The sequence below is a fragment of the Amycolatopsis sp. NPDC051716 genome (genome assembly GCF_040681595.1).
In the GTDB taxonomy this organism is placed as follows: Bacteria; Actinomycetota; Actinomycetes; order Mycobacteriales; family Pseudonocardiaceae; genus Amycolatopsis.
The window spans coordinates 49,705-106,385 of record NZ_JBFAZA010000030.1 but is presented as its reverse complement, the minus strand read 5'-3'; the positions used below and the strand labels follow the sequence as shown (position 1 = coordinate 106,385).

Annotated in this window: 53 protein-coding genes and 1 pseudogene (1 of these 54 running past the window's edge); 17 read left to right on the top strand and 37 right to left on the bottom strand. The window is 71.7% G+C overall.

The genetic code is table 11. From position 1 onward, the window contains the following. Window positions 1-520, bottom strand: partial view of a helix-turn-helix transcriptional regulator gene (locus AB0M30_RS33730; RefSeq protein WP_364592267.1) — the 5' portion only. 335 nt of this gene lie to the left of the window's left edge; only the first 520 of its 855 coding nucleotides appear in the window; its start codon is at window positions 518-520; the stop codon falls past the left edge of the window. A gap of 280 nt (window positions 521-800) precedes the next feature. Here AB0M30_RS33730 and AB0M30_RS33725 point away from each other — a divergent pair, with 280 nt between their 5' ends. Next, on the top strand, window positions 801-2,321 hold the full coding sequence (locus tag AB0M30_RS33725; protein WP_364592264.1) for a hypothetical protein: 1,521 nt from the start codon (window positions 801-803) through the stop codon (window positions 2,319-2,321). A gap of 3 nt (window positions 2,322-2,324) precedes the next feature. Here the strand turns inward: AB0M30_RS33725 and AB0M30_RS33720 are convergent, their stop codons facing one another. Continuing rightward, entirely contained in the window at window positions 2,325-4,427 is a 2,103-nt protein-coding gene (locus AB0M30_RS33720) for a tetratricopeptide repeat protein (RefSeq protein WP_364592261.1), read from the bottom strand. Window positions 4,428-4,798: 371 nt separating this feature from the next. On the opposite strand from AB0M30_RS33720, the gene AB0M30_RS33715 reads away from it, so the two are divergent. The 3 genes and pseudogenes from AB0M30_RS33715 to AB0M30_RS33705 all read left to right on the top strand — a co-directional run. Next, complete coding sequence (locus AB0M30_RS33715) at window positions 4,799-5,185, top strand: hypothetical protein (RefSeq protein WP_364592258.1); 387 nt, start codon at window positions 4,799-4,801, stop codon at window positions 5,183-5,185. A 333-nt stretch (window positions 5,186-5,518) separates the two neighbouring features. Then, window positions 5,519-6,166, top strand: coding sequence for a helix-turn-helix domain-containing protein (locus AB0M30_RS33710; RefSeq protein WP_364592255.1), 648 nt, complete (start codon window positions 5,519-5,521; stop codon window positions 6,164-6,166). A 71-nt stretch (window positions 6,167-6,237) separates the two neighbouring features. Beyond that, a pseudogene (locus tag AB0M30_RS33705) lies at window positions 6,238-6,436 on the top strand (molecular chaperone HtpG); the annotation flags it as partial. Between the two features lie 572 nt (window positions 6,437-7,008). Here AB0M30_RS33705 and AB0M30_RS33700 read toward each other — a convergent pair. From AB0M30_RS33700 to AB0M30_RS33670, 7 genes are all read right to left on the bottom strand, one after another. Further along, window positions 7,009-7,269, bottom strand: coding sequence for a hypothetical protein (locus tag AB0M30_RS33700; protein WP_364592252.1), 261 nt, complete (start codon window positions 7,267-7,269; stop codon window positions 7,009-7,011). A 237-nt stretch (window positions 7,270-7,506) separates the two neighbouring features. Continuing rightward, window positions 7,507-8,760 carry an MFS transporter gene (locus tag AB0M30_RS33695; protein ID WP_364592249.1) on the bottom strand — a complete coding sequence of 418 codons (1,254 nt, stop codon included), beginning with the start codon at window positions 8,758-8,760 and terminating at the stop codon, window positions 7,507-7,509. Continuing rightward, window positions 8,757-9,389 carry a DUF5825 family protein gene (locus AB0M30_RS33690; protein ID WP_364592246.1) on the bottom strand — a complete coding sequence of 211 codons (633 nt, stop codon included), beginning with the start codon at window positions 9,387-9,389 and terminating at the stop codon, window positions 8,757-8,759. The genes AB0M30_RS33695 and AB0M30_RS33690 overlap by 4 nt, the downstream gene beginning before the upstream one ends. A gap of 11 nt (window positions 9,390-9,400) precedes the next feature. Beyond that, window positions 9,401-11,248 (bottom strand): RiPP maturation radical SAM C-methyltransferase, encoded by a 1,848-nt coding sequence (locus AB0M30_RS33685; protein WP_364592243.1) that lies wholly within the window; start codon window positions 11,246-11,248, stop codon window positions 9,401-9,403. 59 nt (window positions 11,249-11,307) lie between these two features. Further along, entirely contained in the window at window positions 11,308-11,532 is a 225-nt protein-coding gene (locus AB0M30_RS33680) for a hypothetical protein (RefSeq protein ID WP_364592240.1), read from the bottom strand. 117 nt (window positions 11,533-11,649) lie between these two features. Then, on the bottom strand, window positions 11,650-12,096 hold the full coding sequence (locus AB0M30_RS33675; RefSeq protein WP_364592238.1) for a hypothetical protein: 447 nt from the start codon (window positions 12,094-12,096) through the stop codon (window positions 11,650-11,652). 11 nt (window positions 12,097-12,107) lie between these two features. Continuing rightward, on the bottom strand, window positions 12,108-12,509 hold the full coding sequence (locus AB0M30_RS33670) for a hypothetical protein (protein ID WP_364592235.1): 402 nt from the start codon (window positions 12,507-12,509) through the stop codon (window positions 12,108-12,110). 187 nt (window positions 12,510-12,696) lie between these two features. On the opposite strand from AB0M30_RS33670, the gene AB0M30_RS33665 reads away from it, so the two are divergent. Continuing rightward, complete coding sequence (locus AB0M30_RS33665) at window positions 12,697-13,899, top strand: histidine kinase dimerization/phosphoacceptor domain-containing protein (RefSeq protein WP_364592232.1); 1,203 nt, start codon at window positions 12,697-12,699, stop codon at window positions 13,897-13,899. On the opposite strand, the gene AB0M30_RS33660 is transcribed toward AB0M30_RS33665, so the two are convergent. Then, complete coding sequence (locus AB0M30_RS33660; protein WP_364592229.1) at window positions 13,841-14,446, bottom strand: helix-turn-helix domain-containing protein; 606 nt, start codon at window positions 14,444-14,446, stop codon at window positions 13,841-13,843. The genes AB0M30_RS33665 and AB0M30_RS33660 overlap by 59 nt on opposite strands. Before the next feature lie 62 nt (window positions 14,447-14,508). On the opposite strand from AB0M30_RS33660, the gene AB0M30_RS33655 reads away from it, so the two are divergent. Together AB0M30_RS33655 and AB0M30_RS33650 are read left to right on the top strand one after the other, a co-directional pair. Beyond that, window positions 14,509-16,269, top strand: coding sequence for an acyclic terpene utilization AtuA family protein (locus AB0M30_RS33655; RefSeq protein WP_364592226.1), 1,761 nt, complete (start codon window positions 14,509-14,511; stop codon window positions 16,267-16,269). 14 nt (window positions 16,270-16,283) lie between these two features. Beyond that, complete coding sequence (locus AB0M30_RS33650) at window positions 16,284-17,828, top strand: CoA transferase (protein WP_364592223.1); 1,545 nt, start codon at window positions 16,284-16,286, stop codon at window positions 17,826-17,828. Window positions 17,829-17,836: 8 nt separating this feature from the next. Here the strand turns inward: AB0M30_RS33650 and AB0M30_RS33645 are convergent, their stop codons facing one another. Next, a complete protein-coding gene (locus AB0M30_RS33645) occupies window positions 17,837-18,760 on the bottom strand; it encodes an NADP-dependent oxidoreductase (RefSeq protein WP_364592220.1) in 924 nt (307 codons plus the stop codon). A gap of 142 nt (window positions 18,761-18,902) precedes the next feature. On the opposite strand from AB0M30_RS33645, the gene AB0M30_RS33640 reads away from it, so the two are divergent. Then, window positions 18,903-20,024, top strand: a complete 1,122-nt coding sequence (locus tag AB0M30_RS33640; RefSeq protein ID WP_364592217.1) for an epoxide hydrolase family protein — start codon at window positions 18,903-18,905, stop codon at window positions 20,022-20,024. An 11-nt stretch (window positions 20,025-20,035) separates the two neighbouring features. Here AB0M30_RS33640 and AB0M30_RS33635 read toward each other — a convergent pair whose 3' ends face one another. Together AB0M30_RS33635 and AB0M30_RS33630 are read right to left on the bottom strand one after the other, a co-directional pair. Beyond that, complete coding sequence (locus tag AB0M30_RS33635; protein WP_364592214.1) at window positions 20,036-20,842, bottom strand: helix-turn-helix transcriptional regulator; 807 nt, start codon at window positions 20,840-20,842, stop codon at window positions 20,036-20,038. Then, window positions 20,835-21,404 (bottom strand): carboxymuconolactone decarboxylase family protein, encoded by a 570-nt coding sequence (locus AB0M30_RS33630; protein ID WP_364592211.1) that lies wholly within the window; start codon window positions 21,402-21,404, stop codon window positions 20,835-20,837. Before AB0M30_RS33630 ends, AB0M30_RS33635 begins: the two co-directional genes overlap by 8 nt. A gap of 92 nt (window positions 21,405-21,496) precedes the next feature. Between AB0M30_RS33630 and AB0M30_RS33625 the strand changes: the two genes are divergently transcribed. Next, entirely contained in the window at window positions 21,497-22,399 is a 903-nt protein-coding gene (locus tag AB0M30_RS33625) for an alpha/beta hydrolase (protein ID WP_364592208.1), read from the top strand. Here the strand turns inward: AB0M30_RS33625 and AB0M30_RS33620 are convergent. The 6 genes from AB0M30_RS33620 to AB0M30_RS33595 form a co-directional block, all read right to left on the bottom strand. Continuing rightward, the gene (locus AB0M30_RS33620; RefSeq protein ID WP_364592205.1) at window positions 22,383-22,544 is read right to left on the bottom strand and encodes a hypothetical protein; all 162 of its coding nucleotides are present in this window, start codon (window positions 22,542-22,544) and stop codon (window positions 22,383-22,385) included. The two genes, AB0M30_RS33625 and AB0M30_RS33620, sit on opposite strands and share 17 nt — an antisense overlap. A gap of 60 nt (window positions 22,545-22,604) precedes the next feature. Further along, a complete protein-coding gene (locus AB0M30_RS33615) occupies window positions 22,605-23,300 on the bottom strand; it encodes an alpha/beta hydrolase (protein ID WP_364592202.1) in 696 nt (231 codons plus the stop codon). Between the two features lie 77 nt (window positions 23,301-23,377). After that, a complete protein-coding gene (locus AB0M30_RS33610; RefSeq protein WP_364592199.1) occupies window positions 23,378-24,169 on the bottom strand; it encodes a helix-turn-helix domain-containing protein in 792 nt (263 codons plus the stop codon). A 154-nt stretch (window positions 24,170-24,323) separates the two neighbouring features. Beyond that, a complete protein-coding gene (locus tag AB0M30_RS33605; RefSeq protein ID WP_364592196.1) occupies window positions 24,324-25,454 on the bottom strand; it encodes an epoxide hydrolase family protein in 1,131 nt (376 codons plus the stop codon). Further along, window positions 25,444-26,067, bottom strand: a complete 624-nt coding sequence (locus AB0M30_RS33600) for a TetR family transcriptional regulator (protein WP_364592193.1) — start codon at window positions 26,065-26,067, stop codon at window positions 25,444-25,446. The genes AB0M30_RS33605 and AB0M30_RS33600 overlap by 11 nt, the downstream gene beginning before the upstream one ends. Continuing rightward, the gene (locus AB0M30_RS33595) at window positions 26,012-26,962 is read right to left on the bottom strand and encodes an SDR family NAD(P)-dependent oxidoreductase (RefSeq protein ID WP_364592190.1); all 951 of its coding nucleotides are present in this window, start codon (window positions 26,960-26,962) and stop codon (window positions 26,012-26,014) included. The genes AB0M30_RS33600 and AB0M30_RS33595 overlap by 56 nt, the downstream gene beginning before the upstream one ends. 100 nt (window positions 26,963-27,062) lie before the next feature. Here AB0M30_RS33595 and AB0M30_RS33590 point away from each other — a divergent pair, with 100 nt between their 5' ends. After that, the gene (locus AB0M30_RS33590) at window positions 27,063-27,923 is read left to right on the top strand and encodes a helix-turn-helix transcriptional regulator (protein ID WP_364592187.1); all 861 of its coding nucleotides are present in this window, start codon (window positions 27,063-27,065) and stop codon (window positions 27,921-27,923) included. Here AB0M30_RS33590 and AB0M30_RS33585 read toward each other — a convergent pair. Next, on the bottom strand, window positions 27,904-29,115 hold the full coding sequence (locus AB0M30_RS33585; protein ID WP_364592184.1) for an MFS transporter: 1,212 nt from the start codon (window positions 29,113-29,115) through the stop codon (window positions 27,904-27,906). The two genes, AB0M30_RS33590 and AB0M30_RS33585, sit on opposite strands and share 20 nt — an antisense overlap. 362 nt (window positions 29,116-29,477) lie before the next feature. Here AB0M30_RS33585 and AB0M30_RS33580 point away from each other — a divergent pair, with 362 nt between their 5' ends. Then, the gene (locus tag AB0M30_RS33580; RefSeq protein ID WP_103344135.1) at window positions 29,478-29,690 is read left to right on the top strand and encodes a hypothetical protein; all 213 of its coding nucleotides are present in this window, start codon (window positions 29,478-29,480) and stop codon (window positions 29,688-29,690) included. Between the two features lie 356 nt (window positions 29,691-30,046). Here AB0M30_RS33580 and AB0M30_RS33575 read toward each other — a convergent pair whose 3' ends face one another. Continuing rightward, window positions 30,047-31,558 carry a family 43 glycosylhydrolase gene (locus AB0M30_RS33575; RefSeq protein WP_364592181.1) on the bottom strand — a complete coding sequence of 504 codons (1,512 nt, stop codon included), beginning with the start codon at window positions 31,556-31,558 and terminating at the stop codon, window positions 30,047-30,049. A gap of 313 nt (window positions 31,559-31,871) precedes the next feature. Between AB0M30_RS33575 and AB0M30_RS33570 the strand changes: the two genes are divergently transcribed. The 4 genes from AB0M30_RS33570 to AB0M30_RS33555 all read left to right on the top strand — a co-directional run bounded on the left by AB0M30_RS33570 (window position 31,872) and on the right by AB0M30_RS33555 (window position 35,112). Next, window positions 31,872-32,795: an alpha/beta fold hydrolase gene (locus AB0M30_RS33570; protein WP_364592178.1), complete on the top strand. Its 924-nt coding sequence runs from the start codon at window positions 31,872-31,874 to the stop codon at window positions 32,793-32,795. A gap of 104 nt (window positions 32,796-32,899) precedes the next feature. Beyond that, window positions 32,900-33,697 (top strand): GAF and ANTAR domain-containing protein, encoded by a 798-nt coding sequence (locus tag AB0M30_RS33565; RefSeq protein ID WP_364592175.1) that lies wholly within the window; start codon window positions 32,900-32,902, stop codon window positions 33,695-33,697. Window positions 33,698-33,752: 55 nt separating this feature from the next. Then, entirely contained in the window at window positions 33,753-34,574 is an 822-nt protein-coding gene (locus tag AB0M30_RS33560) for a SigB/SigF/SigG family RNA polymerase sigma factor (protein WP_364592172.1), read from the top strand. 109 nt (window positions 34,575-34,683) lie between these two features. Next, the gene (locus AB0M30_RS33555; RefSeq protein WP_364592169.1) at window positions 34,684-35,112 is read left to right on the top strand and encodes an ATP-binding protein; all 429 of its coding nucleotides are present in this window, start codon (window positions 34,684-34,686) and stop codon (window positions 35,110-35,112) included. Here AB0M30_RS33555 and AB0M30_RS33550 read toward each other — a convergent pair. Further along, entirely contained in the window at window positions 35,078-35,998 is a 921-nt protein-coding gene (locus AB0M30_RS33550) for a LysR family transcriptional regulator ArgP (protein ID WP_364592334.1), read from the bottom strand. The two genes, AB0M30_RS33555 and AB0M30_RS33550, sit on opposite strands and share 35 nt — an antisense overlap. A gap of 51 nt (window positions 35,999-36,049) precedes the next feature. After that, entirely contained in the window at window positions 36,050-36,589 is a 540-nt protein-coding gene (locus tag AB0M30_RS33545; protein ID WP_364592166.1) for an ABATE domain-containing protein, read from the bottom strand. A 77-nt stretch (window positions 36,590-36,666) separates the two neighbouring features. On the opposite strand from AB0M30_RS33545, the gene AB0M30_RS33540 reads away from it, so the two are divergent. After that, entirely contained in the window at window positions 36,667-37,836 is a 1,170-nt protein-coding gene (locus AB0M30_RS33540) for an MFS transporter (protein ID WP_364592163.1), read from the top strand. Window positions 37,837-38,377: 541 nt separating this feature from the next. Here the strand turns inward: AB0M30_RS33540 and AB0M30_RS33535 are convergent. Continuing rightward, window positions 38,378-39,268, bottom strand: coding sequence for a LysR family transcriptional regulator (locus AB0M30_RS33535; RefSeq protein WP_364592160.1), 891 nt, complete (start codon window positions 39,266-39,268; stop codon window positions 38,378-38,380). An 83-nt stretch (window positions 39,269-39,351) separates the two neighbouring features. Here AB0M30_RS33535 and AB0M30_RS33530 point away from each other — a divergent pair, with 83 nt between their 5' ends. After that, the gene (locus AB0M30_RS33530; protein ID WP_364592157.1) at window positions 39,352-40,200 is read left to right on the top strand and encodes an EamA family transporter; all 849 of its coding nucleotides are present in this window, start codon (window positions 39,352-39,354) and stop codon (window positions 40,198-40,200) included. A gap of 233 nt (window positions 40,201-40,433) precedes the next feature. Here the strand turns inward: AB0M30_RS33530 and AB0M30_RS33525 are convergent, their stop codons facing one another. The 13 genes from AB0M30_RS33525 to mraZ all read right to left on the bottom strand — a co-directional run bounded on the left by AB0M30_RS33525 (window position 40,434) and on the right by mraZ (window position 56,224). After that, window positions 40,434-41,264 (bottom strand): NAD(P)H-binding protein, encoded by an 831-nt coding sequence (locus AB0M30_RS33525; RefSeq protein ID WP_364592154.1) that lies wholly within the window; start codon window positions 41,262-41,264, stop codon window positions 40,434-40,436. Between the two features lie 78 nt (window positions 41,265-41,342). Beyond that, a complete protein-coding gene (locus tag AB0M30_RS33520) occupies window positions 41,343-42,179 on the bottom strand; it encodes an FtsQ-type POTRA domain-containing protein (RefSeq protein ID WP_364592151.1) in 837 nt (278 codons plus the stop codon). 4 nt (window positions 42,180-42,183) lie between these two features. Beyond that, a complete protein-coding gene (murC, locus tag AB0M30_RS33515) occupies window positions 42,184-43,581 on the bottom strand; it encodes a UDP-N-acetylmuramate--L-alanine ligase (RefSeq protein WP_364592148.1) in 1,398 nt (465 codons plus the stop codon). Next, a complete protein-coding gene (gene murG / locus AB0M30_RS33510) occupies window positions 43,574-44,698 on the bottom strand; it encodes an undecaprenyldiphospho-muramoylpentapeptide beta-N-acetylglucosaminyltransferase (RefSeq protein WP_364592145.1) in 1,125 nt (374 codons plus the stop codon). Before murG ends, murC begins: the two co-directional genes overlap by 8 nt. Further along, window positions 44,695-46,206, bottom strand: a complete 1,512-nt coding sequence (gene ftsW / locus AB0M30_RS33505; protein WP_364592142.1) for a putative lipid II flippase FtsW — start codon at window positions 46,204-46,206, stop codon at window positions 44,695-44,697. Before ftsW ends, murG begins: the two co-directional genes overlap by 4 nt. Then, a complete protein-coding gene (gene murD / locus AB0M30_RS33500) occupies window positions 46,193-47,599 on the bottom strand; it encodes a UDP-N-acetylmuramoyl-L-alanine--D-glutamate ligase (protein ID WP_364592139.1) in 1,407 nt (468 codons plus the stop codon). Before murD ends, ftsW begins: the two co-directional genes overlap by 14 nt. A 2-nt stretch (window positions 47,600-47,601) precedes the next feature. Next, window positions 47,602-48,684, bottom strand: a complete 1,083-nt coding sequence (gene mraY, locus AB0M30_RS33495) for a phospho-N-acetylmuramoyl-pentapeptide-transferase (RefSeq protein ID WP_013228040.1) — start codon at window positions 48,682-48,684, stop codon at window positions 47,602-47,604. Beyond that, a complete protein-coding gene (murF, locus tag AB0M30_RS33490) occupies window positions 48,681-50,183 on the bottom strand; it encodes a UDP-N-acetylmuramoyl-tripeptide--D-alanyl-D-alanine ligase (RefSeq protein ID WP_364592136.1) in 1,503 nt (500 codons plus the stop codon). The genes mraY and murF overlap by 4 nt, the downstream gene beginning before the upstream one ends. After that, window positions 50,180-51,724 (bottom strand): UDP-N-acetylmuramoyl-L-alanyl-D-glutamate--2,6-diaminopimelate ligase, encoded by a 1,545-nt coding sequence (locus tag AB0M30_RS33485; protein ID WP_364592331.1) that lies wholly within the window; start codon window positions 51,722-51,724, stop codon window positions 50,180-50,182. The genes murF and AB0M30_RS33485 overlap by 4 nt, the downstream gene beginning before the upstream one ends. Before the next feature lie 243 nt (window positions 51,725-51,967). Continuing rightward, window positions 51,968-53,893, bottom strand: coding sequence for a penicillin-binding protein 2 (locus AB0M30_RS33480; protein WP_364592133.1), 1,926 nt, complete (start codon window positions 53,891-53,893; stop codon window positions 51,968-51,970). Further along, the gene (locus tag AB0M30_RS33475; protein WP_364592130.1) at window positions 53,893-54,624 is read right to left on the bottom strand and encodes a hypothetical protein; all 732 of its coding nucleotides are present in this window, start codon (window positions 54,622-54,624) and stop codon (window positions 53,893-53,895) included. The genes AB0M30_RS33480 and AB0M30_RS33475 overlap by 1 nt, the downstream gene beginning before the upstream one ends. Next, a complete protein-coding gene (gene rsmH / locus AB0M30_RS33470) occupies window positions 54,621-55,574 on the bottom strand; it encodes a 16S rRNA (cytosine(1402)-N(4))-methyltransferase RsmH (protein WP_364592127.1) in 954 nt (317 codons plus the stop codon). Before rsmH ends, AB0M30_RS33475 begins: the two co-directional genes overlap by 4 nt. A gap of 218 nt (window positions 55,575-55,792) precedes the next feature. After that, a complete protein-coding gene (gene mraZ, locus AB0M30_RS33465) occupies window positions 55,793-56,224 on the bottom strand; it encodes a division/cell wall cluster transcriptional repressor MraZ (RefSeq protein WP_014467434.1) in 432 nt (143 codons plus the stop codon). Window positions 56,225-56,681 lie beyond the last annotated feature (457 nt).

Below are 56,681 nucleotides of genomic sequence, written 5' to 3'. Positions count from 1 at the left end.
CATCGAGCACGAACGTGGCCGACGGACCGTTCTCGGCGACGATGCCCGCCTGGCGCGTCAGTCGCATCTTGACGGCGCGCTCGACAAGGTCGGGGTCAGACGCCCCGAAATCCTTCAGAACCGCCCGAGCGTAGTCAGCGGTCTGCAGCGCGCCAGGCACGATCAAGGACTGGAAGTGCCGGATGCCGACCGCCTCCGCTTCGCTGGCGACGAAGTTGACGAGTTTGGCGTTGAAGCTGTCGCGGTAGTCGTCCCACCACGCCTTCCGGCGCGCAGCCTTGGCCATCTCGACCAGCTCCGCCACCCGCGCCGGATCGGTCACGCCGTAGAGCTGGAGCAGCGCGCGCAGGTCGGTGGAGGACACGCCGACGGCGCCGGTCTCGATCCTGATCACCTTCGACGTCGACCAGTCGAGTTCCTCGGCCACGCCTCGCTGTGTTAGCCCGGCCTGGCTCCTCGCCTGACGGAGCTCCCCTCTCAACCGTCTTTGCTGGCCGAGCGGGGTCTGCTCGGGAGCCATCGCACCGTCCTCACTCCTCGCCATGTTTCGATGAGCGAGGTACCATCTGCGACGTGGCGCTCTGCCACTGACTAAATTGATACCGTACATACTGGCCGGTATCAACGGCGGTTAGGCAGGATCGGCGGCCACGAGAGTGACAGAACGTAGGCGTGGGTCGCCCTCGCCAGGTGAAACGCCACCCGAACGCACAAGAGCACCCGACCTCCGGTTCGGCTTTCCCGTCCGCAGCTCGGCGGCGGCCAACCGGCTGCTGCGGGTGATCGAGGAGCTGGGTACGGTGACCGTCGACATCACGTTCTTCTTCGAACCCGGCTCGCGCTTCGGCGACAAGGTCGTGGCCGATCTGACCGGCCAGGGTGCCCGCGTGATCAGCTGGGAGCAGGCCCTCGAAGCCGAGTTCGACGTGATCCTCGCCGCCCACGCCAGTGCGCGGTTCGCCGAGTTGCACGCGCCGGTGGTCGTCCTGCCGCACGGCGCCGGGAACTACCGGCTGGTGGAGTACACCACCGGAGACCGCACTTCGCCCACCGGGCTGGCCCGGAGCCAGCTGCTCGGACCGGACGGCAAGCCCACCGTCGCTCGGGTCCTCGTCTCCCATCCCGCCCTGCTGGACTGGCTTCGCGAGACGTGCCCGGAAGTCGCCGGCCTGGCCGTGGTGGTGGGCGACCCGGTGCTCGACCGGACGCGCGCGAACCGTCACCGGCGTGAGGAGTTCCGCCGGGCGCTCGGCCTGTCCTGCGGCCAACGCTTGGTGGTCGTTTCCTCCACGTGGGGCAAGCACTCGCTCTGGGCGCGGCACCCCGACCTGACCCGCCGGCTGCTCGAGTCGCTCCCGATGGACGAGTACCGCGTCGCGCAGGTGCTGCACCCGAACATCTGGCAGGCGGAGAGCTCGCTCGGGATCCGGAACTGCCTCGGCTACGAGCTCGACAGCGGGTTGCTGCTGATTCCGCACCAGAGCAGCTGGGAGGCCGTCCTCCTCGCGGCCGACGTCGTGATCGGCGACCATGGCTCGGTGTCCGTCTACGGCGCCGCACTCGAGATCCCCTTTCTCCTCGGCGCGGACGGCCGGGCCGAGCTGACCTCGTGGTCACCGACCGCCGAGCTGTGCGCGACGGCCGTCCGGCTGGATCCGGCCGCGCCGCTGGAGCCGCAGCTCGTCCGGGCGATCACACACCACGACCCGGCCGTGCTGCGGCCGGCGCTGCACCGGATGTTCGCCAACGACGGTGAAGCCCGGAACACCATTTGCGACAAGCTCTACGAAGCCATGGGCCGGCCGCACCCCAGCACCAAGCCCCGCCAGCGGCCCCTCGCCCGGCCGCAGCCCATTCGCGAGCAATCCGTCACGGCCTTCGCGGTCGCGGCCGACCTGATCGAGGCCGGGCCCGCCAGCGGAACCGTCGCCATCCGGCGGTATCCGGGCCCCGTGACCGACCTGTCCGGCCGGGACGGCCTGATCCCCGTGATCACCGCCTCCGAAGTGGATCCCGAGCGGCGCAGCGATGCCGAGATCGTGGTCAACGACGAAGTCCTGACCGATCCCCACGCCTGGTTCGACGAGGTCCGGCCGATCTCCCTGGGCGCCAAGCTCGTCGCTGCCCGGTCCCCCGACGGGTGCGTCCTGCTTTTCGACGACGACACCGTCCTGGGCACAGCGGACGGAGATGTCCTGACCACGGCGATCGCCACCTACGCGTGGAAGCGCGCCATGCGGCCGTGGCCCGAGACGCTCCTCCTGCGCACCGACGTCGGCGGACACCTTAGCCAGCGGACGTTGACACCACGCCGAGGGTGACCGTCACTCGGGCCGCGGACCGCCGTCCAGCCAGTCCCTGACCGCCGCGCCTCGCGGGCTGCCCGCCTCCTCGTAGAGCCGGGCCAGCCGGCCCGCCGAGGCGCGGAAGCGTTCTACATCCTTGTCGCGATCGGCTATCCAGACCAGCACCTCCAGCGCCTGTGCCTCCTTGACCGGCTGTCCACGGCGCCGGGTGATTTCGACCGCCTCGTCGAGCACATGGATCGCATCGCGGTCGCGGCGCAGTTCGCCGTAGGCACGGCCGAGGGCGATCCGCACTCGCGCCGCGGTGAGCTCGTCACCGATCTCGCCCGCGGCGGCCAGCGCGCCGGTCAGCTCCTCAAGCCCGGCATCAGTACGTCCGGCCCGGACCAGGACGTCGCCGAGCTGATAGCTCTGCAACGCCACCCCACGCGCGCTGCCGATCGTCCGATTGAGGTCCCGCGCCCGCCGCAGCATCCGCTCGGCCTCGGCGTACCGGCCTTGCTCCCTGTGCAGCAGACCGAACGACTCGGCGAGCACCGCTTCGGACCGGGCGTCATCCGCCGCGATCTCCGACGCCGATTCCAGCAGTTCGGCCGCCGCGGCGAAATCGCCCTGCTCGATGTGCGCTCTCGCACCCTGGTTGCACATGCGTACCTCGGCCTGACGATTACCGCACCGTTGCGCGGCCGCCCTGCCCAGCTGGTGCGCGGCCAGCCAATCCGCATAATTCTTGTGGCTGTGGTAAAGAGCCCACAGCGCCTCGCAAAGCTGCCACACGGTCTCATACCATTCGGCCTGCCAGGCGGTGCGCACGACGGTGAGAAGATTCGTCCGCTCGCGTTCGAGCCACCGCATGGCCGACGCGGAATCGAAGGGGACGGACCAGCGCTCCACGGGCAACCGCGCCAGCCGCCAACGGCCGTCTCCCAGCACCTGGTGATCCGCTGCCGCCGCTCCCAGCAGGTACCAGTCGACAAAACCGCGCGTCGCACGTTCCCGGTCAGCCGCGGTGTCGTCCCGCTCCGCCATTTTCTTGGCGTGCAACCGGACGAGCTCGTGGAGCCGGAAACGGTCGTCTCCGAGTTCTTCGAGCAGAGAAGAACCGACGAGCGTGCCGAGCAATTCGTCGGCTTCAGCCGGTGCCAGGGCGGACACAGCAGCCGCGGCGCACAGCTCAAATTCGATGCCCGGAAGGAGACCGAGCCTGCGATAAACGAGCCGGGCAGGTTCGACTAAATCTTCGTACGCGGCATCAAAAACCCGGCCCACAGCACCGTCTCCCTCCACCGACAGCCGCCCCAGCCGATCGTCGGACAGGTAACGCACCAAGCGGGTCACCGTCCAGCTCCGTCGTTCGGCGAGCCGCGCCCCGGCAATGCACAGGGCGATCGGCAAGCCACCACAGAGTTCCGCGAGGGCGTTGATGGCCTTTTCGTCGGCCGGGTCCGGTTCCTCCGGCAGAATGGTACGGACCAGTGAAGTGCCGTCGGCGACGGTCAACGGCGAGAGGTCGACGAAGTCCGCGCCGTCCATCACCAGACCACCCAGCCGGCGTCTGCTGGTCACCAGGACCGCGCTGTCCGGCGAGCTGGGAACCACCGGCCGGACCTGTGCCGCAGCATCCGAATTGTCCAGCATCACCAGCACTTTGCAGCCGCGCGTACGACTGCGGAACAACGCGGCGCGTTCGGCGTACGCACGCGGGATGAACTCTTCACGCACTCCCAGTGCACGCAGGAAAGAAGCCAGGACCTCGGTCATTTCCACCCCGCCGGGCCTGCGATATGCCGCCAGATCGGCGTACAGCTGACCGCCCGGGAACAGCTCGCGGTTCTGGTGTGCCCACTCGAGGGCGATCGCACTCTTGCCCACCCCGGCCAGCCCGCTGAACACCACGATCGGCGCCCGGCTTCGGCCTCCCGCGGACCGGAGCCGCTCGGTCAGGAGAGCCAGCTCGCGCACGCGGTTGACGAAGACGGGTGGCGGCGGGGGCAATTGACGGGGTATGTCAGGGCAACGCACGGCGCTATCGACATCGTCGGCCGTGAACCGCGTGGTGCCGGAACTGCCGCCGAAACTGCCGGTGGTCGGCGCGGTGTCCCGTCTACCGTAAGCGCTCATCAGCTCGCTCCCCGACCGGACGATCCGACACCGCCGAATACGGTGCTGACATCCACCGACCATCGCACCCCTCGTAAGTATCCCATCCCAGAGCAGCTACCGAAGCCACTGACGAGGAAGTAGTCACCCCTTGGGTGCATGGCCACTATGCCAGTCAACTCGGCATAGTGGCCAAGCCTCGGACGACTACCCGACTTTCGCATTGACACGTCCTCACGTTGGTCGGCTCAGTACACAGCGCTGTTACATGCACGTGCCGACGCACCTGCATTGGCACGAGCGTGCGCATGCACCTTATGCGCACTGGGATGACATCTCATCTCGGGCTTGTCGCAAAAGTAGGACGGCAATCCCCAACGGGTGACGCCAAAGTGGGAATTTCCACCGCGCTAATCGCCGCCCGCCCGCTGGCCGGACAGTCAGCGGATGGTGCGGGATCCGGGGTTGCCCCGGCGGGACGTCGCCGCGCAGCTCACTCAGCTCGAATCGACGGTGACCGTGATGGTCACCCGGTTGGTGGGCGCAGTCTGGCCGGCAAGAGCCTTATCCGCGCGGTGGTGCTGACGGCGGCGGATGAAGGCGCGCTGGCCTCAGTTGCGCCGGAGATCGAGGGGTTCAACGCCAACTGCGCGCAGTTGTGGGCGACGACGGCTTCCGTCGGACAGTCGAAGCCATCGGCAATCTGGCGAGCCAAGAGTATGAGCGGCGAGGCCACCGATGAGCCGGAAGCCCGCGTTCCCACTCGGGAGATCCAGTAAGTCCGCATGCCGCGCGTGCGCCGACCCGACTCCGGGTTGTCCCACAGCCAGCCTATTCCGCGGTCCACCGCCGCGGACGCCATCTGCGCGAGCGCGGAGCACGATCGGCGAACCGCCGGGTCGAGGTAGGCCTTTGGACACCGCCAGTACACCGGGATAACGCTATCGGTGCGGTCATACGGCAACGGCAGTTCCGGCACCGAAACCGCGCCTAGTGCGGTGTCCAGAAACGTTCACCGGGTTGGTGAGCGACACGCCGGGTGGGTGCGTGATTCCGGAAGCGGTGCGGAGCAGGGTTGATCGTGTCAGGTCGAGGTGAAAGCGGGGTGTGCCATGTGTCGATCTGTCAGAGGGCGCCGCCTCAGCGAAGCCAAGAGCCAGTACCTGTTGCGGCTGGTGAGGCGGGGTAAGCACGGGTCGATCCGGGTTCGTCGAGCGTTGGTCGTCATGACCTTGGCCTCCGGCACCACGGTGCCGGCGATCGCCTGCCTGGTGGCCGCGGACGAGGACACCGTGCGGGACGTGATCCACGCGTTCAACGACGAGGAACTGGCCTGCCTGGCCCCTCACTGGGCGGGCGTCGTCCCCGCTGGATCACCGACGCTGACATCACGGTCATCATCTCGACGGCCACGACCCGCCCGTGCAAGCACATGCTGCCGTTCACGCACTGGAGCATCCGCAAACTCGCCCGCTACCTCGCCGGCCGCTACGGACGCACGGACCCGCGATGGGCGCCGGCCCGCATCGTGCGCATCGGACGGGGACGGTTGCGGCAGGTCCTGCACGCCTACACATCACGTTTCAGCGACCCGCACTGGAAGGAGTCTCACGACCCCGACCTCGACGCGAAGCTGGACCGGATCGAGGAAGTCACCGACCGATTCCGGACCGGTGTTTCGCCTTCGACCCGTTCGGGCCATTGTCGCGGACGCGCTGTCGCAGCTCGACCACCCGGCGCTCGTCCCGCTAGTGCGGTGACCAGTAATGATCACCGGTTTGGTGACACGCCGGGCAGTGCGTGTGACTTGGACGGTGGGCTGGCGCGGGTCAAGCGGATCCTTGAGCTGAACCCGACGCACCCGTTGGTCACCGGCCTACGGAAGGCGTACGAGGGCGTAAGGACGACGCGTCGCTGACCGAGAGTCGAGCTGATCCACGGGATGGCCCTTGCTGGCCGAGGGCAGCGAGCTGAAGGACCCGCCGCGCTTCACCCGCCTGCTGGCCGACCGTCTCGCGCACACCTTGTAGCGCGGGCCTGGAGATAACGTTGCTGAGGCAGGCTCATCGTGAGGCGGGACACGTGTTCGTATCGACCACCGTCCGAGAAGTGGTTGACCGGCATCTGTATCGCGACCAACAACGCGGCCCTGAACCGACCCCACGCGTTGATCGACAGTTCCGGCGGCACGACTGAGGCGGATGGACTCGACAGTCAGCATCCGGCCGGCGGACGCCTTGGGTGTGAATAGCCGACGACGCACGGTCAGGACGTCACGTCGCCCGGTGGTCGGCTGCGGCGGTGACGTCGCCGACCAAGCGGCGGCTCAGCCACCTGGCCTCCGACAGCCGGGCGCTGCCGTCGGTCGCCGTTACGACCAGTCGCCGAAGCGCAAAGGCGAAGGGGGGATGGTCGGTGGTCCAATGAACGCCTCCACTGAGCAGGCGCTCAGAAGCCCGACTAGTGTCGCCATCAAGCGCTTCATGCACCTCTTCGTGCCGACCTGCCGCGCGGCGAGACAAATCGTCAGTGCTGGGGCAGCGGCAGCCGCCGTGAGGTCGCCGCCAACGCTGAGTGGAATGGAAAAGAATGCCCTTCGCCCTCAAGCCTCGGCGATGCCCAGGTCGACCAGCTTCCGGTGGTTCACCAAGTTTCCCGTGAAGTCCGGCCCGTCGCGGCCGACGACGAGGACAGTGGAATCGAACGGACTGCGGGCCGCCCGTTTGAGCCGGCGCCGCATGGACCGCGACAGGATCGAGAGATCCGCGGCCGTCAATCGTTCCTTGCGGACCACGAACTGTGTCTCCGGATCGCGCCGGACGAGCTCTCCCGGCAAAGAGAACATCGACGCGGATTCGAACACCGCCTCGGTGATGTCCAGCGCGTACTCGCCTTCCGCGTAGAACTTCCGCTCAACCTCAGCGAAGCCTCGCGGTCTTCATCGGACACCAACTCGCCGCCCTGACCTGAGATGCCCGCGAGCGTGTGCTGCCCGTCGACGAACCGCAGGTGCTGGAACTCTCGGTCTTCGTAGGACTCCTTCACGACTCGGAACGGTGTCCCGTCCGCGACCGCACCGGCCGGGTCGCCGTCTCGGCGGTCAAGGGGCCGGGTGTTCGCGGGCGGACCAGGCCGCCGGCACGATCGCGATGAGGATTCCGGCGACGGCGATGGTCAGGGTCGCGCGCGTCCCCACTGACTCGGCGAAGACGCCCGCCGCCAGTGCGCCGAGGGGCATCGTTCCCCACACAAGCACGCGCATGGTCGTGTGGACGCGGCCGCGCAGGGCGTCCGGTGTCAGGTGCTGGCGGCGGGTCATCACGATCACGTTGTAGGTCGTGCCGCCGGCGGCGTGGATGACGATTCCCGTGGCCGCCAGGGCCAGGCCGATCGGGCCCGGTTGGGCGAGCGGGAGCAGCAGGTGGGGCGGCCACGTCAGCAGCGGCACCAGCCAGTTGGCGCGAGCCACGCCGAGGCGGCGGGTCCAGCGGCCGGTCGTCGCGGCGCCGATGACGCTGCCCACGCCGGACAGGGCCAGCAGGACGCCCGCGCCCGCCGCGTCCAGGTGCAGGTCGTGCGTGAAGAACAGGACTTCCATGGACATGATGCCCGCGGTGAAGAACGCGGCGATGGAACTCGCGACGGCCAGCGGGCGGAGCTGGGGGTGGCCGACGATGTAGTGCAGCCCCTCGGCGATCTCGGTGCGGAGCCGCACCTTCCGCGGCCGCGGTGGTATCGGCGGCACCTCGGCCCGGACGCGCGAAAGGAGCGCGGCCGAAGCCAGGTAGCCCGCTCCGGTGAGCGCCAGCCCGGAGGCGGCACCGATCACGCGAGTGAGCACGCCACCGATGCCGGGCCCGGCGGCCGCGGCGACCGACAGGGTGACCTGCAGGCGCGCGTAGCCGGTTTCCAGGTTCTCCAGCCCGATCACCACCGGCAGGTACGCCTGGTAGGCGGCGTCGAAGAACACGGTCGCGACGCCGACGAGAACCACCGTGATGAGCAGCTGCCCGAAGTCCAGCACACCGGTCCAGCCCGCGACCGGGACACCGAAGAACAGCAGGGCCCGGACGAGGTCGGCGCCGACGAGGACCGCGCGGCGGCGGCGGGTCCGGTCGATCCAGGCACCGGCGGGCAGGCCGATGACCAGCAACGCCACGGTCTCCGCCGCGGTGAGCAGTCCCATCTGCAGTGGAGTGGCGCCGAGGGTGGTGGCGGCGAGCAGGGGCACCAGCGCGGTCGCGGCGGCCGTGCCCAGCTGGGAGGCGGCGTCCGCGCTCCACAAGAGCCGGAACGCGCGATGCCCGCGCAGCCCGGCCGCCGAGGTGGCCGCGTCCGGCGAGGCGTCGGTCATAGGCTCGGCTTCGCCGGCGGGACCGCCCGGCCGGGTGGTGGACGCCGATCCGCGTGGTAGGGCAGGACAACGGCGTACCGGTCGTCCAGCCGCAGGGCGAGCTGGTGCGCTGCCAGCTGGTCGAGGAGATCCGCCGCGGCTCCGCCGGCCGGCGGCCGGACCGTGCCGGCCAGGGTCCGGAACGTGTCGACCCAACCGGCTTCGACGTGGACGCGGTTGATCGGCCCGCCCGGGCGGGTGTCGTGGATGAGGACGAACCCCGGGCCGTACCGGTAGGTGCACAGGCCCACGTCGTGGGCCGCACGCCAACGGCGAGCGAGTTCTCCGTCGTCCCGTGGTGGCGGCAGGTGACACAACGCGCGTTCGGGAATGGTGCCCGGCAACGGCTCCCGCAAGGTCCAGTCCACCGGAACGAACGCCGCCGCGGCGGCCGCGAGCAAGCGCACCATCGTCGCGTCGCGGTGCGCGGATCCGCCGAAGGCGAACGGCTCCGGCAGCCGCAGCCGCTGCGCGCGCCCGGCCAGTTCGGCCACGACACCCAGTGCGGCGCCGGGATCGGCGTCGATGCGGCCGAGGTCGAGTTCGACCGTTTCGGGCCACGCCGGGTGCGGAGCGGACAGAGTACGCATGGGGCTCCTTCTCAGGCGGACGGCGTGAGCACCGGCAACGGCAAGCGGGTTCTCCGCGCCGTGGCCGGCGAGGTGGCCAGGGTGATCCACAAATTGCCGTCGGTGAACACCAGACCGGCCTCCGCGAGCCGGCCAAGCCAGTCGCCGAAGTCGTCCGGGTCCCATTCGTGGTCCTGTTCGGCGAGTACCCGGAGGGGGGCGCGGCCGGTTTCCAGTGCTCGCCAGGCCGCGATTTCCCGCGGGTGCTCGAGCACGTGGTCGGCCGGCGCCCAGCCGTGGCGCCGGTCCCGGATCACCACGACGTCGCCGATGGTCCGGACGATCAGCGCACTCCCCGCATAGCCCGCGGTCCACGCGTCCAGCGCGTCGACCAGCGGCTTGACCTCCTCGGCCGTGAGCCCCTGGTCCGGGGTGTCGAAGGAGTAGACGAGCTCGGCGAGCCGCTCGGGGTCGTCGATGTCGTGGACGAGGCGCGACCCCGCCGCCGGGCGACGCTCGGTGAAGCCCTGCCGCGGGTCGTCGAAGTTCGGCGAAAACCGTTGCAGCGCAATACGTGCCGCGCCACTGGGCGGCTGCAGGTGCACCAGGGCGGGCAACTGGGCCACGACCGCGGCGTAGTCCGCCACGCGTTCGCCCGGAAACCCGTACAACCAGTTCCAGGTGATGTTGAGCCCGGCCGAGGCACCGTCGCGCAGCATCCGCACGTTGTGGGCCCCGCGCACGCCCTTGCGCATCCGGTGCAGTACGTCGTCGACCAGGCTCTCGATGCCGGGCTGGACGTCCCACACGCCCGCGCCCCGCAGCGCGGCCACGTCCTCGATCTGCGCGTTGGCCTTGATTTCGTAGTGGATCCGCAGGTCGTGGCCGGCGTCGGCCAGCTCCGGCAGTGCCGACCGGTAGTACTCGTTCGGCAGGATGTTGTCGATCGTGGTGACGTCGAGGATCCGGTGCCGGCGAACGAGTCCGAGAACTTCATCCACAAAGGATTCGGCCGGCTTGGCCCGGTAGGCCATCGCGGTGCCGTTGAGGCCGCAGAAGACGCAGTGGTGTTTCGCGCCCCACCAGCAGCCGCGGGAGGACTCGACGACCAGCTCCGGTTCGACGCGGGCCGCGACGGAAGCGGGAACGGCGGCGAACCAGTCGTCGTAGTCCGGTGTCGTGATCGACGCCGGGGAGACCGGCCGGGACGGGCACGGGCTGACCCGGGTGGCGCCGTCGTCGTCACGCCGGCACAGCTGCGGCACGTCGTCGAGGCCGTCGCGGCTTCCGGTCGCATCGCATTCGGCGAGGGCTCGAAGCAGTTTCGGGAAAGTCACGTCCGCCTCGCCGCGCAGGACGTAGTCGACGAACGGGTACTCCCGGTGCAGCGCCACGCCCATCGGGCCGTCGGTCGAGTAGCCGCCGACCAGGATCCGCACGCCGGGTCGCCGGTCCTTGATCCGCCGGGCCACCGCGAGGCTCGCGATGGTCTGGCTGAAGGTCGCGCTGAAGCCGACCAGTTCCGGCTCGTGGGCCAGAATGGCGTCGGCGGCCTGATCGGTGAATTCGTCCGCGAGCTCACGAGCCGCCGCCGCGATGCGGAAGGGCAGGCCGGCGCGACCGGCCAGATCCCGCATGCCCGCATAGCCGAAACCGGGTCCGTTGAGCGCGCCCGCGAAGATCCATTCGCCGAGCGAATGGTGGAACCCGGTGTCCGCCAATTCCGCGTAGTCGCCCACGGTCAGACCGGCCCGCAGCATCATCTCGGCGAAGGCGAGACTGCCGTGGTAGGAAACCGGGACCGGAAGCCCCTCCCGTTCGCACGCCGCGCGCAGGACGCCGAGTGCGAGGGAGGGGCGGTGCAGCGAGTGCCACGGCATCGACACCAGGCAAGTGCGGGGAACCTGCCCGCGGGACATCGAAACGCCTGCTCCGCCGTTCAGTGCGGTTTCGCAGCGGTCGAACCGGGGCCGGCCTTTCCGGCTTCGTTGTACATGGTCACGCCGCGGCCGGTGCCGCCGTGTTCGTCACGCTCGGCAAGGGGCGTCACGGTGAGCGCGGACGCCGCAGCGAAGCCCACCCGAACGCCGCAGCCGGCCCCGGAACGGTCGTCGGATTCCGCAAGATTCGTCACCGTGAGTGCGGCAGCGGACGTGGATTTCATCTTTCCCCCTCGTTTCGATACGAATTCCGAAAATTGGTGACGCGCCGGTGAAGTCGTCCGCCCGCCAGCCCGCAGCTACAGGGTAATTCCCGCAGGCCTCGTCAGTAAAGCGCTTCCTCATCCGGGGATCTCCGAAGATCCGCCATTTCCCGGGTTTCGTGCCGGGACCGCGGACCTCCGCCGTCCCGAAACCATGCTGACGACACCGGCTACCGCGGCGAGGAGCAGCGCGGCGGCCATGACGACGGTCCCGGCCACGGTGCCGTCGTTGGGTGAGACCAGGTTGGGGGTCAGCTGGCCGGCGAGCGTTCCGACGCCGGCGATCCAGAACGCGATGACCACGGCGAAGATCGGGTGCCACCACCAGCGGGACGTGGCCAGCATCAGCAACCCGGCCCCGGCGATGAACAGGATGCCGGGCGGGAACGGGATCCCGGACGACTGCTGGGCCGCCGAGAACCTGGCCGGGTCGGCGGCCCACTGGACGAGCAGCCCGGCGATGCCGCCGAGCAGCCCGGCGAACGAAACGAGGGTGCTGCGGCCGAGCCGGCGGAAACGGGACACGGTGTGCTCCTTCACGAACGGGATCCGGGGGTCCGGCGGGAAACGACGACCGCGGCCACCGCGAAGCCCGCGGCCGCGGCGAAACCGAGCATCTGCAGCCACGCGGCGGCGAAGTCCAGCACCTGGCCCGGCGTGGTCAGCCGGTGCACGAACTCCGGCGACACGAGTGCGCCGAAGACGAACAACGCGCTCATGAGGAGCACGAGCAGCGGGGTGAACCGCCACGGCACCAGGGCGACCAGCACCACGAACGCGGGGTAGATGACCGGTCCGGGGCCGTCGTAGCCGGTGGCTTCGTCGGCGATCGCGGCCAGGACCAGTGCCACGCAGGTGGCGATCAGGAACGTCCGGTGCCGGCCGGTGGCCCGCCCGATCGCGGTCCGGGCCGGCGGCGGGTTTGTGCGCGTTGTCACGGGATGTCCTCCTGCCGGGGTGGCCGAAGCGGGCATCGCCTCGGTGCTTCCAGCGTGGGGCTTGGACCCGGTGACCACATCGGACGCAAAGCGGCGTTGCCGCCGGACGGGCTACGTCAGCTGACGTAGCCCGGGTGTCGCTTCGAAGCCGACGACAGGCGCCCGGCCGGTCGCCATGCTGACGGGCATGCCCATGGCCTTCGGCGCGCGGATCTTCCGGCTGGACGTCGTGTCCGCCGGGCTGTTCGCGGCCGCCGTGGTCGCCGGCACGATGGCCGTCCCATCGCCGGCGACCGCCCCGGCCATCCCGCTGGACGCGCTCGGCGTGACGCTCCTGGTCGCCGCCGCGGCGGTGACGATGGGCCTGCGCCGCAGCATGCCGCCGGTGGCGTTGACCGGCGCCGTGGTACTGGTCAACGGCTATCTGCTGGCCGGCTATCCGTACGGGCCGGTGCTGCTGTGCCTGGTGATCGCGGTGTTCGAGACCGCCCGGCAGCGGACGCCGCTCCGCTCGGCGGCGGTGTGCGCGCCGGCCGCCGTGCTGTCGTCGGTGACCATCCTCGTCCGGGTGCTCAGCGACCGGCACGATCCCGGCCTGCTGGCGCTGGCCTGGTCGAGCTGGATCGTGCTGCCGTGGTCGCTGGGGGCGCTGGTCCACGTGCGGGACGCGGCCCGGCGGCGGGCTCGCCACGACCTCATCACGCGCACGGCACTCGAGGAACGGATCCGGCTGGCCGGGGAGGTGCACGACATCGCCGGGCACGGGTTCGCCCTGATCACCATGCAGGCCGGGCTGGCGTTGCTCGCTTTCGACGAGCAACCGGACCAGGCACGCCGCTCGCTGGAAGCCGTCCGCGACACCAGTGCGGGCGCGCTGGCCGACCTGCGCGGGATGCTGGCGGCGTTCCACCCGCGCGAAAGCGGCCTGACCGGGCTCGCCGCGCTGATCGACCGCGTCCGGACCGGGGGTCTCCCGGTGGACGTCGCCGTCGAGGAGCCCGTTCCCGGGCCGCTGGGCGCGCGGGCCGCCGACACCGTGCTCAGCCGGCTCGCGGGTGAGCAGCCGGAGAACCTCCGCCGGTCGTCCTACGCCCAGTGCATGAGCCTGGGCCGGAACGCGGGCATCTACCAGTTCGCCAACAGGTCCGACGTCGCGGTGTGGCTGCACATCGACGACGGCTGGGGCGCCAGGATCAAGGAATTCGTCTGCAAGGGCATCCCCGGGCACCTGGCCAAGGAGGCGCACAAACCCGGTTCGTTCAAGCTGCACCGCCTTCCGGGAGGTGCCGCCAAGCGGCGGCAGCTGCTGCGTGCCGAGGCGACCCGGCCGGCTAGGCCGGCGGGTCAGCGTCAGCGGAGTTCGGACCAGCCGGAATCAAAGGTCCACTGAGGACATCGAGGCAGGCGTCGACGCGGCGGCGCAACAACTCGCCTGACGCCGGCGCGCCCGGACCTTCCGCCGGCAGCCGGAGGAGCTCGATGATGCCGCCCAGGACGAAATCCGCGAGCGTCGCCGGGTTCGGGAGGTGGTCGACGAGCCGGATGCACGCCGGGTGGAGGAGGTCGCGGTAGGCGTTCGCCGTCTGCTGCGACGCCGCGCTGGGGTAGAGGTTGCGGTAGAGCTCCGCGTGCCGGGCCGAGAATTCGCACAGGCGGTGGATCACCGCCCGCGGGTCTTCCCCGTCGCCGGGGGTGAGCTCCCGGAACGAGGCCGCCACGGCCTGCGCGACGGCGTCGTCGCGGTCGCGGAAGTGCTGGTAGAAGACCTGCCTGCTCACGCCGGCGAGCGCGGCGATGTCGCTGACCGAGATCCGCTCGACCCGGCGTTGTTCGATCAGCTCGAACGCGGCCCGCCGGAGCCGGTCGCGCACGCGCGCGGCCCGGGGATCGGCGCTGTCGGTGCGGGCGGGCGCCCGCAGACCCTCGTTCGTTGACACTTGTCAACGATAGCAGTAGCGTCGATTTCAGCGACAGGTGTCAACGAAGCGAGGTGGCCGCCATGGCGCGTCCGGTCCGGATCGCGAACTTCTCCGGCGCGATGGGTGACAGGTTCTCCGCGTTCGAAGAGGCCGTCCAAGGCGATCCGGTGGACGTCGTGATCGGCGACTCGATGGCCGAGATCACCATGTCGATGGTCGTCGCCGGCTTCCACGGCAACCGCGAAGCCCGGCGCGAGTTCTTCTCGGAGTTCTTTCTCCGCCAGCTGCGTCCCCAGCTTCCCGCCATCGCCGAAAAAGGGATCAAGGTCGTCACCAACGCCGGGATCTACCACCCGGCCGGTCTCGCCGAAGCGATCCGCACCGAGGTCGCGGCGCTGGGCCTGTCCCTCAAAGTCGCGTACGTGACCGGCGACGACCTCACCGGCACCGCGAAGGACCTGATCGCCGACGGACAGCTGAACCACCTCGAAACCGGCGCGCCACTGGAGATCGACGACCTGCTGGCGGTCAACGCCTACCTCGGCGGCTGGGGCATCAAGGCCGCGCTCGGCGAAGGCGCCGACATCGTCATCACCGGCCGGGTCGCGGACGCCTCCCTCGTCACCGGTCCCGCCGCGTGGTGGCACGGCTGGCAGCGCGGGGATCTGGACCGCATCGCCGGCGCGACCGCCGCCGCGCACATCATCGAATGCGGACCGCAGGCCACCGGCGGCAACTTCGCCGGCTTCACCGGCATCGCCGACAACACCCTGCCCGGCTTCCCCATCGCCGAGGTCGACGAAGACGGCACCTTCGTGATGACCAAACGCGCCGGCGACGGCGGCGCGGTCACCGTCGACACCGTGACCGCGCAGCTGATGTACGAGATCCAGGGCCCGCGCTACCTCAACCCGGACGTCACCTGGCACACCGACTCCATCACGCTCGCCCAGGACGGCCCGGACCGCGTGCGCGTCACCGGCGCCCGCGGCAGCGCCGCCTCCGAGACGACCAAGGTCGGCGTCAACTTCCAGCGCGGCTACCGCGGCGCGACCTGGCTCTTCCCCACCGGCCTGGACGTCGACGTCAAGATCGGCGTCCTCAAGGCCCAGGCCGACCGCGCTCGCCAGGACCACCCCGTGGACGAGCTGCACTTCTTCGTCTGCGGGCAGCCGGTCCCCGATCCGGAGGACCAGTGGCAGGCCACCGTCGCCGTCCAGGTCACGGCCGCCGCCGCGGAGCAGAAGACAGTTTCGGGATTCCTCAACCAGTTCTGCTCCTACGGCCTCGGCAGCATCCCCGGCTTCTACATCGACATGACCCAGATGTACTCCATGGGCGGCCAGCCCCGGATCGACTACTGGCCCGGGCTCGTCCGCCAGGCCGACCTGCGCCACCAGGTCCACCTGCCCGACGGCCGGGTCCTCGACATCGCTCCCCCGCCGGACACCGTCGTCTTCACCGGCCAGCCCGAAACCCCGGCGAGCCGCGCGGCTCCCTCCGGTCCCACCGCGACTGTCCCCTTCGGACAGCTCGTCTACGCGCGCACCGGCGACAAGGGGGCAAACGCCAACCTCGGCGTGTGGGCCCGGGACGAAGCCGCCTGGCCATGGCTCGCGGGGTTCCTCACCGCCGACCGGCTCCGCGAGCTGCTCGGCTGCCCGGACGCCGTCGGGATCGAACGCTACGAACAGCCGAACCTGCACGGCATCTCGTTCGTGCTGCGCGGCTACTTCCCGCCCAGCGGCTCGGCGAACCTCGCGCTCGACCAGATCGGCAAGTCCCTGGGCGAGTTCCTCCGCGCCCGCCACGTCGACGTCCCGACCGCCCTGCTGCACTGACCGGAGAGTCCACAGTGGAAACCACCGACCCGCGGGCCCTGCGCGAAGCCATGCTCGAAGCCGTCGGAAAGCGCGCGACCGACGACGAGTTCGATCCGCACGCCGAGCTCCGCGCCCTCCTCGCCCCGCTCGGCTTCACCCCCGAAGACAGCGGCGGCACCATCACCTTCCACAAGCGCGACCCGCTGATGCCCAGCAGCATCCGCATCGGCGGCGCCGCCGCCGTCGCGCTGGCCCAGCAGTCGGTGATCGCCGCGAAGCTGTGGCGGATGCGCACCGGCCTCGGCCAGGACATCACCGTCGACCTCGGCCAGGCCATCCGCCGCCTCGCCCCGGCGTCGGAGATGAAGTGGGAGACCCTCAACGGCTACCCCGCCGACATGCCCGACCGCAGCGTCTTCGCCTACTTCGGGTTCTACCCCACCCGCGACGGCCGCCACGTCATCCCGCCGAACATCTACCCCGGCCTCAAGTCGAAGATGCTCGAAGTCCTCGACTGCGCCGACAACCCCGAAGCCCTCGGCCGCGCCATCGCCCGGCACACCGCCGACGAGCTCGAAGCGCTCGGCGAAGAGCACGGGATCGTGTTCGCCAAGGTCCGCAGCGTCGAGGAGTTCGTCGCCGAGCCGGTGTTCGAGCACCTCGCCTCCCGGCCCCTGATCGAAATCGAAAAGGTCGCCGACACCCCGCCCGAACCACTGCCGGAATGGGGCACCCACCCCCTGTCCGGAATCCGCGCGCTCGGCATGGGCCACGTCATCGCCGGCGCCGGCATCGGCCGCTCCCTGGCCTCACTCGGCGCGGACGTGCTCAACGTCTGGCGCGTCGCCGAGTTCGAGCAGGACCCCCTCATCGCCACGGCCAACGTGGGCATGCGTTCCACCCGCCTCAACGTCCGCGGGCCCGACGGCCGGGACACCCTGCGTGCACTGTTGCGCGAGGCGGACATCTTCTTCGCCAACCGCCGCCCCGGCCTGCTCACCGAACTCGGCGTCGACGCCGAACAGGCGTTCGCGGTGCGGCCCGGCCTCATCCACGTCACCGCCAGCTGCCACGGCGAAACCGGCCCCTGGGCCCGCCGCGTCGGCTTCGACCAGGTCGCCGGCACGGTCACCGGCATGGTCGCCGCCGAAGGCAGCCTCGACGCCCCGAAGCTGCCCCCGACATCGATCATCAACGACTACCTCGTCGCCTGGCTCGGCGCGACCGGCGCCATGGCCGCGCTGGCCCGCCGCGCCACCGAGGGCGGCAGCTACCGGGTCCACGTGTCCCTGACGCGGGCCGCGATGTGGGCGGTCACCCTCGGCTTCTTCGACTGGGACTACGTCCACCAGGCCGTCGGCAGCGGCGGCGACCACGAACTGCTCGACCCACAGCTGTTCACCTCGCTCACGCCGTTGGGCATCTACCAGGGCGTCACCGAGAACATCACGCTGTCACGCACGCCGCACCACTACTCGAACGTGCTCTCCCCGCGCGGCGCCGACCAGCCGGTCTGGCTCCCGCGGCCGCAGAAGCCGGACGTCGCCGCGTTGGCCAAGATCCTGGGCCGCGGCTGAAAAGCTTGTCAGGTCACCTTGATGACGACTTTGCCCGAGGCGTGCCCGTTCTCGACGGTGGCGAGGGCGGCCGGGGCGTCCGACAGCGGGTGAACCGCCGTGACCGGAGGCGCGAGGACTCCGTCGAGCGCCAGCCGGGCGGCGCGCTCCAGGTTGTCGCGGTCGAGGCGGCGCTCGACGAACCGGCCGCCGATGTCGGGCACGGACTGATCGCCCACGGCGATGACATCGCGGGGGTTGCGCGCCAGCGGGGCGACCGTCCGCAGCGAGGGACCGCCGACCAGGTCGACGATCCCGTCGAAGCCGCCGGGAGCCAGCTCACGGGCCGCGGCGGCGACGTCCTCGGCGGTGTAGTCGACGAACCGCACCCCGGCGCTCTCGGCCGGCTCGCGTTTCGCGGCGCTGCCGGTGCCGACCACGTGCAGCTCGCGCGCCGCGGCCAGCCGGGCGACCGCGAGGCCGACCCCACCCCCGACGCCGTTCACCAGGATCGTGGCGCCGGCCGGCAGGCCGAGCTGGTCGAGCGCGTCCACCGCGGTCGTCCCGGCCACCGGCAGCGTCGCCGCCACGGTGGCGGACAGACCCGCCGGGATGCGCGCGGTGTTCGGCGCGGACAGCACCGTCGTCTCGGCGTAGGTGCCGCCGCCGGTGAGCGCGAAGCCGAAGACCGCGTCCCCCACCTCGAGCCCGTCGACGTCCTCGCCCAGCGCGAGAACGGTGCCCGCGGCCTCCATACCGAGCACGCGGGGAAACGGACGCCCGCCGTCGAGCCCGGGGACCAGACCCGCGCGCACGAGGTGGTCGAGGGGGTTCACCCCGGCGACGTCGACCCGGATCAGCACCTCACCGCGACCGGGAGCGGGATCGGGGCGGTCGAAGAACTCCTGCACTTCGGGCCCGCCGTGCCTGCCGAAACCCCATGCCTGTCCCATTTTCCGTGCCTTCCCGGTGACCGGCCCGGCCGTTCCGGGCGCTGCCGCCATCCTGACCGCTGACACCGGTGTCAGGGGCAATCGGCTGAGGCGCGGGTCACACCCGCGAAGTAATGTTCCCGGCGAGGAAAGGAGGCTCCCTGTGACCGCCGAGCCGTTCGAGGTCAGCGTCACCGAAGCCGAGATCGCGGATCTGCGGGCCCGCCTGCGCCGGACGCGGTGGCCCGAGCCCGAGCCGGTGGACGACTGGTCCCAGGGGCTGCCGCTGGCCTACGCGCAGGAGCTTTGCCGCGACTGGGCCGAGGACTACGACTTCGGGTTCGCCGGACGGCTGAACGCCTTCCCGCAGTACCGCGACACCGTCGACGGGCTCGGCCTTCACTTCCTGCACGTCCGGTCGCCGGAGCCGGACGCCTTCCCGCTGGTGCTCACGCACGGGTGGCCCGGTTCGGTGCTCGAATTCCTGGACGTCCTCGGCCCGCTGACCGACCCGCGCGCGCACGGCGGGGACCCGGCGGACGCGTTCCACGTGGTCGCGCCGTCGCTGCCCGGGTACGGCTGGAGCGACAAGCCGTCGACCACCGGGTGGGGCGTCACCCGCATCGCGCGTGCCTGGGACACGTTGATGGTTTCGCTGGGGTACCCGCGGTACGGCGCGCAGGGCGGCGACTGGGGTTCGGCGGTGTCCGGCGCGCTGGGCGAGGTGGCGCCCGAGCGGGTCGCCGGCGTGCACCTGAACCTGGGGTCCGTGGCGGCGGGCACGTTCGACGACCCGACACCCGCGGAGCGGGCGAACCTCGAGGCCGAGCTGGAGTTCCGGCGGACCGGCCGGGGGTACTCGGCGATCCAGGCGACCCGGCCGCAGACGCTCGGCTACGGCCTCACCGACTCCCCGGCCGGCCAGGCCGCCTGGATCGCCGAGAAGTTCTGGGCCTGGACCGACCACGAGGGCCACCCCGGGGACGTGTTGCCGCGGCAGAAGCTCCTCGACGAGATCTCGGTCTACTGGTTCACCGCGTCGGCCACGTCGTCGGCGCGCCTGTACTGGGAGAGCTTCGCCCACTTCCGGGACAAGGTCACCGCGCCGTCCGGGCTGTCGGTCTACCCGCGCGACATCACGCGCCCGTCGCGGCGGGAGGCCGAGCTGCGGTTCACCGACCTGCGCTGGTTCGAGGAACTGCCGCGCGGTGGCCACTTCGCCGCACTGGAGCAGCCGGCGTCGCTGGTCGAGCAGGTGCGCGGGTTCTTCCGCCTCGTCCGCTGACCATCCGTTCGTCACCCGCCGGGCGGCCCGGCCAGCTCCCGGGCGTGCTCCCGGGTTTCGTCGTTCATCGGGAAGAAGCATTCGATGCGCAGCTCCTGCAGGGTCACGTCCTGGGGTGTGCCCAGCGTCGTCACCGTGGAGAAGTAGTCGAACCGCCGGCCACCGCGCTCGTACCGGATCGGCACGATCGGGAGGACGGGCGACGTCGCGTCCAGCACCCGCAGGTGCGCCGGCACGTCCGGGTAGTCGAGCACTTCGCCGAGGATCCGCTGGGCCCGCTCGTCCAGGACGCCCCCGATCGCCTCGCGCCGGGCCCGCCGCACCAGCGCTTCGGCCACCTCCGGCCAGTTCGTCACGTGGGGTCGCACGCCGTCCGGGTGGAACATCCGGCGAAGCACGTTCGCCGCCCCCGGTGGCCCCGCCGGCCGCCCGTCCTGGAGGAAGGCGAAGAACCGGCGGGCGGCGGAGTTGGTGTGCCGGATGTCCCAGCCGCGGTCCATCACCAGCGCCGGGAACGGTTCCTGCTGGGCGAGAATGGTCTCCAGGGCGTCCCGCACCGCGGCCAGGGCCGGTGCGTCCAATGCGGACTCCGGGTACTCCGGGGCGAAGCCGGCGCTGAGCAGCAAGGTGTTGCGTTCGCGCAGCGGGACGTCGAGGACCTCCGCGAGCTTCAGCACCATGGCGCGGCTCGGGTTGGCCCGCCCCGTTTCGACGAAGCTCAGGTGGCGGATCGACACGGCGGCCTCGGCGGCCAGCGCGAGCTGGCTCAGCCGCCGGGTACCGCGCCACTGTTTCAGCAGGAGACCGACGTCAGGCACCCGCCGAGTATCCCGTCTTCCAGGCGTGCGGCGCCACCGCGTCCTCCAGCGGCGGCCGGGCGAGGTTGGCCGTGTAGTTCGTCATCGCCGAGATCGCCACGCCGGTGATCACCTCGAAGACCTGTTCTCCGGTGAAGCCCGCCGCCTTGAACGCCGCCACCTCCGCGGCGTCGACGTGCCCCTTCCGCTCGATCAGCGACCGGGTGAAGGCCGACAACGCCGCCATCCGCTCGTCCGCGGGCCGCTCGCCCCGCCGGATCGCCTCGACCACGGCGGGTTCGACGCCGTCCTGCAGCGACTCCAGCGTGTGGAACGCCACCGCCCACTCACTGCGGTTCGCGACGGCGTTGGACAGCAGCAGGACCTGCCGTTCGTCCGGGCCGAACGTGCCGCCGCCCCGGAAGTGGCCGAAGGCGGCGAAGAAGGTGTTGATCAGCGCCGGCGAGCCGGCCATGAGGCCGGCCGCGGCGGGCACGAACCCGAAAGCGCCTTCAAGCACCCTGAGCGGCTCCTTCGCGGCGTCGGCGGCGGTGTCTGCGGTGTGGAGCTGGTAACTGGTCATGGTCCCGAGTTTGCCGGGCCGGGTGCGGCGAACCAATTCCCTCGGAGGTAAACATCGCCGCGCGTCCCGCGCGGGCGTGCGACAATCGGCCGATGGGATTCAGTTCGGCCGGGCGGGCCAGGACGTCCACTTTGGACATAGCTTACGAGCAGGCGGGGCCGGCCGGCGGTCCGCCGGTCATCCTGCTCCATGGCTTTCCCTACGACGTGCGGTCGTTCGACGAAGTCGCGCCCCGGCTGGCGGCTCGGGGTGCCTTCGTCCTCGCCCCTTACCTCCGGGGCTTCGGCGGGACGACGTTCTGCGAGGAATCGACGATGCGGTCGGGACAGCAGGCCGCGCTGGGGCACGACCTCGTCGGGTTCATGGACGCGCTCGAGATCGGCTCCGCGGTCCTCGCCGGCTACGACTGGGGAGGCCGGGCCGCCTGCGTCACGGCCGCTCTGCACCCGGAGCGGGTCACCGGGCTGGTCACCGTGGACGGCTACAACCTCCAGGACATCGCCGCCGCGAACGACCCCACGAGGCCGGACTGGGAGCAGGCTTTCTGGTACCAGTTCTACTTCCATTCGGAGCGCGGCCGCCGCGGGCTCGACCGGAACCGCGAGGAACTCTGCTCATTGTTGTGGCGCAGCTGGTCGCCGACGTGGGCAGGGGCCGGGGCCGCCTTCGCGGCGAGCGCGGCGAGTTTGCACAATCCCGACTTCGTCGACGTCGTCATCCACTCGTACCGGCACCGCTACGGCCTGGCCGACGGCGATCCCCGCTACCAGCGGACGGAAAACCTCCTCGCGAAGCAGCCGCCGATCACCGTGCCGGCCGTGCTGCTGGAAACGGGCGCCGACGGTCTGCCGGGCCCGAGCCCTGCGGGCGACCGGGCGTTCTTCACCGGGCCGTATGAACACCGGCTCCTGCGGGACGTCGGGCACAACCCGCCCCAAGAGGCGCCGGAGGAGTTCGCGGACGCGGTGGAGGCACTCCTCAGCGCAACGCTCTGAAGAAAGCCCGCATGTCTTCCGCGACGAGCCCGGACCCGCCGTAGAGCCGCATCGACGAGCCGACGGTGCCGGTGAACCTGGTCCTGCGCCCCGGGTCGTTCGTGCGGATGCTCGACCTGCTGCCGTGCTCGCGCCCGGCGAGCACGGCGGACCACCGGCCGCTCGCGGTCTTCAGGCGTCGGCCTCACCGACCCGGCAGTAGCCCTCAGCCCGCCGCGCGGAGGATCGTTTCGGCCACCACCTCCGGGTGCACCAGCGGAACGGCGTGCGTGGAGTCGACTTCGACGACGGTGGAGCCGGCTCGCTCGGCCATCCACCGCTGGGCTTCGGTTGGAATGGATTTGTCCTTTGTGGACACCACGGCCCACGACGGCAGTGCGTGCCAGCTGGCGGCGTCCGCGAAGCTGCCTTCCAGGGTGTCCGGGTCGAACGGCTTCTGGGCCGTGGCAAGAATCTTCCGGTCCCGTGCACTGGCGTCGCCGGCGTAGACCTCGCCGAACTTGTCCGGCCGGAGGTAGATCTCCGCGCCGCCGGGGTACTCGCGCACGACGAGGTTGTCCGGAATGAGCAGGCTGCCCGGGAACTTCCCATTGAGCGCGCCCGCCGTCTCCCCCGCGTCCTGCTGGAACGCCGTGACGAACACGAGCGATCGGACGGCTTCGGTCAAGGCAGCGGGAGCCGAGATCACCGACCCGGCGTAGGAGTGGGCGGCGACCACGAGCGGGCCGGTGAGCGTGCCCAGGAACTGCCCGAGGTAGGCGACATCACCATCGAAGTCGCGCATCGGCAACGAAGGCGCGATGACGGTGTGCCCGGCGTCCTGCAGGTGCACGGAGACGCGGCGCCACACCGAGGCATCGGTCAGGGCGCCGTGGACGAGAACGAAGGTCGGCTGATTCATGCCCTCAGTTTCGGCTCCGCCCCGAGCCGCGGACAGTGGCAGTCCTGCCGACTATCGAAACGATCCCGCCAACGGGCTCAGACGCCGTCGAAGGTGAACGCTCTCCGGTGTTCGCGGGGCGAAACGTTCGTCGCGCGCCGGAACTGCACCCGCAGGTTGGTCGCCGTGCCGAAGCCGACGCGGTGCGCGATGTCCTCTATGGACAGATCCGAGCTCTCCAGGAGTTCCTTGGCCCGCAAGATGCGCTGGTCACGCAGCCAGGTCAACGGCGGCACCCCGGCCTTCTCACGGAAGCGCCGGTGGAACGTCCGCTCCGACATGGCGAACCGGGCGGCCACGTCCTTCACCGACAGGGTCTGCCCCAGCGACACGAGCATCCACTGCTGGGCCCGCGCGATGACGTCGTCTCCGGGAGGGACGACCGCCTTCTCCACGAACTGCCGCTGTCCGTCCGCCGGGCGCGGCGCCATCACGATGCGCCGCGCGATGTGCCGCGCTGCCGCCGGCCCGAGGTCGGCGTTCAGCAGGTGCAGGCACAGGTCCACGCCGGCGGTCACGCCGCCGGAGGTGAGCACCGACGCGGTCCCCGCCACGAGCACCGACTGGTCGACGGTCAGCGCGGGAAACCGCTCGGCGAGGTCCGCGCACAGCGACCAGTGGGTGGTCACGGTCAGCCCGTCGAGAACACCGGCCCGCGCCAAGGCGAACGCCCCGGAGCAGATGGACACCAGCCGGACGCCCCGCCGGTGCGCACCGGCCAGCGCCCGCAGCAACGACCCGGGCAGCTCACGCTCCACGGCGTCGGCGTAGCCCGGCACGACGATCGTGTCCGCCCGGCGCAGCAGCTCCAGCCCGCCGTCCGGAAGCACCGTGGTGCCCCCGCCACCGGCACGGGACCGCCGCCCACGGACACCGTCACGAGGTCGTACGCCTCCGGCGCCTCCCGGCCGAACACGTGCACCGGGATCGCGTAGTCGAGGGGCAGGACGTGCTCGAGCAGGACGACGACCATCCGGTGCCGGGTCACCGCAGGGCCCGGAAGAAGTCGGTGACGTCGCGGGCGAGCAGTTCGGGTTCTTCGTGGGCGGCGAAGTGGCCGCCGCGGGGCATCGTCGTGTACCTCGTGACGTGGTACGTCCGCTCCGCCCAGCTGCGCGGCGGCTGGGTCAGGTCGGCCGGGAACAGCGCGACGGCGGTCGGCACCTCGACCCGCTCGACCCGGCGGGTCAGGTTCTCCCCGTACTCGTAGTACGGCCGGAACGACGTCGAGATGGTGTTGGTGAACCAGTAGAGCGACGCCTGCGTCAGCAGGAAGTCGTCGCTGAACCGCGAAGACAGGTCACCGCCGCAGTCGCTCCACGCGCGGTACTTCTCGACGATCCAGGCGAGCAGCCCGGCCGGCGAGTCGGTCAAGCCGTAGGCCAGGGTGACCGGCCGGGTGCTCTGCTGGTGCTGGTAGGCGCCTTCCCGCGCCGACCAGGTCGCCACCGAGTCGAGGTAGGCCCGCTCCGGCCCGGTGAGGGTCTCGGCGTCGTAGGCGACCGGACCGGCGACGGCCATCAAGTGGATCCCGGCCAGCGCCTCGGGATGGGCTTCGGCCAGCCGGGAGGTGATGCCCGCGCCCAGGTCCCCGCCGTGCGCCGCGTACCGGGAGAAGCCCAGTTCCTCACTCATGAGCAGGTGCCACAGTTCATGGGTCTGCACGGGGTCCGCGAGCGAAGGACGTTGCGGGGAGAAGGCGAAGCCGGGCAGCGACGGGACGATGACGGTGAAGGAGTCCGCCGCCGAACCACCGTGCGCGGACGGCGTGGCCAGCCGCTGGGCGAGCTCGGTCAGCTCCAGGAACGAGCTGGGCCACCCGTTGGTCAGCACGATCGGCAAGGCGTCCGGGGCCTCGCCGTCGAACCGCAGGTAGTGCACCGGCGTCCCGGCGACGTCCGCGAACCGGTGGGGCAGGGCGTTGATGGCGGCTTCCTGCGCACGCCAGTCGTAGCCGGTGGCCCAGTGATCGACCAGCCGCCGCAGCTCGCCGGGATCGGTGCCCGCCGACCAGCCGGGCACCGGCCACGGAGCCGGCCAGCGCGTGGCGGCCAGCCGGGTCCGCAGCTCGCCGAGTTCGGCGTCGGTGACCGCGAGCACGGGCCTATCGGACATGGTGTTCTCCTCGCGTTGGCGGAAAGCCGTCCGGGCCGGGCAGCTCGACAGCCGGATCGATGGCCGCCCGGGCCGCCGCCCGGGACCGCGGTCCGGTCGCCAGCAGTGCGTGCATGATCAATCCTTCGAGCAGCGCGTCCAGGCGTGCGGCGGCGTCCGCGCCGACGAACCGGGCCAGCACCTCCTGGCTGCTCCTCGTCCACGCCTCGGCCAGCACGCGGAGCCCGGGGTCGCGCAGGGCCGCCAGGTGCAGCTCGAATCCGAGCACCGCGCTGCGCTGCCGGGCCGGGCTCGCGTGGACGAGGTCGGCCAGCACCTCGACGAACTCCTCACGGGTTCCGACGTCGTCGAAGAGCCTCTCGAACACCGCGGTCTGCAGCTCGACGAAGCGCGCAAACGCCTGCGCCTGCAGTTCGGCCAAGCCGGCGAAGTGGTAGGTGACCGAACCGAGCGGCACGTCGGCCCGGGCGGCGACGTGCCGGTGCGTCATCCCGGCGATCCCGCGCTCCACCAGGACGTCCAGCGCGGCGTCGAGAATGCGGATCCGGCGGTCGGGATCATGCCGGCGGGGTCGCCGGCCGGCGGTCCGGTCCCGCTCTCCGCGGAGTGCCATAAGAACAAATGTACACACCGCCGTCGGCAGCCGCACCGGGAGACCGAGGCGCGACGAGTTCGGCGGTCACGTCCCAGAGCCGGCCGGCCAGCTCCTCGTCGAGGCCGTTCTTGCCCGCCCGGCCGAGGGTCGGATCGCCGCGAAGGCCACCGAGACCGCCGGGCCCGACGTAGGCGTTACCGGGAACGTCCCGCGTCGCGGCATAAAGCAGCGACAATGCACCCCGCTCGGGCGAATTGGTGAGGAACGGGACCCGGTTGACGATGTCCGACCGCGAGTGGGCGGCCAGGCCGGTGCGGGCGATCCCCGGGCTGGCGAGCACCGAGCGGACCGCGCTGCCCTGGGCGTCCAGGCGGCGCTGCAGCTCCAGGGAGTGCAGCACGACGGCGAGCTTCGACGCCCGGTAAGCGGCCATCCCGTTATACGGGCGGGTGCGCCAGTCCAGGTCGGCCAGGTCGAGCCGGCCCTGGCGGTGCAGCTGGCTCGTGACGTGCACGACCCGGTCGGTGACGTGCCCGAGCAGCAGGTTCGTCAGCACGAACGGGCCGAAGTAGTTGGTCGCGGTCTGCCGGTCGAAGCCGTCCGCCGTCCGCGCGGCGGGGACGTCCATGACGCCGGCGTTGTTGATCAGCACGTCGAGCTCACCCGACCAGGCGGCGGCGAAGGCCCGCACCGAACCGAGGTCGGCCACGTCCAGCGGCCGGACGTCGAAGCGGCCGGGCAGCCCGGCGACGGCCCGCCGGCCCTGCTCGAGGTCGCGCACGCCGAGCACGACCCGGGCGCCGGCCCGCGCCAGAGCGCGGGCGGTGATCAGGCCGAGTCCGCGGCCGGCGCCGGTGATCATCACGGTCCGGCCGGTGAGGTCCGGGATTTCGTTCTCTGTCCAGTTGGTCATGCAGCCAGTGAACGGACCGCGGCCCGGACCAGGAAGGACGCGCTCAGCCACTGACCGGCAGGTCGTGGTTGAGCGGCACCGGGATCGCGACAATGAGGTCATGGACCGCACGTTCGACGCCGCCACGCTCGGCGCCTTCCTGCGCACCCGGCGGGCGGCGTTGCAACCGGAAGACGTCGGGCTCCGGCGCGGGCCACGCCGGCGCGCGCCGGGCCTGCGGCGGGAAGAGGTCGCGGAGCTGTGCAGCATGTCCGCGGACTACTTCGCCCGCCTGGAACGCGGCGACGGGCCGCAGCCTTCCGAGCCGATGCTCGCGGCCGTCGCCCGGGGCCTGCGGCTCACCCCCGACGAACGTGATCACCTGTTCCTCCTGGCCGGCTACCGCACGGCGCGCCGCGACCTGCGGGCCGGGCACGTGAGCCCCGGGCTGATGCGCGTCATGGACCGCATCGCCGACACCCCGGCCCAGATCATGGGTCCGCTGGGCGAGACGCTGCTGCAGACCCCGTCCGCGGTCGCGCTGCTGGGCGAGCAGACGCGGTACACCGGCCACGCCCGCAGCGCGCCGTTCCGCTGGTTCACCGATCCGGACGCCCGCGAGCGGTACCACCCCGGCGATCACGCCGGGAACAGCCGCGTCAACGTCGCCCAGCTGCGCGCGGCGGTCACCCGCGACGGCCCCGGTTCGCCCGCCGCGGACCTCGTCGCGGCCCTGCGCGCCACCAGCGCCGAATTCGACCGGTTGTGGGAACGCCACGAAGTGGGCCTCCGGCTCAGCGGGACCAAGCGGTTCGTCCACCCCGAGATCGGCCGGCTCGACCTCTACTGCCAGCTCCTGCTCGAGCCCGACGAGGGCCAGTCACTGCTCATCTTCACCGCCACCCCGGGTACCGCGGACCAGGAAAAGCTCGCGCTGCTCACGGTGCTCGGCACCGAAGAGTTCACCGTCGGAACCGAATGACGCCGGCCGGGAGATCGGCCTGACCGCGCCCCACGGCCGCGAGCGCGGTGGCCGCCACCAGGAGGGAGCCCGCGGCCGCCCCCACCACGACGGGCACCGGGCCGAGGCTCGCGCTCAGCGTTCCCGCCACCGCGCTGCCGGCCGGGAAGCCGAGCGCGGAGATCGCCGTCCGGGCTCCCATGACGCTGCCGCGGACCGCCGCCGGGGTCATGCGCTGGACCAAGGTGCGCTCGACCGCGAAGTACGGTCCCCAGCACGCGCCCGCCACCGCGACCAGCACGACGGCCGGGACGAGCGCCGCGGTGGCGGTCAGCAACGCGAAGGGCACCGTGCCGGCCAGGACGATGGCCGGCAAGCGCCACTTCGGCCGCAGGCGGGTCACGAGCGGCACGCCGGCGACCACGCCCGCCAAGCCGCCGGCACCGGCCGCGCCCACCAGCAGCCCGTAGCCGACCGGACCGGCGTGCAGGACCTCCCTGCTCAACACCGGGTACAGGACCTCGGTCATCCCGCCGAGGAAGAGGAACCCGCACGTGGCCACCGAAGTCCAAAACACGACCGGCAGCCGCAGGATGGCGCCGAACCCGGGCCGCGTGCCGTCGGCGGGCGCCGGCGCGATGACCGGCAGGGCGAAGCACAGCGCGCTCATCACGAAGAAGCTCGCCGCGTCGGCGACGAGCGCCACCGGCGCCGTGGCCGACGCGACGAGCGCTCCGGCCAGCGGCGGCCCGAGGACCGCGGCGGCCTCCCAGTTGGTGGCCAGGGCCGTGTTCGCGGCGTCCAGTTCGGACACCGGAACCAGCCGGGGCACGACAGCGCTCTCGGCGACTTCGGTCAGCACCGACACCACGGCGGCACCGGCCGAAACGACACAAAGGACAGTCACGCTGAGCCCGCCGAGCGACCACAGCACCGGAACGAGTCCGATGAGGACACCGCGGACAGCGTTGTCCCACCCGAGCAACAGCCGCGGTGGCACCCGGTCCAGCAGGCGCCCGGCGACGGGTCCGGCCACGATCCGGGGAAGGCCCTGGCACAGCACGACCAGCCCCAGTTCCGCGGGACCCGCGATGTCCAGCACCAGCCAGGAGATCGCCACCACCGTGACGACGTCTCCGGTGCGGGAGATCAGCAAGCCGAGCCAGAACCGGCGGAACGGCGGATTTCCTTTCAGCACAACGAAAGCACGCACCCCGAAACTCCCCTGGTTGCCGGATGCCGTGTCGGAGGAACACCTTAGCAATCCGGACCGGGTCGATTAAAGCGCCGATTTTCGCGAATCGTCGGCCGCTAGTCTCGCCTCGGCGGCCCGGCGTGCCCGCGCCGAGGCCGCCGTTCTCCTGCGGGGGCGCGCGGCGGCGCGGGCGTGGTGTACAGTGAGTGGTGTCCGAGAGTATTTAGTGCGCAAGTGGTCGAACCCGCGCCTTCCTCGGCCCTCAATCCAGCCGATCACCGAGCCACTTCGGCGGCTGAAACCGGCGGGACACACCCCCGGTGACCAGCGCACCCGCTCCGGTGGCGCCCACGAAAGGATCCCCGATCACCACTTCCACGATGGACAGCTCGCTGTTCAGCCACCCCCTCGACGAAGAGCCCCGGCCCGAAGCGCTCACCGCGCCCCAGGAGAGCCGGTACGGCAGCCTGTTCCTCCAGCCGGTGTACACGCCGTCGGCGGCCTTCGAACCCTCGCCGGGTGCGAACGGACGGCCGGAAGCGGAGAACGCACGGGCACACGACCCGTCCGGACGCCGCGCCCGCCGCCGCTGACCCCGGCCGGCCGTGGCGGGGTGTTCCCGACCCCCAAGACGGCCGGCATGACGCGAACCAGGCGACGCCGGGAGGGAAACCGGTGCCGCAGCTTGCTCGCGCACGGTTCCTGACTCGCCGCCCGGCGTCGACGGGCACGTCGGCGAGCCATCGGAGTCGGTCAGCGGCGGCGCACTCGCGACCGGCACCGCGTCCCGACCGCGGCCGACCGTGCCGCGATGCGCCCGCGCAGTCGGACAAGGTCATGCCGCTCGGCGTCGGGAGCGGGACCGGCACGCAGTGGCGGTGCATCCGGTGCCCTCGCACCGGCCGTCGGGCCGCGAAAACGGTTCCGCGACCCGGCCCCGCGCCGGGTGTCAGCCGGTCTGCGCCAGGCTGAAGTCGTCGACGTTCACCCAGTTGCCCGCGTTCGCGTCGGAGAACACCCCCACCTGGATCGACCCGTTGGTCACCGCAATGCCGGAGACGCTCACCTTCGTCCAGCTGCCGAGCGACTGGCTGATCGACGCGCTCAGCTCACTCCCGCCGAAGTTCTTCGCGAATACCGTCGCCTTCTTCTGCCCGCCGCTGCTCTTCACCCACGCCGACAGCGTGTACGTGCCGTTCGGTAGCGAGATGTTCTGGTACCTGCTGGCGTTATAGGCCGACGACGAACTCTGCGCGAACGCCCACCGTCCGGTGTGGCCGCCCAGCTTGTTGCTGTTCACCGCACCGCCGGTGGTGGTCCAGCCCGCGAGGTCGTTCTGGGCCACCCGGTCGGCCTCGGCGCTCGGGTTCAGCACGTAGTTGTTGCCGCGCCCGGCCGACCAGGTTCCCGATGAAGCGTCGACGGTCCACTGGTTCAGCGAGTGGAACACCGGCGTCGACCCGTTGAAGGTGACCGGCACCCAGTCGTTGTACCCGATGCCGTTGCCGGCGAAGTCGCTCCAGCGATCACCGCCGAACACCACGAACGAACCCTGCGAACCGGTCACCGTGAACGCCAGACCGGTCTGCGTCACGTGCGAGAAGTCCGCGTCCGTCCCCTGCAGGACGAATTCCGCCGAGTACGGGCCCATGATGTTCTTCGCGCTGATGCAGTACGTGTGGGAGGCGTTCCAGCCGTGCAGGTCGGAGGAACAGAAGTAGTACGTCCCGCCGTACTTGAACATGATGTTGCCCTCGCGCCCACCCGCCGAACTGTTGTAGACGTTCTTGGCCGGGTCGACCTGGAGGAAATCCGAAGCCCGCAACGTCGAGACGTACAGGTGCGACCGGCCGCTCTTGTTGCTGTAGATCAGGTACGCCTTGCCGTCGTCGTCGGTGAAGACCGACTGGTCGCCGGACATGCCGGTGGAGACACCGCTGATGCTCGACTGCGTGCCCGCCCGGGTGAACCGGCCGTTCGGCGTGCTGCTCGTGGCGAACACCAGCCCACTGTCCAGCTGCGAGACCAGCACGAACTTGCCGGTGTTCGGGTTACGCGCCACGCCGATCCGGCCCACCCAGCCACCGCCGAGGTCGGCGCCGGTCAGCGCGTTGCCTTCGAACTTCCAGTTCGCCAGGTCGGTCGACGAATAAATGGTGATCGCGCTCAGCGACGTGTCACTGTTCTTCCCGCCCGCCGGGTTGCCGGCGTAGCTGACCGCGCCGTTGTACTTGGCCCCGTACCAGTAATACGTACTGCCGACCTTCAGGACACCGCCGCCCTGGGAGTAGATCGGGGTGCCCGAGGTGTCCTTCCAGAACACGTCGTTCTGGATCGAGACGGCCGCGGCGGTGCGCGGGGTGGCCGCGTCGGCACCGGCCGCGCCGCCGACGGACGTCAGCGCGACGGAGAGGGGCAGCAGGATCGAAGCGAGCGTTCGCCGGAAGTTCTTTTTCAGCACTTCATGACCTCCGCGATGAGGAGCACTGGGCGATTCATCCGTGGCAGGTACGCGCACCCGGCCGCCTGGAGCAGGACTCGACAGGACCGGTGACTTTGGGAGCGCTCCCAGCGTAACACGCGGTCGCCGCGCCGGAAACCTTTCGTTCACACCGAAGCCACCCCTTCGCCGGAGTGGGTCACTCATCGAGTAAGCGCTTTCCCGAGCCGGCCGCTCCCGCCGCCGAGACCCGGAGTTGACAGCGCGGACCGACTTGCCCCAGGCTTATTGGCATCCTGTCAGTAGCCCTGGAGTACCCGATCCGGGAGGCCGCGTGCCGGACGAAGGCCCGATCTCGCTGCGCCACCGGCTCGCCGGGCTGACCCGCTCGGTCCGGCCGCCCACCGGCGACGGCGTGCCCTGGCAACCCGACCTGCCCGCCGGGCGCATGCTGGCCCTGCCCGGGCGAGGCAGCGTGTTCGTACGCGACAACCTGCACGACGGCTCGCTCCGGGGCCACCCGGTCCTGCTGCTCCACGGCTGGACGCTCTCGCTGGACACCACCTTCTACGGCCTGATGCCGAGCTTGGCGCGCCGCTACCCGTTCGCGGGATTCGATCAACGCGGCCACGGCCGCACGCTCCTCGACGCCCGCCGCTTCACCATCCCGGAGCTGGCCGCGGACGCCCTGGCCGTGCTCGACGAGCTGGGGATCGAGAAGGCCATCGTCTGCGGGTTCTCCCTCGGCGGCCCGGTCGGCCTGCACCTGGCCGTCGCCCGCCCGGACCGCGTTGCCGGACTGGTGCTGTCGGCCGCCGCGCTCAGCTACACCCAAACCCGGCGTGACCGGCTCTTCTGGCGCGCCATCGCCGTGAGCGGACGGCTACCCGGCTTCGGCGCCGGGACATCGGCCGCCGCCCGCTACTTCGGAGCCAACCGGCGCGTTCCGGAGTTCGAGGCCCGGTGGCCGTGGCTCCGGCGTGAACTCGCGCGAGCCCCGCTGTCCCAGCACCTGGCCACCGGACGGGCGGTGGCCGGCTACGACCTGCGCGGCCGGCTCGCCCCGCTCCGGGCGATCCCCGCCACGGTCGTCGTCACCGAAGGCGACGCGGTCTGCCCGCCGCGCCTGCAACTCCAGCTCGCCGGGCAGCTCGGCGCGCACTCGATCCCGGTCCCGTTCGACCACGACTTCCCGGTCGCCCGGCCGGCGGCCTTCGGCGAGGCGATGCTCCGGGCCGTCGACGACATGCAGGCCTGAGCGCGCCCGCAGCACTCGTAGCGGCCGGACCACCCGGGGGGTTACGTTGGTCGCGCGATGGTTGAGAAGGCAGCCGTCTTCCGCGGCAACTCGGGGAGACCGGCATGAGCAGTGACCAGGACTGGCAGCGCGACAAGGAAGAGTTCGTCGCCGACCGCGAGCCCCATCAGGCCGCGCCCGGGCCCTTGGCCGAGCAGTTCGCCCAGCTGACCCGCACCCTGCTCGTCGCGCCGGCCGTGGAAGACGTGCTGGAACGCGTCCTCGAAGCGACAACAGTGATGGTCCCGGCCGCCGACCTCGCCAGCTTCACCCTGCTCGACGCCGACGGCCACTTCCACACCCCCGCGGAAACCGACGAAGTCGCCATCGAACTCGACCGGCGGCAATACCGGTTCCGGGAAGGCCCCTGCGTCGAAGCCGCCGACCCCGGCGGCCCCGCCGTCGCGATCGCCCCCGACCTCACCACCGAACCACGCTGGCCCCAATGGGCCCCGGCCGCCACCCAGCTCGGCATGGGCTCCGTCGTCTCCACCGCCCTGATCAGCGGACCACCCCGCGGCGAGTCCCGCGGCGCCCTCAACGTCTACTCCCGCTCCCGGCACGGCCTCGACGCCGCCGACCGCGACGTCCTGCTGCTGCTCGCCACCCACGCCTCCCTCGCCCTGGCCGCCACCGACGCCGTCACCCGCTCGGAACTCCAGGCCGCCCACCTGCGCAAAGCCATCGACAGCCGCGACGTGATCGGCCAGGCCAAGGGCATCATCATGGCGCGGCGAGGCGTCTCCGCGGACGCCGCCTTCGACATCCTGCGGCGCACTTCCCAGGACCTCAACGTCAAGCTCGCCGACCTCGCCCGCACGCTCGCCGGGCGGCACACCGAGATCGACCTCCCCACCCGCTGACGACCAGGAACAAGCCCGTTCGTGTAATTCACACGATCAGGGGTACCCATCAGTTATGACTGTCTGTGCTCCCGACCACGCGCCGGCGAAAGACGCGCTGACCGTCCCGACGCCGCGACGGTCCGACGAATACGCCCACTGCGTTCCCCTCTTCGACGAGCGCAGCCGCCTCGACGTCGAAGACCCCCGTCGGGCCGCTCTCCGTGAGCGGCTGATCACCGAGCACCTCCCCCTCGCCGAGCACATCGCGCGGCGGTTCAGCGGCCGCGGCGAACCCTTCGAAGACCTGCTGCAGGTCGCGCGGACCGGGTTGATCCGCGCGGTCGACCGGTACGACGCCGGCCGCGGCAGCGACTTCGTGTCCTTCGCCGTGCCGACCATCATGGGCGAGGTGCGCCGGCACTTCCGCGACGTCGGCTGGTCGATGCGCGTGCCCAGGACGCTGAAGGACCTGAAGCAGAAGCTCGCGAAGGCGAGCGACGTCCTGGCCCACGAACTGGGCCGCGCCCCCACCCCCAGCGAACTCGCCCGCCACCTCGACATGGACGTCGACACCGTCCGCGAAGGCCTCCTCGCCGCCCAGGCCTACCGCGCCACTTCCCTCGACACCCCCGCGCGAGACGGCGAGGAGGACTTCGCCGCCGCCGCCCGGCTCGCCGAGGACGACACCGGCTTCGAACGGTTCGAAAACCACATCGCCCTGCGCGCGGCCATGGCCACCCTGGAACCCCGGGAACGCGCCATCGTCAAGATGCGGTTCGCCGACGAGCTCACCCAAAGCCAGATCGCCCAGCGCGTCGGCGTCTCCCAGATGCACGTCTCCCGGCTGCTGGCCAAGACCCTGGAGCAGCTGCGGCAGCACATCGACGCCGGGTGATCCACCGGCGCCCGCGTCCGGCGGTTCACGCCCCGGCAACCGGGTAACCAGGCCCGACAACGGCGCCCCGAAACGGACGGGCGCCGCGGATCAGGAAGGCCCAGCCCCGATGCCGATCGAAGAGCAGACGACGCACCTCGACGACTCGCTGCGCGTGCTCGCCCTCGAGGTCACCGACGACCTCGCCGAGCTGGCCACCGTGCGCGCGTGGGCCGAGAAGCTGCTGCAGGATCTGCCCGAAGACCAGCGGGTGGACGCGCTCATGGTGGTCGACGAGCTGACGTCGAACGCCCTCCGGCACGGCAAGCCGCCCCGGCAGGTCCGCCTGCTGCGCAAACGCGACTGGCTCTCCGTCGAAGTCGACGACGGCTGCGTCGACCCCGCCTGCCCGCGGCCGCCGTCGTCCGACGGCGGGCACGGGCTCAAGCTGGTCGCCGCGCTGAGCGTGTCCTGGGGTCAGTGGCAGCGTCCCACGGGCAAGACCGTCTGGGCCGAACTCGACCTCACCCGCGCCGCCGCGCCCGGCCGGCCGCAGTGAGCGGGCCGCGCAACGAGGACGCCGCCGCGGCCGCCACCGCTTCGGCCACTGTGGACAGTGCGGGCAGGTCCAGTTTCCACTGCTGCCAGTAGAGCGGCACGTCCACCGGCCGGTTCCGCACGAGTGGCACCAGCGTGCCGGCCCGCAGCCCGGGTGCCGCCTGCACGTCGGGCACCATGCCCCACCCGAGGCCGGCTTCGACCGCGGCGACGACCATCTCCGAGGCCGGGACGTAGTGCCGCAGCGCACTCGCCCCGGTCCCGCCGAGCAGCCGCACGAACGCGTCCTGCAGGTCGTCGTGGTCGTCGAACACGACGACCGGCGCCGCGGACAGGTCGTCCCGCGGCGCGCCGGTCACCCACCGCGCCACGAAGGTAGGGGCGGCCAGCGGCAGGTAGCGCAGGTCGCCGAGCGGGCGCACGGAGCAGCCCTGCACCGGAGCGGCCGAGGACGTCACCGCCGCCATCACCCGGCCCTCCCGCAGCAACGTGGTGGTGTGTTCCTGGTCTTCGCGGTGCAATTCGAAACAGATCGGCGGGTCGGCGGTCAGCCCGGCGAGCGCCGGCAGGAACCAGGTGGACAGCGAGTCGGCGTTGACCGCGATCGGGACACGGACGGGCTCGCCGCTCATGCCCAGCTCGGCCCGCGCGTCCCGCTCGAGGGCCGCCAGCCGCCGCGCGAACCGGACCACGATCTGCCCGGATTCGGTGACCCGCACCGGTTTCGTGCGGGTCACCAGCACGCTGCCGGTGCGCTGTTCGAGCGCCTTCACCCGCTGGCTCACGGCCGACGGCGTCACGTGCAGCACCGCCGCGGCGGCGTCGAACGTGCCCGCGTCGACGACCGCGAGCAGCGTCCTGGTCTGGTCCAGCGGCAGATCCGTCATCACGGGCGCTGATCTTACGGCGAAAACTTCAGCTGAGCTGTCGACAGTGCGCTATGAGCCGAGGCCGGCTTTCGCTCGATGAGCCGACTTCTTCGCCTGGTTCCCGCACACCCCCATCGAGCACCACCGCCGCGTGCCCGGCCGGGACGTGTCGAGGAACAACGCCCCGCACCGGGCCCCCTCGCACCGCCGGACCCTCGCGAACTCCGGCGACGTCACCAGTTCCAGCGCGTCCCGGGCGAGCAACGCCAGCATCGCCGACGCGGGATCCGCGGCCTGCCAGCGCAGTTCGCCCGACGGCGTCAGCGAAGGCGCGGGCACCGGCAGGGCCGCGGCCCGGTTCAGCCGCTGCCGAGCCGGTGGGCGCGCCGAGGCCGTCAGCAGCTCGTGGATCGCCTCGCGGACCGCGCGCGCATCGCCGGCCGACGCCGGCCGGACGGGGGTGGCGAACGGGCCGAACCGGTCGATCCACGCACCCCACGCCGTCGCGTCCGGCAGCTCCTCCGTCTCCGACGGCGTCCCGCGGTATCGCAGCGTCCGGATGAAGTCGAGGCACAGGCGGCCCGCTCCCGCGCGGAAGTTGTCCGTCATACGGGTCACAGTACGCCGGAACCGGTTTGACTGGTACCGTCGGGAACCGATCAAACCGGTTCCACGAGGGGGCACGCATGACCGAGACCGAGCAGAAAGCCCCGCCCGGCTGGCTCGTGCTGCTCCTGGCCGTCTCCTGTGGACTGACCGTCGCGAACCTCTACTACGCCCAGCCGCTGCTCGCCGAGCTGCGGCAGGCCTTCGGGGTCGGCGAGGCCGCCGCCGGCGGGGTGGTCACCGCCACCCAGCTCGGGTACGCCGCCGGCATGCTGCTGCTCGTCCCGCTGGGCGACCGGCTCGAAAACCGCGGGCTCGTCGCGACGCTGCTCGCGGTCGCCTGCGCCGCGCTGGTCGTCACCGGGATCGCGCCCGGGTTCGCTGTCCTGCTGCTCGCCTCGCTGGTCGTCGGGGCGGCGTCGGTCGTGGTGCAGATCCTCATCCCGTTCGCCGCCGACCTCTCCCCCGACGCCATCCGCGGCCGGATCGTCGGGCGGGTCGTCAGCGGGCTGCTCTTCGGGATCCTGCTCTCGCGCGTCGTCGCCAGCCTGCTGGCGGAGGTGACCAGCTGGCGGGTGGTGTTCTTGATTTCGGCCGGCGCGATGGCCGCGCTCGCCCTCGTCCTGCGCTTCATCCTGCCGCCCCGCGCGCCCAAGACCGACGTCCGCTACGGCGAACTGCTCCGCTCCACGTTCGCCATGGCGCGGAAACACCCGCCGCTGCGCCACCGGGCGCTCTACCAGTCGGCGATGTTCGGTGCTTTCAGCGCGTTCTGGACGACCATCGCGTTCGTCCTGACCGCGCCGCCCTTCAACTATTCCCAGCTGGGCGTCGGCCTGTTCGCGCTGGCGGGCGCGGCCGGCGCCGCGGTGGCGCCGCTGGCCGGCCGGTGGTCGGACCACGGCCACGGTCGGCAGCTCACCGCGGGCGCTTTCGTGCTGTGCGCCGCGGCTTTCGCGCTCGCCGGCTTCGGCGCGCACAGCGTCATCCTGCTGGCGATCGCGGCGATCGCCGTCGACATGGCCGTCCAGACGACGCTGGTGGTCGGCCAGCACACGATCTACCAGCTCGACCCGTCCGCCCGCGCCCGCATCAACAGCGTGTACCTGGGCACGTTCTTCATCGGCGGCGCGATCGGCTCCCAGGCCGGCTCGATCGCCTACCACCTCGGCGGCTGGACGGCGGTCGTCGTGTTCGCCGGCGTGCTCCCGCTGCTCGGCCTGGCAGGGATGGTCCGCACCCGCGTCTAGCGCGCCAGCAAGCCGAGCACCAACGCCAGCGGCGCCCACGTCTCCCGCCCACGCCGCGTACAGGCGAAGGCACGCTGCCGCACCTCGGGACCGGCCAACGGCAGCACCGTGACCCCCGATCTCGCGGGCCTACGTCACCGGCGTGCTCCCGCTGCTCGGCGGCCCGCACCCGCGTCTAGCGCGCCAGCAAGCCGAGCACCAGCGCCAGCGCCAGCGACGGCCACGTCTCCCGGCCGCGCCGCGCACAGGCGAAGGCACGCTGCCGCACCTCGGGACCGGCCAACGGAAAAGCCGCGACCCCTGATCGCGTCGCCGGTGTGCTCCCGCTGCTCGGCCTGGCCGGAATGACCCGCACCCGCGTCTAACGCGCCAGCAAGCCGAGCACCAACGCCAGCGGCGCCCACGTCTCCCGGCCGCGCCGCGCACAGGCGAAGGCACGCTGCCGCACCTCGGGACCGGCCAACGGAAAAGCCGCGACCCCTGATCGCGTCGCCGGTGTGCTCCCGCTGCTCGGCCTGGCCGGAATGACCCGCACCCGCGTCTAACGCGCCAGCAAGCCGAGCACCAACGCCAGCGGCGCCCACGTCTCCCGCCCACGCCGCGTACAGGCGAAGGCACGCTGCCGCACCTCAGGACCGGCCAACGGCAGCACCGTGACCCCCGATCTCGCCGCCCAGGTCGCCGGCAGCAGGCCGACCGCGGGTGCCGGGCCGGTCGCGATGAGGTCCTCCACCAGCTCCAGGCTGTCCGCGCGGTGCGTCAGGCGGGGCTCGAACCCCGCCATGGCCGCCAGCCTGCGGACCACGTCCTCGTCCGTGCCGTCGCGGGAGTTGACGATCCAGCCGTGGTCGCGGAACGCCTCGAAGACCGCCACCGTCCCGTCGCCGCGCACCCGGGGCGCGTCGGCGGCCGGGACGGCGAGTCCCCAGCTCGCCGTCCACAGTGGACGCGCCTGGATCGCGGGGTCGGTGCCCGCCGGGGCGAGTTCGTAGTCGTAGGTGAGGGCGAGGTCGATGTCGCCGGCCAGCAGCGCGGCGAACGCCTCGGGCGGTTCGTACTCGCTGATCCGCAGCTCGACCCGCGGGTGGTGCGCGGCGAGCGCGGCCGCGGCCGGCAGCACCGAGCGCCGCACGGCCGTGGCGAACCCGGCGACCCGCACAGTACCGGCCGGCTCGGCGTGGGGGTCGAGATCGGCGCGCGCGGCCTCCACGGCGGCGAGGATCGTCACCGCGTGCTCGGCCAGGCGGCGTCCCGCGGGGGTGAGCCGCACCCGCCGGCCGTCCGGTTCCAGCAGGGGCACGCCGGTTTCCCGCGCCAGGACCGCGATCTGCTGCGAGACCGTGGACGTGGTGGTGCCGAGCACGTCCGCCACCGCGCGCATCGAGCCGTGGCGGGACAGCTCGAGGAAGGACCGGAGCCGGCGGGTGTCCACGCCGCCATTGTCCACGAACTGCGAACGGTATGTCCACGATTGCCACGTGGACATGAACGGTCGTGGTCGGCTTTGCTGGACCCGTGCCGTCCTCATCCCGCGCCGGAGCGACCCTCGCCGTCGCCGCCATGCTCTGCGTCCAGCTCGGTCTCGCCGTGTCGGTCGGCCTGTTCGACCGCGTCGGTCCGGAAGGAGCGGCGTGGTTGCGCCTGGCGTGGGCCGGGGTGCTGCTGCTCGTCGTGGTCCGGCCGCGTCCGTCGTCGTTCCGGCGGAGCACGTTCGTGGCCTGCTGCGGCCTGGGCGTGGTCACGGCGGGAATGACCATGCTGTTCATGGAAGCGGTGGCCCGGTTGCCGCTGGGCACGGCGAGCGCGCTGGAGTTCCTCGGGCCGCTGACCGTCGCCGTCACGCGAGGCCGCAAGCGGGGGTGGCCCGTCCTCGCCGCGGCCGGGGTGGTGTTGCTGACCCAGCCGTGGCGGGGCGGCGCGGACCTGGCGGGCGTCGGCTTCGCGCTGGCGGCCGCGGTCTGCTGGGCCGGCTACATCCTGCTGACGCAGCGGGTCGGCGACGAGGTGGCGGGCGTGCGCGGGCTCGCCGTGTCGATGCCGGTTGCGGGCCTCGTCGCGACGCTCGTCTACGGACCGGCGGTGTTCGGGCACCTGACCTGGCCACTGCTGCTCACCGGCCTCGGGCTGGCGGTGTTGCTGCCGGTGGTGCCGTTCGCGCTCGAGATGCTCGCCCTGCGGCGCCTGACCGCCCCCGCGTTCGGGACGCTGATGAGCCTGGAACCGGCCATCGCCCTGACGATCGGGCTCATCGTGCTCCACCAGATCCCGGACGCCGCCGCGGCGGCGGGTGTGGTGCTCGTCGTGGCGGCCGGGATCGGCGCGGAACGGACCGGGACGCGGGAGCGGGCCGGGCAGCCGGTCTAGCGCGTGTCTGACAACGCCTTGGCCCAGGTGACCACGGCGGGCAGGGACGAGCGCCGGTCGGTGGATGCCAGGTCCGGATCGGTTGCCACGGACCGGACACCACCGGAACATCCCGCCACGCGAGCCCGCACCGATACCGGTGGATGATCCCCTCAACCATCGCCCGTCCATCCGAGCACGGCGGGGATCGGCGCGGAGCGGACCGGGACGCGGGAGCGGGCCGGGCAGCCGGCCTAGGCGAAGACGTCCCGCCGCGCGGCCACCCACTCCGCGTACGTCGTCCCTGGCCGGCCCAGCAGCTCCTCGACGACGCCGGTCGGCACTTGCGGGTGCCGCAGCGTTTCTTCGAAGCCGTCAAGCAGCCAATCGACGGCCGATTCCGGGACGCCGTAACCGATCCACTGCGCGCGCTGCTCTCCCGGGGTCAGCTCGCGGAAGCGGATCTCGCGACCCAGCACCGAGGCCAGGGTCTCGACCTGCCCGCGCAGGGTGATCGCCTCCGGTCCACTGAGGACATACGTCTGGCCGGTGTGCCCGGCCGAGACCAGCACCCGGGCGGCCACCGCCGCGATGTCGCCGAGGTCGATGGGGGTCTGTGTCGCGTCGCCGTAGGCCATCGCGACCTCGCCCGCCCGGACCATCGGCGCCCAGTCGAGCGTGTTGTTCATGAACCCGCCGGGGCGCAGGAAGGTCCAGGCGAACCCCGCGTCCCGGACGGCGGCTTCGACGGCGCCGTACTCGTGCCCGCTGGAGCCCTCGTGCTCGTCCCCGACGCTGCTGCCCGACAACGCGACCACCCGCTCGACGCCGGCCTCCGCGGCCAGCTCGCAGAACCGCCGGACGGTGCGGGCCATCGGCGCCAGGTACACCGCCGAGACCCCCTTGAGCGCGACCGGCAGCGTCGACGGCCTCGCCAGTGACCCGACGACCACCTCGGCCCCGGCCGGGAGCCGGGCGCGTTCCGGATCGACGGTCAGCGCCCGCACGGGCACCCCCGCCGCGACCAGTTCGTCGACCACCAGCCGGCCGACGCTGCCGGTCGCGCCCGTCACCAGGATCGTCATGAGCGTCCTCCTCATTCTCGTATGCTGTACGAGATCGTACGGCATACGAGAACCCCGGTGCACGCGAAAAAGGAAACTTCAGGAGGTGATGGTCGGCAGTTCCGGCGCCGCGACGTCGTAGACCTTGCCGTCCTGGGTCAGGAGGGCTGCCAGGACCTTGGCCTTGCGGTCCGTCTGCTCCGCGGTGCCCCAGCGGACGATCTTCCCGTTGGCCAGCGTGAACTCCACGCTCGCCGGCGTCTTCGCCGTCGCCGTCGTGACCTGCTTGAGGAGCTGCTCCGGGATCACCCCGAGCACCGCCGTCACCGCGCGCGTCACCGGGTCGTCCGCCGACACCTTCGGCAGCTTGAGCTCCGGCAGGCCCGGCGGGCGCGCCGCGACCGTCTTGAACACCACGCCACCGCCGTCGACGAGGTGGACGCCGTCGCCGCCCGGGCCGCTGTCGAAGAACGCGATCGCCGTCCGCTCGGTCACCGTGATCTCGACCGTGTTCGGCCACGAGCGGGACACCTCGACCGTCGCGATGCCCGGCATCCCCGCCACCCGGTCGCGGATCTCGTCGGTGCTCAGCCGCAGCATCGGCTTGCCGGCCGGGACCGCGGCCGCCGTGCGGATCTGGTCGGCCGGCACCGTGCGGGAGCCGCTGACCGAGACGTCCTGGACGCCGAGCATCGAGCTGAAGAACAGCAGGTAGACCAGCGCCACCACGGTGAGCACGGACAGCAGCGCGACCCACCGGCGACGGATCTCCACCTGCCGGTTGGGCCGGGCGCGGGCGCTCGGCTTGGGCCGCGCGGCGCGGGTCCGGCGGCGCTCCTCCTCGGAGCGCCGCCCCCGGCGTTGCCGGGCCAGGGCAGCGCGGTCCGGGAGCTCCTCTTCGGAGGACGGACGGCGGTGTTCCCTGGTCGGACTCATGGCCTCAGCGCTTGTCCAGCTCGGCGAGGATCTCCGGGCCCAGCTGCGTCACGTCCCCGGCGCCCATGGTCACCACCAGGTCACCGGGCTTGGCCAGCCCGGCGGCCAGCGGCGCCGCGACGTCGAACGCCGGCTCGTAGTGCACCGCCGCGGTCACCCGGTCGGCGATCAGCGCGCCGGTGACCCCCGGCTCGGGCTCCTCCCGCGCGCCGTAGACGTCCAGCACGACGACCTCGTCGGCGAGCGACAGCGCCTCCGCGAACTCCACCGAGAACGTCTTGGTCCGCGAGTACAGGTGCGGCTGGAACACCACGATCACCCGCCCGGACCCGGCCGCCGTGCGCACCGCGCGCAGCTGCGCGGCCACCTCGGTCGGGTGGTGGGCGTAGTCGTCGTAGACGCGGACGTCGCCGGCCCGGCCCTTGAACTCGAACCGCCGCCGCACGCCGCCGAACGCCGCGAGCCCGTCGACCAGGCCGGACACCGGGGCACCCAGCTCGATCCCGGCCAGCAGGGCCGCGATCGCGTTGAGCGCCATGTGCTCGCCCGGCACGGCGACGCGCACCGAAACTTCCTCGCCGGCCAGCTCGAGCCGCACGACACCGCCGTCCGGCGCCGGGACGTACTCCAGGATCCGCGCGTCACCCGGACCGGTGGCCGTACGGCCGTAGCGGCGCACCCGGACCCCCAGGTCGGCCGCCTGCCGGCCGAGTTCGTCCGCCGCGGGATCGTCACCGCAGACGATGAGCAGGCCGCCCGGGACGATCCGGCTCACGAACTCGGTGAACACCTTCGTGTAGGCCTCGGCCGTGCCGTGGTGGTCCAGGTGGTCCGGCTCGACGTTCGTCACGACCGCGACCGATGGCGAGTAGGTCAGGAACGAGCCGTCGCTCTCGTCGGCCTCGGCGACGAACACGCCACCCTCGCCGTGGTGGGCGTTGGCGCCGGACTCGTTGAGGTCGCCGCCGATGGCGAACGACGGGTCGAGCCGGCAGTGCTGCAGCGCGACGGTCAGCATCGACGTCGTCGACGTTTTGCCGTGCGTGCCCGCGATGCAGGCGACGCGGTGGCCTTCCATCAGCCCGGCCAGCGCCTGCGCCCGGTGCAGCACCGGGATGCCCGCGGCCCGCGCCGCGGCCAGCTCGGGGTTGGTCTCCTTGATCGCCGTCGAGACGACCACGGCGGACGGCGGCTCCGCGAGCGCGGAAATGTTCGCGGCGCTCTGGCCGACGAACAGCTCGGCACCCTGGGCGCGCAGCGACAGCAGCGCGCGCGACTCCTTGGCGTCCGAGCCCGACACGAAAGCGCCCCGGGCCAGCAGGATCCGCGCGATGCCGGACATGCCGGCGCCGCCGATCCCGATCAGGTGCGCCCGGCGCAGTTCTTCAGGCAACTCAGGCACCAGCGGCCTCCAGAACGATGCGGGCGAGGGTCTCGTCGGCCTCGCGGTGGCCCATGCCGACCGCCGCCGCACCCATCTTCGCGACGCGGTCGGCGTCGGTGACCAGCGGGACGACCAGCTCGGCGACCTTGGCCGGGCTGAGGTCGCCGTCGAAGACCATCAGCGCGGCGCCGGCGTCGACGGCCGGCCGGGCGTTGCTGGCCTGCTCGCCGTTGCCGATCGGCAGCGGGACGAACACCGCGGGCAGCCCGACCGAGGTCACCTCGGCGACGGTCATCGCGCCCGAGCGGCAGATCGCGACGTCGGCCGCGGCGTAGGCCAGGTCCATCCGCTCCAGGTACGGCACCGGCAGGTACGCCGGCTTGCCCGGGAACTCCTGGACGACCAGCGTGTTCTTCGGCCCGTGCGCGTGCAGGACGCCGACACCGGCGTCGGCGAGGTCCTTCGCCGCGCCGGACACGGCGGCGTTGATCGACTGCGCGCCCTGCGAACCGCCGAAGACCAGCAGCGTCGGCGCGTCCGGGTCCAGGCCGAAGTGCGCCCGCGCCTCGGCCCGCAGCGCGGCCCGGTCCAGCGTGGTGATCGACCGCCGCAGCGGGATCCCGACGACCTCGGCCTTCGGCAGCGGGGTGCCGGCGACGGCGACCGCGACGCGGCGGGCGAACCGCGCGCCGACCTTGTTCGCCAGGCCCGGCGACTGGTTGGCTTCGTGCACGACGATCGGGACGCGCCCGCGCGCGGCCAGGTAGGCGGGCAGGGCGACGTACCCGCCGAAGCCGACGACGACGTCCGCGCCGACGCGCTCCAGCACCTCACGGGTCTTGCGGACCGAGTCGCGGACCTTCAGCGGCAGCTTGACCAGCTCCGGCGTCGGCTTGCGCGGCAGCGGCACCGGCGGGATCAGCTCCAGGGGATAGCCGCGCGCCGGGACGAGCTTGTTCTCCAGGCCGCGCTCGGTGCCGAGCGCGACGACCGTCGCGTCCGGGCGCAGCCGCATGACGGCGTCGGCCAGGGCGAGGGCGGGTTCGATGTGTCCTGCGGTGCCACCTCCGGCGACCACGACCACGGGCCCCTTGCCCGCGGCGGCTCGCTCGGTTCCCTTGACGGGCTTACTCACCTATGACCTCTCCGGTTCGCGGTACTCCGGGTACCACGGCTCGCTGTTGTCCGCGCGGCCCCGCCGCGAGACGTGCTCGTGCGGGCCGCGCTCGTCCGTGCCGCGCTGCGGCGCACCGGTTCGCGGACCGACCTGCGTCGTTCCTGAGCCGGGGCGGGCCGGGCCGCACGGGGCGCCGGCCTGGCCGCCTTCGCCCCACTCCGCCCCGCCGCCTTGCGCGTGGCGGGCGGACGGTACGGGTCGGGCGCGGGCAGCCGCAGCAGACGCCCGAATTTACCCGGCCCCTGTGTGCGCAGCGCGGCCACCGCCTCCGGTTCGTGCCGGGCGGCGTTCGCGAGCACGCCCATGATGAGCATGGTGATCACCAGCGAGGTGCCACCGTAGGAGATCAGCGGCAGCGTGACGCCGGTGACGGGCAGCAGGCCGACGACGTAGCCGATGTTGATGCCGGCCTGCGCCACGAGGAACACCGTCAGCGTGCCGGAGACGATCCGGATCCACGGGTCGATGTTGCGGGTGGCGATCCGCAGGCCCACGACGGCGACCCCGCCGAAGAGGACGAGCACGACGACGCAGCCGATCAGCCCGAGCTCCTCGCCGATCACCGCGAAGATGAAGTCGTTCTGCGCGTTGGGCAGATAACCCCAGTTGGATGCGCCCTGGCCGAGGCCCTTGCCGAGGAAGCCGCCGTCGGCCAGGGCGAGCTTGGCCTGGTTGGCCTGGAAGCCCTCGGCGCTGACGTCGGCGTCCGGCGAGAGGAACGACATGACCCGGGCGAGCCGGTAGGGCGCGATGACGGCCAGCACGAGCACCCCGGCCAGGCCGCCGGCGAGAATGACGCCGAACAGCCGTTTCGGGGCGCCGGCGAACCAGAGCAGCGCCAGCAGCACCACGGCCAGGGTGACCGTGCCGCCGAGGTCGGGCTGCAGCATGACCAAGGCGAACATCAGCAGCGCGATCGGCACCACCGGCACCAGCAGGTGCCGCCACTGGTGGATCACGTTGTACTTGATGACCAGGATGTGGGCGCCCCAGAAGGCGAGCGCGACCTTCGCGGCTTCGACCGGCTGGAAGGTGAACTCGCCGAGCTTGAACCAGCCCTGCGAGCCGTTGACCTCCGAGCCGAGCGGGGTGAGCACCAGCACCAGCAGGGCGAGGCAGATCACCGTCGCGGTGGCCGACATCCGCCGGATCCGCTCCAGCTTGACCCGCAAGCCCAGCCAGAAGACGACCGAGCCGAGGGCGACGAACACCAGGTGCTTGACGAACAGCGAGTACACCCCGCTGCCGGTCTTCGGGTTGTAGGAGGTGACCGACGACGCCGAGAGCACCATGACGATGCCGATGACGGTGAGCACCCCGGTGAGGGCGAGCACGAGGTGGAACGACGCCAGCGGCCGCGAGAGCCACGCGGTCAGCGCGGTCCGGAAGGCGACGAAGCCGCTCTCCTTGCGCTCGCGGCGCGGCCGCTTCGGCGGCGTTTCCGGCTTCTTTTCAGCTGTCGTCACTCGGCTCCCCCGCTGCGTCGTCGCGGAGGACACGCACGGCCGCGGCGAACGCGTCGCCGCGCTCGCCGTAGCTCGAGAACATGTCCAACGACGCCGCGGCGGGTGCCAGCAGCACCACGTCACCGGGTCGGGCCATCGCGCTGGCCGCACTCACCGCCGCAGTCATGGGTTCATCGTCACCCGGACGGAGGCTGTTCACCGGGACATCCGGCGCGTGTCGCGCAACCGCGGCGGCGATCACGGGTGAATCGACGCCGAGTAGCACAACTCCGCGGAGCCGGCCTGCGATGCTGCTCACCAGCTCGTCGACCGACGCGCCCTTGAGCTGGCCCCCGGCGATCCACACGATGCTCGCGTGGGCCCGCAGGGACCCGGCGGCCGCGTGCGGGTTGGTCGCCTTCGAGTCGTTGACGTACCGCACCCCGGCCACCTCGGCGACCTCGGCGGCCCGGTGCGGGGCCGGCTGGTACTCGCGCAGGCCCTTCACCACGGCGTCGGCCGAGACGCCGTGCGCGCGGGCGAGCGCGGCCGCGGCGAGGGCGTTCGCGACGTTGTGCGGGCCGGCCGGGCGCACGTCGGAGAGCGTGGCGAGTTCCTCGGCGCTGTTCACCGGGTCGGCGACGAAGGCGCGGTCGACCAGCAGGTCCTCGACCACGCCCAGCTCACCGGCGCGCGGGGTGTCGAGCTGGAAGCCGACGCGGCGGGCGCTCTCCGGAGCGTGCTCGGCGGCGATCCGGGTGGACCAGTCGTCGTCGGCGTTGTGCACGGCGACCTTGGCACGGGTGTACACGCGCCCCTTCGCGGCCGCGTACTCGTCCATCGAGCCGTGCCAGTCGATGTGGTCCTCGGCCAGGTTCAGCACCACGGCGGCGTCCGGCGCCAGCGTCGAGGACCAGTGCAGCTGGAAGCTCGACAGCTCCACGGCCAGCACGTCGTACCCCGCGCGGACCGCGTCGAGCGCCGCGTAGCCGATGTTCCCGCAGGCCACGGCGTTGCCGCCGGCGGCCTTGAGGATCGATTCGAGCATGCCGGCGGTGGTCGTCTTGCCGTTGGTGCCGGTGATCACCAGCCACGACGGCGGGTGCTCGCGCAGCTGCCCGACGCGCCAGGCCAGCTCGACGTCGCCGATGATCTCGACCCCCGCCTCGGCCGCGGCCACGAGCAGCGGCGACGTCGGCCGCCAGCCGGGGCTGGTGACGACCAGGACGACGTCGGCGGGCGGCTCGGCCAGGCCCGGCACCAGCTCGGCGCCGAGGCCCTCGAGCTCGGCCAGGCGCTCGGCGTTGCCGTCGGTGACGGTGACGCGCGCACCCAGCTCGACCAGCACCGGGACCACCGACTTGCCGGTGACCCCGGCCCCGGCGACGAGAACGTGACGACCAGCGACGTCCATGGTCAGCCTCCGAGGCCCAGCTGCTCGCTGTAGAACAGGCCGAGCCCGAACATGCAGCAGATCGCCGAGAGCAGCCAGAACCGGATGATCACCGTGGTTTCGGCCCAGCCGGCGAGCTCGAAGTGGTGGTGGAACGGCGCCATCCGGAACAACCTTCGCCGGGTCGTCCGGAACACCGCGATCTGCGCGACCACCGAGATCATCTCGACCATGAACAGGCCGCCGATGACGATGGCGAGCAGCTCGGTGCGGGTCGTCATGGACAGGCCGGCGACCAGGCCGCCGAGGGCCAGCGAACCGGTGTCGCCCATGAAGATCTTCGCCGGGGCCGCGTTCCACCAGAGGAAGCCCACGCAGGCGCCGGTCGCCGCGGCGGCGACCACGGCCAGGTCCAGCGGGTCACGGACGTCGTAGCAGGCGGCGGCCGGCGCGTTGGCGCAGGACAGCCGCTCCTGCCAGAACGAGATCACGACGTAGGTGGCCAGCACCATCGCCGCCGCGCCACCGGCCAGGCCGTCGAGGCCGTCGGTGAAGTTGACCGCGTTCGACCAGCCGGAGATCACGACGTAGCAGAAGATCACGAAGATCACCGAGGGGAAGGTGATCAGCGCGAGGTCACGGACGTAGGAGAGGCTCTCCGACGCCGGCGTGATGCCGTGCTGGTTCGGGAAGTTCAGCGCCAGCACCGCGAACGCGATGGTGACGACCAGCTGCCCGACCAGCTTCGCGGTCTTGTTCAGCCCGAGGTTGCGCTGCTTCCGGATCTTGATGAAGTCGTCGAGGAACCCGACGATCCCCAGGCCCACCGCGAGCATCAGCACGAGCAGCCCGGAGGCCGTCGGCGCGCCGCTGCGGGAGTTGAACATCCAGTTGATCAGGTGCGCGGCGAAGTACCCGACGACCATCGCGATGATGATCGCGACACCGCCCATGGTCGGGGTACCGCGCTTGGACTTGTGTCCCTGGGGGCCTTCCTCGCGGATCTCCTGGCCGAAGCCCTGCCGGGAGAAGACCCGGATCAGGTAGGGCGTCAGCATGATGGAGACCAGCAGGCCCGCCGCGGCCGCGATCAGGATGCTGATCACGCGTCACCACCGTTCGAGCGATTCTCGGAGTTGTCGGTTTCCCGGGGTTCGAGCAGGGCCTCGGCGACCCGCCAGAGGCCGGCGGCCTTGGAGGCCTTGACCAGCACCACGTCCCCGGGGCGGAGCTGATCATGCAGCAGGGCGGCGGCGGCCTCGACGTCGGGTACCAAAGTGGATTCCTCGCCCCAGGAGCCTTCCTGGTGCGCGCCCTGGTGCATGGCCGCCGCCTCGGGCCCGATGACGACGAGCTTGGCGATGTTGAGCCGGACGACGAGCCGGCCGATCTCGTCGTGGGCGGTGACCGAGTCCGCGCCGAGCTCGCCCATCACGCCGAGCACGGCCCAGGAGCGGCGGCCGGTTTCCCGGGTCATCGCCGCGAGGGCCTTCAGGCCGGCCCGCATCGACTCGGGGTTGGCGTTGAACGAGTCGTTGAGGATCGTGACGCCGTCGGCCCGGGTGACGACCTCCATGCGGCGCGCGGAGCGCCGTTCGAGGGCCGAGAGCCTCGCGGCGATCTCGTCCGGCGTCGCACCCAGCTCCAGCGCGACCGCCGCGGCCGACAGCGCGTTGCCGACGTGGTGCTCGCCGTGCAGCGGCAGCCGGACGCCGGCCTCGCCGGCCGGGGTGATCAGCCGGAAGGAGGCGCGGGCCTCGTCGTCGAGGGTGATGTTCTCCGCGCGGATCTGCGCCGAGGGGCTCTCGCCGACGAACACCACCCGGGCCTTCGTGCGGCTCGCCATGGCCGCGACCAGCGGATCGTCGAGGTTGAGCACCGCGACGCCGTCTTCGGGCAGGGCCTCGACGAGCTCGCCCTTGGTCTTCGCTATGCCTTCGCGCGAGCCGAACTCGCCGACGTGCGCGCTGCCGACGTTGAGCACGACGCCGATCTTCGGCGGGGCGATCTCCGCGAGGTGGGCGATGTGGCCCGGGCCCCGCGCCGACAGCTCCAGCACGAGGTGCTTCGTCCCGGCGTCCGCCCGCAGCGCCGTCCAGGGGTGGCCGAGCTCGTTGTTGAACGACCCGGGCGGCGCGATCGTCGGGCCGAGCGGCTCGAGCAGCTGCGCGATGACGTCCTTGGTCGAGGTCTTGCCGGAGGAGCCGGTGACGCCGACGACGGTCAGCCCGCCCTCGGCCAGGCGCTGCACGACGTACCGGGCGAGCTTGGCCAGCGCGGCCAGCACCGCGGCGCCGGAGCCGTCCTTGTCGCCGGTCAGCGCGACCGACCGCTCGTGGGCCTCGCCCGCGGCGAGCGGCGGGACGACGATCGCGGGCGCGTCGACCTCGCGGGCGGCCAGCACGGCCACGGCGCCGGCCTCGACGGCCCGCGCGGCGAAGTCGTGGCCGTCGACCTTCTCCCCCGGCAGCGCGACGAACAGGCCGCCGGGCGTGAGCTCCCGGGTGTCGAACTCCACGGTGCCGGTCACCTGCGCGCCCGGGTCGGCGCGGTGCAGCCGGCCGCCGACGACGCCGGCGATCTCGGCCAGGCTGAGCACGATCACACACTCACCTCGAGTTTGTTGCGGATGGCCGCGGCCAGCTCGTCGCGGTCGGAGAACGGGTGCACGACGCCGCCGGCCTCCTGGCCGGACTCGTGCCCCTTGCCGGCGAGGAAGACGATGTCGCCCGGCTCGGCGAGCGAGACGGCGTGCGCGATGGCCTCGCGGCGGTCGCCGATCTCGATGATCTCGCCACCCTCGGCGGGCCCGACCGCGCGGGCGCCGGCGAGCATGGCGGCCCGGATCGCCGCCGGGTCCTCGGAGCGCGGGTTGTCGTCGGTGACGATCAGGACTTCGCTGCGGCGGGCCGCGGCCTCGCCCATCATCGGGCGCTTGGCGGTGTCCCGGTCGCCGCCGCAGCCGAGCACGGTGATGATCCGGCCCTCGGTGCGCGCCCGCAGCGCGTCCAGCCCCTGGGCGACCGCGGCCGGCTTGTGGGCGTAGTCGACGACGGCGGTGAACTCCTGGCCGACGTAGACACGCTCCATCCGGCCGGGGACCTGCACCTGGGCGAGCCCGGTGACGATGTGCTCCAGCGACACCCCGGCGGTGCTCAGGATCGCGGCCGCGAGCACGGCGTTGGCGACGTTGAACTCGCCGGGCAGCGGGATCCGGGCGGCCGCGCGCAAGCCGTCCGGGCCGTGCAGGGTGAACGTCTGCTCGCCCCGCGGGGTGGCCTCCAGGTCGGTGGCCTTCCACACGGCGTCGGTGCCCGGATCGGTGGTCACGGTGATCGTCTGCGGCGTGAGCAGGGCCTGCCCCCACGCGCTGTCGGCCACGACCACCTCGTGCGTCGAGCGGCCGTCGAACAGCAGCGACTTCGCGGCGAAGTACTCCTGCATGTCCTTGTGGAAATCCAGGTGGTCCTGGGAGAGGTTGGTGAACGCGCCGACCGCGAACCGGGTGCCGTTGACCCGGCCCAGCGCGAGCGCGTGGCTGGAGACCTCCATCGGCACGTGCGTGACGCCGCGCTCGAGCATCACCGCGAGCAGCGCCTGCAGGTCGGGCGCCTCCGGCGTGGTGAAGCCGCTGACCAGCCGCTCGCCCGCGATCCGGGTCTCCACCGTGCCGATCAGGCCGGTGGTCAGGCCGGCGGCCTGCAGGCCCGCGTCGACCAGGTAGGACGTCGTCGTCTTGCCGGAGGTGCCGGTGACGCCGAGTACGGACAGCTTCAGGGAGGGCTCGCCGTAGATCCAGGCGGCGATCTCGCCGAGGGCGGCCCGCGGATCGGCGTGGACCAGGATCGGGACGCCGGCGTCCCGCAGGGCGGGCCGCTCGGCGCCCGCGGCGTCGGTGAGCACGGCGACGGCCCCGGCCGCGACGGCCTGGTCGCTGAAGTCGGCGCCGTGGGCGCGGGCGCCCGGGAGGGCGGCGAAGAGGTCACCGGGCAGCACGTGCTGCGCACGCAGCGTGGTGCCGGTGACGGTGAGCTCGGCCGCGTCGGGCGAGCCGGCGATCAGGCGGGCGTCCGCCCTGGCGAGCAGCGTCGCCAGCGGGACCGGGTCGATGCGCGCGGGGCGGGGCGGCGCGGGGACCGCTTTCACCGGGCTTTCCGGCACCTGGGAACTGGACGAGGACACGGACACGGCCAAGAGGCTACCGGCGGGCGGTTCGGGCACCCGCACGCGGTACGGCGATTGCGTGCGGGCCGGGCACATGTGCTAAATGGCGTCACGGACCCTGTTGCGCCGCAAGGGTTTCCCCGGCGCCGGCCGATGTGGACGCTCGCGCGCCGAAGCCCCCTCGCGCGGTGCCGCGTGAGGGGGCTTTAACGGACAGTGCCTGGTCTACGGCGCGATGATGAGCGGAACCTCCGGCGAGGGACCGTCGGACAACGGGATCTGGTACCGCTGCGTCACGTACGACGCGATCGTGTGGAACAGCGGCGCGGCGGAGTGCCCGACCGGCAGCGTCGTGTCCGGCGCGTCCAGCCGGATCCCGACGACGAACCGCGGGTGGTCGGCGGGCAGGATGCCGGCGAAGGTGATGTTGTACAGGTGGTCGCTGTAGGCCCTCGTCCGCGGGTCGACCTGCTGACCGGTGCCGGTTTTGCCGGAGATCTGGTAGCCCTCGACCGCCGCCGTCGGCGCGGTGCCCTTCTGGACGCCCTTGCCGTTCTGGGCGACCGCACGCATCATGTCGCGCACCGTCTTGGCGGTCTGCGGGCTGACCACCCGGACCGACTTCGGGGCCGGCTCGGGCACGGTCGTGCCGTCCGGGTTCACCTTCGCCTTGACGATGCGGGGTTCGACGCGCACGCCGTCGTTGGCGATCGCCTGGTACATCCCGGCCATCTGCAGGATGGTCATCGACAGGCCCTGCCCGATCGGCAGGTTGCCGAAGGTGGTCGCCGACCACTGGCTGCGCGCGGGCACCGAACCCGCGCTCTCGCCGGGCAGGCCGACGCCGGTGCGCTGGCCGAGGCCGAACGACTTGAGCAGGTTGGCGTACCGCTCCTCGCCGATCTTCTGCGCCAGCAGCAGCGTGCCGATGTTGGAGGACTTGGCGAAGATCCCGGTGGTGGTGAACGTCTGGGTGCCGTGGGTCCAGGCGTCGTGCACCGTCTTGTCGGCCACCTGCAGCGCACCGGGGACCTCGACCGTGGACTCCGGGGTCGCGACGCCGTATTCGATCGCCCCGGTGGCGGTGACGAGCTTGTTGACCGACCCGGGTTCGAACGGCGTGGTGACCGCGGGATTGGCCAGGTCGTCGGTCTTCCAGGTGCTCTGGTCGTTGGGGTCGAACGTCTTGTCGTTGGCCAGCGCGTAGACCTCGCCGGTCTTGGCGTCCATGACGACGGCCTGCCCGCCCTTGGCGTGCGACTGCTGGACGTAGTCCGCCAGCTGCCGCTGCACCTCGTACTGCAGGTCGGAGTCGATGGTCAGCTCGAGGTCGGAGCCGGGGACGGCGGCCTGCAGGTCGCGCTCGGTGCCCGGGATGACGACGTTGTCGCTGCCGTTCTTGGTGTTGACCATCATCCGGCCCGGCATACCCGCCAGGTCGTTGTCGCGCAGCAGCTCGAGCCCGACGAGGCCGTGGAGGTTGTGCTTCGACACGTCCTGGTCTTCGGAGCGCCAGTTCGCGGCACCGACGATGTTGGCCGCCAGGCCGCCGCCCGGGTACTCCCGCAGCGCGCGCTTCTCGACGCCGATCCAGGCGAAGTGCTTGACGATGTCGGCGGCGACGGACGGCTCGACGTTGTTCACCAGGTAGGTGAAGGACGCCTGCTTGTGGAACAGGTCGAGCAGCTGCTGCTCGCTCAGCTGGTTCGGCACCTTGGCCGCGATGTACTTCGCGGCCGCGGCGGTCTCGGCATCGAACGTCTTCTTGGTGCCGGGGTTCTTCGTGGCGAAGTCGTCCATGCTCTTGTGCAGCGCCTTGAGGTTCACCGAGAGCGTGCGCACCTCGACGCTGAACGCCAGCTTCGCGCCGTTGCGGTCCACAATGGACCCGCGCTGCGCGGGGATGTCGATGGTCTGGGCACGCTGCCGCTCGGCCGCGGCCGAGAGCGCCGCGGCGTCGAACCACTGCACCTGCACCAGTTTCACGCCGGCGACGAGCAGCACGGCGACCAGCAGCAGCCGCACGGCGGAGAACCGGCTGCGGTGGCCGCCGTTGCCCCGCCGCGCGGCCGCGCTGCGGGTCCCGGCGGCGTACGTCCGCCGCGCGCTGCCCGCGGCGCGCGCGCGGGCCTGGCTGCGGCCCGAAGCCATCACTGGCCGCCTCCCGGCTGGGCGGGCGGCTGCTCCTCGGGCACGGCGGGCTGGTCACCCTCGATCGGCGCGCCCTGCTGCGACTGCGTGCCGGCGGCGGGCGCCGCGGGCGGTGCGGCCGGCACCACCGGGGTGTCCGCCTTGGCCTTCTTGGGATCGCCGACGAGCGAGGTCTTCCCGTCCGGGCCGACGACGATCCGCGCCGGGTCACCGCCGGGCACCATGCCCAGCTGCTGGGCCGCGGGGGCCAGCGAAGCGGGCGACTCGGCCTTGGCGACGTCGCGCTGCAGCTGTTCCTTCTGTTCGGCCAGGTTCGCGTTGGTGGTGCGCAGCTGCTCGAGCCGGTAGGAGTCGGCGATCGCCTGCGTGGTCAGCCACAGCGTGGTCGCCACCCCGGCGGCCAGCAGCGCCATCATCATCAGCACGAACGACGCGCGCGACTTCGGGAGCAGCAGCTTCAGCTCGAGCTTCGGCTTCACCGGCGGCTCGGCGGGCCGGACCTTCGGTTCCGGGCGCGCCTCGCGCTCCTTCAGCAGGTCGGCGCGCTGGGCGCGGCGCGCGTAGGCGCGCTCGGCCGCGGACGTGCGGCCGCGCGACCCGCGCCGGGGCGCGGCCTTGACCGGCGGCGGCGCGTGCGGATCCGGCTCGACGGTGGTCGTCGAGGTGCGGGCGGCCTCGCTGCGGTCTCGCGCCGGCGCGGCCCGGCGGCGGGACTTCGCGGGAGCGGTCATCGCGGCTCTCCGATCCTCTCTGCGGCCCGCAGCCGCACCGAGGCGGCGCGCGGGTTCCGTTCGATCTCCTCTTCGCCGGCCTTTTCGGCGCCGCGCGTCAGGAGCTTCAACTCCGGTCCGTGTCCCGGCAGCTCCACCGGGAGTCCTTCCGGGGTGCGGGACTTCGCGAGCTCGGCCAGTGCCTGCTTGACCAGCCGGTCTTCCAGGGACTGGTACGACTCGACGACGATCCGGCCGCCCACCTTCAGGGCGCCCAGCGCCGCCGGCATGGCGCGGCGGAGCACCTCCAGTTCGCCGTTGACCTCGATCCGCAGCGCCTGGAAGGTGCGCTTGGCCGGGTGCCCGCCGGTGCGGCGGGTGGCGGCCGGGACGGCGTCGTAGAGCAGTTCGACCAGGCGTCCGCTGGTGGTGAACGGCTCCTTCTCCCGCGCGGCCACGACGGCTTTGACGATCCGCTGCGCGAAGCGTTCCTCGCCGTAGTCCCGCAGGATGCGGATCAGCTCGCCGGGCGCGTAGGTGTTGAGCACGTCGGCGGCGGTGAACCCGGTGGTCGGGTCCATCCGCATGTCCAGCGGCGAGTCCTTGGAGTAGGCGAACCCGCGCTCGGCGCGGTCCAGCTGCATCGAGGAGACGCCGAGGTCGAACAGGATGCCGTCGGCCTTGGCGAGACCCACGCTGTCCAGGGTCTCCGGGAGCCCGTCGTAGACCGTGTGGACGAAATCGACGCGGCCGCCGTGGCGGGCCAGGCGTTCCGCGGACTTTTCGAGCGCGGCGGGGTCGCGGTCCAGCGCGACGAGCCGCAGCCGCGGGAAGGCCTCCAGGAGGGCGTCGGAATGCCCGCCGAGGCCGACCGTCGCGTCCACGAGGACGCCGTCGCGGTCGGTGAACACGGGAGTGAACAGCTCGACGATGCGGCTCAGCAGTACCGGGACGTGCTCGGGTGCCGTCATGGTGTTCCCTCCCCCTTTCTCGCCTGGGCGGCCCGGGGGAAATATGGCGGATGCCGTCAGGTCCCTGTCCGCCCGCTGCTGACCTGGTACCGGGGAAGGTGCACCAGGGCCATTGAGCGGACAGAGGCCTCACGGCATCCGGGTGGGCTTCCCCTCATCGCGCGGGCGGCGGCGAACCTCTCGTCCCCCGACGACGAAGGTGCACCGCGACCGCACGCCTAGAAGACGCCCGGCAGTACTTCCTCTCGAGCCTTCGCGTAGCTGTCTTCGTGCTCCTCCAGGTAGCCCTGCCACGCTTGGGCGTCCCAGATCTCCAGCCTGGTGATCGCCCCGATCACCACGCACTCCTTGCTGAGCCCCGCGTAGCGGCGGAGCTCGGGCGCGATGGTGATGCGCCCCTGGCCGTCCGGACGTTGCTCGTCCGTGCCGGCGAACAGGTAGCGCTGGTAGGCCCGAACCGCCTCGTTCGTGAACGGGGCCTCGGCGACCTTGCGTGCCATCTGCTCGAACTCGGCGCGGGGGAAGACGAAGAGGCAGTGGTCCTGCCCCTTGGTAAGCATCAGCCCACCCGCCAAGGCGTCACGGAACTTCGCGGGCAGCGCGAGCCGCCCTTTGTCGTCCAGTTTCGGGGTGTGGGTGCCGAGGAACACGGCCTCCACCTCCCTACCGCACCGAGGTGGCGGACCACCCCGAACGGCCACGGGGCTTCCCTTCCGCCCCACTGGCCACCACCGTACCCCACTTTTCACCACAGTCAACGCGACAAACGGGCAGACCACTCCGTCGTGTGTTCCGTTTGCGCAGGTCAGCCGGGTGGGGCCAGGTGGGGGGCGTGGTGGGGCACGGTGGCCAAGATCCCCCGCACCGGGGGCCGGAGCAACCTCAGCTGTCCCCCGAACGTCCGCATAACGGCCGCGAAAGAACCCTCACCCTTCCCAAGTGGGGCTCCGTGGGGCCAGTGGGTGGGTCAAGGTGGGGAACCCGGGGCGCCTCCGTGGGGGCCCGAAGGTGGGGGGGGGGGGGTGGGTTGGTTGGAGCGAACAGCGCGAAAGATTAATCTGAAAGGAACGGCGGGGGCCCCGCGCGGAGGGACCCCACCGGGCTGGG

Coding starts and splice junctions, on each gene's coding strand:
- AB0M30_RS33720 (WP_364592261.1), bottom strand. CDS start 4,427: ATGAGCGCTTACGGTAGACGGGACACCGCGCCGACCACCGGCAGTTTC.
- AB0M30_RS33710 (WP_364592255.1), top strand. CDS start 5,519: ATGTGTCGATCTGTCAGAGGGCGCCGCCTCAGCGAAGCCAAGAGCCAG.
- AB0M30_RS33695 (WP_364592249.1), bottom strand. CDS start 8,760: ATGACCGACGCCTCGCCGGACGCGGCCACCTCGGCGGCCGGGCTGCGC.
- AB0M30_RS33690 (WP_364592246.1), bottom strand. CDS start 9,389: ATGCGTACTCTGTCCGCTCCGCACCCGGCGTGGCCCGAAACGGTCGAA.
- AB0M30_RS33685 (WP_364592243.1), bottom strand. CDS start 11,248: ATGCCGTGGCACTCGCTGCACCGCCCCTCCCTCGCACTCGGCGTCCTG.
- AB0M30_RS33680 (WP_364592240.1), bottom strand. CDS start 11,532: ATGAAATCCACGTCCGCTGCCGCACTCACGGTGACGAATCTTGCGGAA.
- AB0M30_RS33665 (WP_364592232.1), top strand. CDS start 12,697: ATGCCCATGGCCTTCGGCGCGCGGATCTTCCGGCTGGACGTCGTGTCC.
- AB0M30_RS33655 (WP_364592226.1), top strand. CDS start 14,509: ATGGCGCGTCCGGTCCGGATCGCGAACTTCTCCGGCGCGATGGGTGAC.
- AB0M30_RS33645 (WP_364592220.1), bottom strand. CDS start 18,760: ATGGGACAGGCATGGGGTTTCGGCAGGCACGGCGGGCCCGAAGTGCAG.
- AB0M30_RS33630 (WP_364592211.1), bottom strand. CDS start 21,404: ATGACCAGTTACCAGCTCCACACCGCAGACACCGCCGCCGACGCCGCG.
- AB0M30_RS33625 (WP_364592208.1), top strand. CDS start 21,497: ATGGGATTCAGTTCGGCCGGGCGGGCCAGGACGTCCACTTTGGACATA.
- AB0M30_RS33615 (WP_364592202.1), bottom strand. CDS start 23,300: ATGAATCAGCCGACCTTCGTTCTCGTCCACGGCGCCCTGACCGATGCC.
- AB0M30_RS33605 (WP_364592196.1), bottom strand. CDS start 25,454: ATGTCCGATAGGCCCGTGCTCGCGGTCACCGACGCCGAACTCGGCGAG.
- AB0M30_RS33600 (WP_364592193.1), bottom strand. CDS start 26,067: ATGGCACTCCGCGGAGAGCGGGACCGGACCGCCGGCCGGCGACCCCGC.
- AB0M30_RS33595 (WP_364592190.1), bottom strand. CDS start 26,962: ATGACCAACTGGACAGAGAACGAAATCCCGGACCTCACCGGCCGGACC.
- AB0M30_RS33590 (WP_364592187.1), top strand. CDS start 27,063: ATGGACCGCACGTTCGACGCCGCCACGCTCGGCGCCTTCCTGCGCACC.
- AB0M30_RS33580 (WP_103344135.1), top strand. CDS start 29,478: ATGGACAGCTCGCTGTTCAGCCACCCCCTCGACGAAGAGCCCCGGCCC.
- AB0M30_RS33565 (WP_364592175.1), top strand. CDS start 32,900: ATGAGCAGTGACCAGGACTGGCAGCGCGACAAGGAAGAGTTCGTCGCC.
- AB0M30_RS33560 (WP_364592172.1), top strand. CDS start 33,753: ATGACTGTCTGTGCTCCCGACCACGCGCCGGCGAAAGACGCGCTGACC.
- AB0M30_RS33555 (WP_364592169.1), top strand. CDS start 34,684: ATGCCGATCGAAGAGCAGACGACGCACCTCGACGACTCGCTGCGCGTG.
- AB0M30_RS33550 (WP_364592334.1), bottom strand. CDS start 35,998: ATGACGGATCTGCCGCTGGACCAGACCAGGACGCTGCTCGCGGTCGTC.
- AB0M30_RS33545 (WP_364592166.1), bottom strand. CDS start 36,589: ATGACGGACAACTTCCGCGCGGGAGCGGGCCGCCTGTGCCTCGACTTC.
- AB0M30_RS33540 (WP_364592163.1), top strand. CDS start 36,667: ATGACCGAGACCGAGCAGAAAGCCCCGCCCGGCTGGCTCGTGCTGCTC.
- AB0M30_RS33525 (WP_364592154.1), bottom strand. CDS start 41,264: ATGACGATCCTGGTGACGGGCGCGACCGGCAGCGTCGGCCGGCTGGTG.
- AB0M30_RS33520 (WP_364592151.1), bottom strand. CDS start 42,179: ATGAGTCCGACCAGGGAACACCGCCGTCCGTCCTCCGAAGAGGAGCTC.
- murD (WP_364592139.1), bottom strand. CDS start 47,599: ATGGACGTCGCTGGTCGTCACGTTCTCGTCGCCGGGGCCGGGGTCACC.
- AB0M30_RS33480 (WP_364592133.1), bottom strand. CDS start 53,893: ATGGCTTCGGGCCGCAGCCAGGCCCGCGCGCGCGCCGCGGGCAGCGCG.
- AB0M30_RS33475 (WP_364592130.1), bottom strand. CDS start 54,624: ATGACCGCTCCCGCGAAGTCCCGCCGCCGGGCCGCGCCGGCGCGAGAC.
- rsmH (WP_364592127.1), bottom strand. CDS start 55,574: ATGACGGCACCCGAGCACGTCCCGGTACTGCTGAGCCGCATCGTCGAG.